The sequence below is a fragment of the Holdemania sp. 1001302B_160321_E10 genome (genome assembly GCF_015552275.1).
In the GTDB taxonomy this organism is placed as follows: domain Bacteria; phylum Bacillota_I; class Bacilli_A; order Erysipelotrichales; family Erysipelotrichaceae; genus Holdemania.
Map to the genome: position 1 here is coordinate 57672 of NZ_JADNEM010000006.1, position 57671 is coordinate 115342.

Here is a 57671-nt window from a genome sequence, read left to right on the forward strand (position 1 = left end):
CGTCATCGGCAGTTATTCGAAATTTTCGAATAACTGAATCCTCCTGTAACTCACTGTCCTCAAAGATTTTCTTAATATGATAATTTATAGTGTTAGTACCGACATCGTACAACGTAGCCATCATTTTCTGTGTCAGCCATATATTCTCATCCTCATAGCGCATCTCAATACTATCCTGCTGATCACCAACAGAGGCAACATAGGTTAAGTATTCTGCTGCACTGGAACGGATGGTTACTTCGTTTTTTTTCTTTTTCAAATAGGAGGACCTCCTTTAACGTCCCAAAATCATTATTCTGCCTGTGCATCAAAGGATTGTTTCACAATTTCCATGATTTGATCTAATTCATCCTGATGCTCCATAAACAATTCTACATCGCCATTTCCCCAACGCCCTAAACCGGTAATATCTTTGCAAATACCGTTAGGGTCATTAATCTCTGAAAACTTCATATTAATCGAGATACGCAATCTTTGTTTCTGAAAAACAATATCAACAAAATTAGTATCCAGTTTATAGGCAACATACAACTTTTTATATTCCTTCTTAACCGCAGGGGATAAGTTCATAATGCGCTTATCTAAAGACTCGAACAGTATTCTTGTAAAAGCATTCACATCATACGTTTCCAAGGAATACTTCTGCACTGTTTTTTCTTCTACTTGATATGGCGCAAGTTCTGCAGCTGTTAAAGTTGGATATGGCCAAATAGATTCTGCTTTCTTTGATAATTCGTTTGCTCTCTCTTGGATATGTTTTTCATTCCACTTATTTTGTAAAACCACATATTTATTAAGCCTAAGTGCACTTTCTTTGAATCCACCCGGCATATCCATCTTTTCCAAGAAAGGTCTGTCACTCATCTCAGAATTATATGCAGTCAAAGTAAGATTGCCAATTGTATGTAAATACTTTTTCTGAACCTCCTGCCACTCGGCACCAAGATCAGCTTGCCACTCTGAAGAAAGATTTTTGTTCTGCGGCATAATATGCTCAATGGTATAATTCTCTATTATAATTGGAGCTTTGTTTTCAAAGTTTTCCAAACGACTAAGAATATAATTTCTAGCACGCATATTATAAATATCACGGCTTTCAAATGCACCTTCAAACTTATCGTTATCCGGGAATTCTTTATATGTATCCTGCATCACGAAAAATGCCTTAACAGAATTCATATAATCATCTGGTCTAATATAATTTTTCAACGTTGCAAATGTTTTGTTCATTGAGTTGGTCGGAATCTCACAAATTGCACGTCTCAGAACATAGCTAATACAAAGCTTCAGAATTTCCTTTAGTTCATCTGATGTAATTAGTCCTTCTACGCAGTCATGATGAATTTTCAGCAAGAACGGGTAAGATACCTCCATTCTTAAATCGATAATGTCCTCATATAACTTCTTTAAATCCGTGTCAGTATTTCGCTTGAATACAATGTTTGTATAATATTTTGCATATTCAAGCAAATCTTGACATAATTCTCTGATAGTTCCAAATTCACAATTCAAATGATACAATTTAAATTCTTCATATACACGTCCTTGCTTTGGAATACGAGAAAGTTTCATAGTCAAGTAATGACGGAAGAAAGCATCCATTACCGTTCCTTGCGTTTCATAGATAAACAGCTGTTCCATCGGCCGCCAAAGATGTTCATATACATAAGTTTGTTCAGATGGCTCTAATCCCATCAAAACATAGTTACGAATCAAATCAGATTCAGAAAGTTCCTTACCAGTAGAATTCAAACTTTCAAAAATTGCCTGTGCATCGTCAACAGCACGATCTAATGTGATATTAACAATTTGTAATTTTCCAATTGACTCATATACCTCTGCAGGCTGAATTTCTTTATCAGCCAGCTTGCTAGCAAAAAAACTGTAATTTTCAATCAGTCTTGATCTAGTGCCTTCTGCAATTGGCTTTTCCTCAACAAGGCTTATAAGAATATCTCTATCTGTTTCAGTCAGCAGTAACTTATATCGTTCATCACCACTTTCATACTCGTTTTTTAGAAGCATATTATCTATACGACGAGCATTGATTGTTGTGTCATTCGGATTCTTTATTGCATAATCGCGCAAAGCCAGAAGAAGCAGTGTTAAGGTAGTCATTCGCTGTTGGCCGTCAATAATCATATATTTCTGAACACCTGTTGGCATTGCCTGTTCAGCAATATTAACAATAGAACCTACAAAATGGCCCACTTTACCTTTTCTCTGCATCTCTACAATATCGTTCCAAAGTCGTTTACACTGATCTATATCCCAGCTGTAGAATCTCTGATAAACCGGAATCAAGAATTGCTTATTTCCGTTCAATATCTCATAAATATTGCCTTTACGTGCATCCATATCGCACCTCCATTACTTCTTTTCTCCATAAGAAACCGTATCCTCTGCCACTTTGCTTAGTTCTATTTCAGATACATATTTATAGAGTTTTTCCTCTTTTCGTGGTTCCACATTATCCGTCCAAAGCTCACACTGACTAATTACTGTGCTTATTGCAAAATCATAGTCTTCCGGCGGATACTTATATTTCTTAAGGAGTCGCTTAACCATCTTACGCATCTGCGCTCTAGCAGTTTCTTTCTTCTGCCAATCGATAGTGCGATTCTTACGAAGCATTTCTGTAAGTTCTCTTGTCAAAGCAATCAATTCATCATTCTTATAAAAATCCTTGATATGCTCCGGTTTTGTAAGAGCATCATAAAACGCAAGTTCTTCTTGTGAAAGCCCCAGTTCCTGACCATTCTTATAGAGATTTGCAATCTCTTCTGCAGTTTTCAGAAGTTCTTTAATAACCTCTTCATTAGTGATTAGTCCATTATAATAAGAGTTCATCAGTTGTGCTATCTTCTCCGAGAATTTTTGTGACTGTACCACATTTGTTCTCTTGTAAAGAGCCACTTGCTCAGCCATAAGTTTTTTCAAAATCTCAACAGCTATATTTTTTTCCTTCATTCTAGAGATTTCGTCCAGGACTGCTGGATCAAACAGGCTGAATTTTTCACCGCTACTCTTGCTGCTGTCAAATAAGCTGATGACACCTTCGCTCTGTACTGCCGCTTTCAAAAGTTCATTGATTTGATCATTAATCTCAGTAAGTGACAAACTTTTTCCACCTGTTCCACCATACGTGATCTTAATAACAGTAGAACGCAAAGCCTCCATATAAGCCGCTTCATGGCGTTCCTGCTCTGTTGTCATACTGGAACAAAGCGAGTGTGATTGTTTCAAAAGCATGGCTTCCTTCAAAAACAAATCTTTTCTTTCTGGTACACTTGCATCGAGAATAAAGTTTACGCCACCCGTAATAAGCTTAGCCATTGTAAGTGGAGAGCCACCTATAAATCCGTTAAAATCAAAGCCATGCAATAAATCCTTGCAAACTTGTAGCTTTTCCTGAAACTTCGGATATGCCATCTTTGCAATGTTCATATCACCGTATTTAGATTGATCGCGTTTCGTATATTCCTTCATTGCAGCCTTTAAAGCTGATGCAATTCCAACATAGTCTACGATCAATCCGCCCTCTTTATCCTTGAATACACGGTTAACACGAGCAATAGCCTGCATCAAGTTATAACCATGCATCGGCTTATACACATACATAGTAGCCAAAGAAGGTACATCAAAACCGGTGAGCCACATATCAACTACAATAGCAATCTTCATCGGGTCATTGTTATCTTTAAACTTCCTTGCAAGCTCTTCTTTGTGCGATTTTGTTCCGATGATCTCTTTCCAATCTTCCGGATCGTTGTTGCCGCCAGTCATAACTACACCGACTTTATCCGTCCATTCAGGTCTAATTTTCAAGATTCGGCGATAGATTTTCATTGCAATCGGACGAGAATACGCCACAATCATGGCTTTACCCGTCAGAAGATTTGCTCTATATTTTTCGTAATGTTCAACAATATCATCACAAAGAGATTCTATTGTTGAATCAGCTCCCAGTACACTTTCCATCTGACCAAGCATTTTTTTACTCTTCTCGATTGTTTGTGCATCGGACTGCTGCTCTAAGACATCATAAGTAGAATCAATTAACGCCAATGTGTTCTCATCCAACTTCAAATGAACAACTCGGCTTTCATAATAAACCGGACGAGTAGCACCGTCTTCCACGGCCTGTGTCATATCATAGACATCAATATAATCACCAAAAACTTCACGAGTGTTTCTGTCTTTGGCTGAAATCGGTGTACCGGTAAATCCGATAAATGTAGCATTCGGCAATGCGTCATGGATAATACGAGCATTACCAATTACAGTATGCGCTTCCTTTTCACCTTTTTCATTCTCTGACATAACGATTTTTTCATCAAAACCATACTGCCCACGATGCGCTTCATCTGCCATAACAACAATGTTTCTGCGTTCTGACAAAGCTTTCTCTCCACGTTCAAACTTGAACATTGTTGTAAATATAATTCCATTTGCACTTCTGCCATCAAGAAGTGACTTCAAATGTTCCTTGCTCTCTGCCTGTACCGGTGTCTGACGCAAGAAATCTGCGCATTGTGAGAACTGTACATAAAGCTGATCATCCAGATCAATACGGTCTGTCATAACTACGATAGTTGGACTATCTAATGCATCTTGCAATAAATGTGCATAGAATACCATCGACAATGACTTACCAGAGCCCTGTGTATGCCAGAACACACCACCCTTACCATCGGTCTTCGTTGCCACCTTTGCTTTCTCTATCGCTTTGCGAACAGCAAAATACTGATGGTATCCGGCTAACACTTTGAAACGACTATTGCTAACGCCTGAGAAAAGAATAAAATTTTTCAAAATATCCAACAGACGTTCCTTTTGGAACATACCCTCATAGAAGGTTTCAAAGGAAGCATACGCAGTATCTTCGTAATTACCGTCTTTGGTTTTCCATTCCATAAAACGATCTAAGCCGGATGTGATAGTTCCGGCCTTATTTGTAGACAATTCGCTAATTACACAGATTGCATTGTAATAAAAGATAGATGGAATATCTTGCATGTAGTTGCGGATTTGATGGTAGGCATTCTCTGCACCACCTTCATCTTTAGCCGGACTCTTCAATTCCATCAAAACAAGGGGCAATCCATTAATAAATAGAATAATGTCCGGACGACGGTTATTTCCGTTTTCTAAAAACGTAAACTGATTTACCACATAGAAAGAGTTGTTCTTTACATTTGCATAATCAATCAAGCGTACAATAGATGATTGCTCCTCGCCCTTTACAAAGAACTTAACCGTGATACCATTTTGCAGATAATCCATGAAAATGATATTCTTCTGCAACAGACTTCCAGTATCAAAATTCTTCAATTTGGCTAGTGCCTCATCTATAGCTTCTACAGGCAGACCACGGTTGATACGCACCAAGCTATCTCTCAGAATAGAGTCCAGAAGCGGACTGGTATAATCTCTATCAAAATCCGGAGCGTAGAGGTGGTCATAGCCCATGTTTTCAAACAATTCAATGATTGCTTGTTCGTATGTATCTTCTGTAAATAAACTCGGCATATTCAACCTCCTGTAATTTTCGTTATGTTTCTATGGTAAACAAGAATTTAGCGGCTTAAAGGTCGATGTCGGAGACATCAAGCTCGCCGGACATTAGTTTTGGAAGTAGTGTATCTCTTAACGAAGCAAGTTTGACATTTTCGTTGTTATTTGCTTCCCATTTAGCCATCAATGAACCTGCAAATTCCTCGAATTTTGCAAGTGTATCTTCATCGGGAACTAATACAGCTACCTTTTTCATATCTCCCTGTGTGATAAGTGGTTGCGTTGAACCTCGATTCATTGATGCATAATCTATTCTGTGCAGAATTTGATTAGTAAATTCGTAATAAGGACTTGTTATTACAAGAGTATTATCAGAAGTCCAGCAAGGAGTGTTGAACCTTTGAATAACGCCGTGTGTTCCAACTCTTCCGGTAACAAGAATCTTATCTGTGTGGTTTGCTTCAGAAGTAAATCCCATAACGGATGCCGCACCGACAATAGAAATAGGAGTCTTTTCATTACAAGTGTCTGATTTTACAGGTGGACGTTTTCCGCTTGCAATATCTGCAATCGTTGAAAGTTCTTGATAGCTCCAATTTTCAGGACAAACGCCATTTGTGATTTCAAAATCTTCAAACCACGACTGATAAAGGACAGAAACTTGTTGCTCTAAATTCTTGTTTATCTTATCATTCACTTTTATTTTTTCATCTATATTCAACAGAAAACGAGCGATACGCTCTTGAGTTTCTTTTTCTTTTGGAAAAGAAATCACAATTTCTTCCTGCAATCTTTTTCGATTTATTTCAGTCTGACCGGTTGAGCCTTCCGCAAGCGTTTCAATTTTAGGTTGGAACGCTTTAACCGCATACCCATAATAAATAGAATCAATTTCCTCGGTTGGACGAAGAAGTATCATATGTCCATCTATTGTTGTTGGGGTTGGCACTTCATACAATTGAGCAACACGACCAGCAGTTCCAGTACCGGTAGAGTTAATCAGCACATCTCCTGGTTGAAGCATTTTATCAGCGGGCACTTTCTTTTTTGAACAGTCATGTAATCTTGATTCCTCATACTTGATTTCAAAATTTCGATTACATTTCTGATTTAACACACGAACTGTATTCTCATTTTCTCTTTCTACATATTTAGGTGGAATGCCTTTAGACATAAATGATGTGATTTCTCCCAAACATCTTTTTCTCCACTCTGTCATATTGTCACCTTCCTAACTAATATATTTCTTGTGAGCCAACTTAACATTGCTCTGCTTGACCATTGCATACTGCAAGGTTGTATCTATTCGTTTATGCCCTAAGAGCTGTTGTAACTGCTCTATAGGCATTCCCTTATCAATTGCCATCGTTGCAAGTGTCCTGCGGAACTTATGCGGATGGACTTTTTGTATATCTAACTGCTTACCCATTTCACGCAGACGAGATTCGATACCGCCAATTTTGATTCTCTCATGTGGAGAACGCAAAGTGACGAACAATGCCGGATTATCATCCGTTCTGCTATCAATATAGTTTTGCAAATGAATCTTTGTCCGGGCATCAAAGTAAACAATGCGTTCCTTATCGCCTTTACCGAAAACCACACATTCACGCTCGTTAAAATTGATGTCTGCTTTGTTCAGCAAAACCATTTCACCGATACGCATTCCAGTGGAAGCAAGCATATCAATCATCGCCAAATCTCGAAGTTCTGTGCAACTATCACGCATTTTTTCCAAATCTTCATCTGTATAGGTTTCCTTGATGTTAGTAGCCGTTTTCACCTTATGGATACGGCGAACAGGACTTTTCAGAATGTAATCTTCATCCTCCAACCAAGAGAAAAAACTGGATAAAATCCTGCGGATATTGTCAATCGTCACACGACTGGATTGATTTTTGCTTTGATAATCCGTCAAATAGGAACGCAAATCCTCTGTCTGAATGTGGCGGATGCCTTTGCTTATCGAAGCTACCATCGTCTCAATAGTTGTGCGATAATATTTCAGTGTTTTCTCTGAACAGCCTTCAATCCGCTTTGCCGAAACAAAAGCGTCTATCAGCTTTGGATTGTCGTCTGCATCCTTCTTTTCTGTCTGTGCTGTAATCTCACAGCCAAACAGTGTGTTTTCAAGCACCTTTTGCAACTGCTGCATTTGGGCATTGTCGAGGTGTGGTAGCATTTGCTGCATCACCTCTGAAATAATTTGTTGTTTCATAGGTCATTCTCCTTCAAATTTATTTTCCAGAGAACGACTCAACGGCAGTTCCGTTGGCTTTATCTCCCGCCGTTGGTGGGAGTTTTATTCTTAATAAAGGTCTATATCATCGTGATCTTCTCCATCATAATGATTATAATAATGAAATCCATCTTCAAGTGGTTTCCCACACCTACAGCAAACATCCCAATATCCCCATTCTTCAATTTCTGATGTAACAGACGATATGGATGAACATTTACAGTAGCCTACTTTTTCAATTGGCACACCTTTAAAATACATCATTTTGTCTTCCTCCCTATGTTAAACAAGAATTTAGAGCTGCAAGCAGCCGCTTTGTTTACAAATTTCTATGATCAGGCAGAAACAGAAATCGGCTTTACTGAAATAATTCAAATTCTCGGCGGTGGCACACCTAAAACCGGTGAAAGCTCGTATTGGAATGGCGATATACCGTTCTTTACTCCTAAAGATGTAGGCTCGCCTTACACTCTCACCACTGAAAAGACAATTACCGAGGAAGGTCTGGCTCATTGCAATAGCCGTCTCTATCCTATAAACACTGTTTTTGTTACAGCACGAGGTACAGTAGGTAAAGTCAGTTTGCCGGGTGTCCCTATGGCAATGAATCAGTCGTGTTATGCACTCGTCGACAAGGACACACCCCAGCTCCTTGTTTATTTCTACACTCTTAAAGCGGTTGATAGACTGAAACATAAAGCAAGCGGGGCTGTGTTCGATGCTATTACAACCAGAGATTTTGAGGCGGAGAATATCATGAAACTCTCTAACGATGACACAAAAGCCTTTCTGGATGTAGCTGAGCCGATTTATCAGGCTGTATTAAATAATTCCATCGAGAATTTGCGGCTTGCTGAACTGAGAGATTCCTTGCTACCGAAGCTGATGTCCGGCGAGATTGATGTCTCCAACATCCAGCTTTAAGCCGCTAAATTCTTGTTTATCTTATCATTGAGTGCAATTTTATCATCAAACGCCTTCAGGAATGAGCCGATTTTTTCTTGTTCAACTAATGGTGGAACATCAATTTCAAGATTCTTTACCACATCCGTCTGCACACGCTGTCGTCCAGATGAACCGACCATAGATTTTATTGCCGGTTCTCTTACTTCTGGGCTGCAAACGAGATAGTACAAATAGTCCTTATCAGCGATTCCTTCTTTTGCTCGGAATACGATATACTCCGTTGAGCCAAAGCCAACTTCTCCATCATTTAAGATTGAGACCTGAGCTGTTTTTCCGTTTTCTAAACACGGCGTAATTCGTGCCATAATTGTATCTCCATTACGGAACTTCGTACCACCAGAAAAACATTCTTCAACATAATATGGAATATCGCGATAAAATGGGCGGAGCACATCCATAGGGATTTTCTTAGCTATAGCACCTTTTTTTACTGTTTCTCTCGGATTGAAATCTGCAATATCAGAGAGCTTCTTTTTTGTCCATTCAGATTTCATACCCAATCGCCTCCAGTTTTTCATGAATTACAAATTCGTTTATTCTTTCTTGTCCTGTATTCATAAGCTAACTCTCACTTTCAGTTTCATCTTCATCCGTTCTATAAGCATCTTCAACCGAATAAGTAGCATCATCCAGCATCTTAACATCTATGCCTATGTTGATTGTGTCCTGTGTTTTTCCCCCATCCTTCAATTCGTATATAAACTGCAAAGCAGCTTCAATATAATATTCAATTCCATTCTCGTCCGAATTCAAAGATTCAATATTATCAATGCTAATCAAATGAGCTGTAGTTGAAGTAATCAAACGTCCTTTTTCAACAAGACCAAAGTCTCGCTCTATTATCTGCACAGAAAAATCTCCAGAATTTAACCAATCAACAATTTCCTTATTTTCATCATAATCTTCAATTGGTTGATACGAATATTTGTCAATTTCCTTTGCCCACGCTTCTAACTGTACCTTAACTTCATTTTCATTTTTGCATATGAACAGTGATGAATCTGATACATTTTCTGCAAACTCCTTTAGCAGAAATTCTCCAAAAGCATTATCTTTGGAATAGTATATGATTTTTGAGTTGCGGTGTTTTAATGCAAATTCCAAAACACTTTCCCATAGCAATGCATCCTTAAATCCTTTATCAGACTTTTTGTCTTTTCCCTCAAATGGAGGCAACTTACTAAATGCACGATTTACAATGCTTTCAAACCTATTATTAGAAGCAATTGGAATTTCTATAACGCTATTTGCTCTTCCTGAAATCTCCTTCTTATATTCCTCAATCTTAATTTTTATATATTCTGGATAATTTATTGTAGGATTCTCCTGTATAGAATACTCAGGAAACTGTTTCTTTGATATTGTACTTTTATATGTAACAAGCAATTCATCATGCTTTTCTATAATCTGCTTCTCCATTTCACTCCAGACAACTGATGGGATAGCTATGGTTACATATTCATATATATCAAGTTGCTCAATCATACCAACTACATGTTCAAATGTTGCATTGAAGCTAAAAGTTGTGAAATCTGCCCTCTTTTCATATGCTTGAAACAACGCATTCGTATCAAAAATCAAACAATACGTTATTTCACTGCTTGAGCTCATATCCGATCGCCCCCAGCTTCTTCCTGATTTTGTCCTCCAGTTCATGCGACTTTGCAAACATTTCCGCAAGTTCAGATGTTAACCGATCCATCTTTTCTTCAAAGGGCTCATCGTCATCTTCCTGCTCTTCAATACCCACATAGCGTCCAGGTGTAAGGATATAATCTTGTTTCTCAATTTCAGCTGTATCCGTAACAGCACAAAATCCCTTAATATTTTCAAGTGTTCCGTCAACAAAAGCTTCGTAGGTTTCTGAAATCTTATTGATGTCTTCATCCGTCAGCTCACGAAGCTTTCGGCTCACCATTGTTCCCATCTTTCGAGCATCAATAAATAAAGTCTTTCCCGGTTGTTTTTTCTGCTTATTGATAAACCAAAGTGAAACTGGAATCTGCGTTGTATAGAAAAGCTGAGTAGGCATTGCAACAATGCACTCAACTAAATCAGCATTGATAATATTCTTACGAATATCACCCTCTCCGCCTGATTGAGAAGAAAGGGAACCATTTGCTAATACCATACCAATACGACCTGCTGGTGCAAGATGAAAAATCATATGCTGAAGCCATGCAAAGTTAGCATTCCCTGCTGGTGGTGTTCCGTATTTCCATCGCTGATCTTCTTTTAGTTTATCCAATCCCCAATCGGAAAGGTTAAAAGGGGGATTAGCCATAATATAATCTGCTCTCAACGTTGGATGACGATCATCAAGGAATGTATCTGCCGCATAGGTTCCAAGATCAGGCTCAATTCCACGAATTGCAAGATTCATCTGCGCCATCTTCCATGTAGTAGGGTTTGAGTCCTGACCATAGATAGAAATATTGCTGATGTTACCGCTGTGATTCTCAACAAACTTCGCAGACTGAACAAACATACCTCCTGAGCCACAACAAGGGTCATATACTCGTCCTTTGAAAGGTTTCAAGACTTCCACCAAAGTACGTACTACACATGATGGTGTAAAGAATTCACCACCACGTTTTCCCTCTTGCTCAGCAAACATAGAAAGACAATATTCATAGGTACGGCCCAAGATATCTTTTTCACTGCCGTGTTCAATCATCTGGATGTTGGTGAACAGGTCCACAACATCACCAAGTCTACGCTTGTCCAGCTCCAGACGTGCAAAGTTCTTAGGCAAAATATCCTTCAAACGCTTATTTTCTTTTTCGATAGCACGCATGGCATCATCGATCACCGTTCCGATTTCCGGAGTATGTGCTTTTGCTGCAATCTCACTCCAACGTGCACCAGCTGGTACAAAGAAGATACCCTCAGAAGTATATTCGTCGATATCCTCCTCGAATCCATCGCCTTCTTCAACAAGTTCCTGATACTTATCATCAAATCTATCTGAGATATACTTCAAAAAAATCAATCCCAGAACAACGTTCTTATATTCTGATGCATCCATATTGCCACGAAGCACGCAGGCTGCATCCCATATTTGTTTTTCAAATCCAATATCGGCTGTATTTTTGTCTGCCATTTTATTCTTATCCTTCCTGTTTTGCAGTTTCATCATGTTTTATCGGAATTCGCTCCATAATATCCTGTATATCGCAATCAAGGGATTCACAAATCCTAAGCAGGACTTCTGTTGTCACATTTTCATTTCTACCAAGCTTTGCTATAGAAGTAGCACTTACTTCACTCATTTCCTGTAGCTCTCGCTTTTTCAACCCTCGATCTATTAACATCTTCCAGAGTGGATTATAACTAAACTGCGTTTTTAATACTTTTTTACTCTTGCTCTTATTCTCCTTACTCATTTTGGTTCTCCTTATTCCATGCCCAACCAAATAATTCATAACCTCCAGATTCAAGTTCAATCACCTTACATTTTTCAATTGTAGTTCTAATCTCCTCGGCATAAAATTCATAAGATCTAAAAGATACAAATGCCTGTTTTTTCTGTTCTTTTATGGAATCATAATACCTTATCAAAGCTGTAAGAGTTGGCTTTTCTATTGGATCCATCAAGTCTGCGTCATGTACAACAAATGGAATATTTGATACCGCCATATTAGCCAAATCAAATGTGATCAAGCCCCTTTGACCAGCACCACTTCCGTCATCCCCCTTTGTTTCGAATGTGTAAGAATTAATTTTTTCCAAATTGAGTCTTGGTGGAATTAAATTCTTATCTCTAACAATTTTCACAGTGATTTCCTTCATTTTGTCATTCACAATGTCCTGAATATCTGAAAGCTGACTAGCAATAATTCTGTCTCGTGTTTCCGCATATTCCTTTGCTGTTTTCTTCAACTGACCAAAAGTTGTGTAATTCTCGTTAGCGGCCTTAAGGTTATTTAATTCCGTTGTAATACGAGCATATTCTTTCAATACAGCTTGTGTAACGTTTGGAATATTTTTTATTTCTGCAATTTGCTCTTTTATCTTTTTAATCTCACTTCCAAGCATTACATAAGTTGTGGCAAGATCAGCTTCACTTTCCTTAAATTCCTCCTGAAGGACTTTTGATAGCCCCTGATGGAATTTATCAATTTCAGCAATCGATTTGAATTCCACTCCCGGAAAAAATCTTTCCAAATCAGAATATGATCTCTTAAAAGACTTTTTGCCTTCAGTCATTTCTTTTCTCAGGGAATTAAGCTGCATCTGCACCCTTGCTCTCTGCCTGCTATAACTAAGTAACAAACTATTCAACTCACTTAGTTGCTGAGCCTGCATACTTGTAAGATCAAGTAATCCCTTACTACTGTTTTCAGCTAATTCGTTTTCTTTGATCTGCAATTCAGCAACTCTTGCTTCATTAGCTTTATATTCTTTGTCGCTGCTAGCCATTCTGATATGCTCATACGATACAGATTTTCCAAATGCTTTCTTCTCGTCTTCCGCAACCTTTGCCTGATTAATCTGCTGTTTAACAATGGCATATCTATAAAACTGCTTTAAATATCTTTTTATTTCATCTTCAACTTTTCCATCTTTTGCTTCTTGCAAAGGTCTGGAAGCATCCATTGTATCTCGTCCAAACACACGAATATGTTTAGACATCAACCCTCTCCAGGATAAGCCTTCAAATTTTAAATCGTACATTTCACCAAGGAAAGCGGTATATTCTTCGATAGTCATCGATTTCTTATCTTCACAAGGTACATATTGTCTGTCGCATCGGATTACCTCATTGTATTTGACAGTATTACGCATAAAAGAATATTCAATACCATCAAATTCTAAAGTAAAGCAAATGTTATGTTCTTTCACATTCTCATGCACTGCCAAACACTTGTTTATATAGTCTTTTCCACCAAACACAAAATCAATAATCATAAGTAATGTAGATTTTCCAATTGAGTTGGATCTATCCTCATCACCTACAATAGCATTCAGTCCTTTATGAAATATTATAGGTGCACGTACCTCACCATCTTTTCCACCAGTTTTAAATTTATCGCAGTATATTTCAACCAACATAGTGAAGCACACCTCCTTCAAGCTCTATTTTATTTAAGGCATACAGGCAATCCAAAATCTCCAGAAATTCCTGTATTCCTGACATCTTTCCTCTTGTTTTCTTATACAATTCAGAAGGTGTCATATCCTTCTTCTCCAGATATTTTAATATCACCGGAAATAATGCAAGGCTACTTTCCTTATATGAAGTTACTTTACTTGGAAATTTCATTTTTGTAAAACACCTCACAGTTCTGAATAAAAAAGCACACTACAATCCTACAAGCCATTTTTCCTTTGGTATCTCCTGCAAATGCTTTGTTATGAATCCATTCCGTCAGATTATAGATAACATCTTCTTGGGAAAGACCGGCTTTTTCCAACTTTTGAGAACTTAATTTTACTTCCCCGGCAATATCATCAAAGACATCTGTCATTTCTGAAAAAATGGTTTCTATGTATCTATAGTATTGAAGCACATGATTTCGCACATCATTCATTAACAACGCATCGCTGATTTTTTGATCTATTCTCAGTGCAGCATATTCAAGCTGCGGAAGCACGTCAGAAGGATTTATTGAAATCAACCCCTCTATTGCTGCTCTTATTTCTGCTTCTAATTCGATTCTATTAATTGCATTAATAGCCTTGTACTGTTTACTGGTAACTTGCTTTATCTCATAGAGTTTCTTATATTCATCAACCATAGGACTCATAAGATAGTTTTCAGAGGCCTCTTTGCTTAATGCAATTAGATTTTCCGGTGCGTCTAAATTCTTAGGTCTTGGATATACAGCATTAAATGTTGCAGCAAGTTCTGATGGCAAATCATCAGGAAATATCTGAGTAATCTCGTATTTCTTCTTAGGAATACCTTTTACTTCTTCCACTAATTTTTCATGAGTAAGCGGGCATTCATAATTCACCTCTGCTAACAATGGTGCATCCTGGTATTCAACTGCATTGGCAATGATTTTATTATTCCGCTGAAGTACATACATAAATACAGAATACAAAAAATAAGCATCGTCTTCCGCATCATATAACCTCTGAAATTCATTTTTCTTGCGTTGTGCAATCTCAGCATCCTGAATGATAATATTCATCAATTTTTGAAGCACATCATCTTTTGTATAAGGGTTTATATCCGACATTACCTTTTGCCTAAAATATTTTTCGACTTTAACAGCAATATCGTTTCTTAACGCGGCTTGCTTTATGTCGTCTGGGACAGGATCCTTCCTGCTTACCAGGCGACTTATTTTTTTAGAATTCAAATCGGTAGTACATAGAGAGTCTTCTTGTATCGTCACCGACTCAAGCAAAAATCTACCTGCACTTTCCTGCTTGTCATGTTGTATAAACCCATCCTGCATGATTGGGATAAGTGAAGATAATGTCATTTCATTCATATGTCCAATTCCTCCCTTACATGCCCTCGGTAAAAACATGGCAAAACAGTGGCAAAACGATGGCAAATACTTTTGATTCCCTATTTTTTATAATTTAGGCATGACTTGAAGTTAAGTTTCGCGATACTTACATGGTCATATTCTATCACACTTTCAAACAAATTTCTATGCTTTTTAATGAACATTTACGCTATCGCATAGTTTTTTGCATGAATTCACACTCATAAGTTAGGCAGGTGATTTTAATGACAAAATCAGAAAAAAGAATGTGGCTCACCAACATTGAGAATGCCTCTGATGCTGTGGCAGCCGAGTATGGTTCTGAAGTAGTCCAATCTGTGTTCTAGCGTTATGACGCTCATGGAACACACAATTTAAACCCTTGCTACTACAGTGAAGTTTTCGCTGATTTGGATCTTATGGCAAACGACAATTAAAACAAATCGCCCTGAGCAAGGCGTAAAACTACTTTCTTAATCATCAACTCACCATTTTCGTGGCCACGTGGTGTGTTCGTAGTTGATGAACAAGAGAACATTATCAATAGAGTGCCAGCTTACGAACGGCTGGTCACCGGAAAGAAGCGGAGTTATCCGCATGAGGTGACCATCTTATGAAAACACTGGCAGCCATAACGGTTATCTTCGCTTCGCACATGAAGCCAACGGAGGTAAAAAGTTATGGCAAGCAAAGACAATCAGAGTAAACAGTACCGTATCTACATCAAAGAAGCCAAGAGCTGGGTGGATGTCAACAAAGAATTCTATACAGACTATTACCGTGACATCAACGCTTATCGCAAGCGCCAACAGGAACATGGACGCTGCGCCTGTCCTGCCAGCAAGCGTTACTTATGCGACATGGATTGTATGACCTGTCCTTACGCTAAGGCTGGTGATCAACTTTCCCTCGATAATACCGTCAATGATGGGGAGGGAAATGAGAGGAGCTGGCTTGAAGATATGCCGGATGATGCACCAGCTATCGCTGAAGTATTGGAGGATGCTGAACTGCTACGTACCCTCTACGCTAAGCTGAACGAGCTGGACCCGGAAGGACGTCTCATCTGTCAGCTTATTATGGAAGGAAAATCGGAACGTGACTGCGGCAAGGAAATGGGCCTCTCTCGTAATACATTCGTGTATCGCAGAGACAAGCTGTTCCAGAAGCTCCGCTCCGAGCTTAAGAACTACATCTAATATGAATGGTCGTCCTCTGATTTTTCAGGGGACGATTTTTCTTTTCAAAAACTCTTTTATATTTTTTCGGCCAAACGGCAATCTCACCTCCATTGAGTAGTGTAAGGCGAAACAAAGCGACCTACAGAAAGCGAGGTGAACATCGTGAAACAGACTTTTCACAACCGAAGCGGCACTGACGCAGAAGTGATTGCAACTCTCACTGCAATCAGTCAAGTATCCGCAAGAATGGCGAAGAATCTCAGAATCATCGCCGCACACAGACAATCCGAGGAAGGAGGAACAGTAAATGTCAAAAATGAGCGATATGGCTATGACCATCGAAGAGCTGAGAAATGCTGCCGCTGCTATTAACGATGCAGCAAACTGGCTCGCACAGCAGTTTTCATCTGACGATAAGCAGCAAAATGAAAATATTACTGCTAAACCAGAAAAGAAAACAAAACCTGCACTGACTCTTGAGGAGGTTCGAGCTGTTCTGGCTGATAAATCTCGTGCCGGACATACAGCTGAAATTCGAGAACTCCTTAAAAAGTATGGCGCAAGCAAGTTGTCACTTATAGACCCGAAACATTATGAAGCCCTGCTTAGGGAAGCGGAGGTGCTCTAATATGCCACCTAAAGGACATGCAATCCTCTCCGCATCCTCTTCTGACCGCTGGCTCCACTGCCCACCGTCAGCAAGACTCTGCGAAACCTATGAGGATAAAGGCAGCAACTATGCTGCAGAAGGCACCGATGCCCACTCCCTTTGTGAGTACAAGCTCCGCAAGGCTCTCGGCATGGAAGCTACAGACCCTACCGAGAATCTCGACTGGTACAACGCTGAGATGGAGGATTGTGCCACCGGCTATGCCAGCTTCATCATGGAGCTTTTGGAAGAGACCAAACAAACCTGCTCCGACCCTGTTGTTCTGATTGAACAGCGAGTGGACTTCTCTCGCTGGGTGGAACAAGGCTTCGGAACCTCGGATGCCATTCTCATCAGCGACGGTACCATGCACGTGATTGACTATAAACACGGTCTTGGAATTCTCGTATCCGCTGAGAACAATCCGCAGATGAAGTGCTACGCCCTTGGCGCACTGGAACTCTTCGATGACATCTACGACATCGATACGGTTAGCATGACCATCTACCAGCCTAGACGTCAGAATGTTTCCACTTACGAGGTCAGCAAGGATGACTTGTATCAGTGGGCCGATGAAGTTCTGAAGCCTACCGCAGACCTTGCCTTTGCCGGAGACGGAAACTTCCTGTGTGGTGAATGGTGCGGATTCTGTAAAGCAAAGCATGAATGCCGAGCTAGAGCTGAAGCCAATCTTCTACTCGCACAGCACGATTTCAAGCTGCCGTCACTGTTGGAGGATTCGGAAATTGAAGTCATCCTCTCCCGTATCGACGAGCTGGTCTCTTGGGCAGGTGACATCAAGGAGTATGCACTCCAACAGGCAATCAGCGGTAAAGAATGGACCGGCTGGAAACTGGTCGAGGGTCGCTCCAACCGCAGATACATCAGTGAAGACGCCGTGTCGAAAGCTGTCGAAGCTGCTGGTTTTGACCCTTACGAAAAGAAACTGCTTGGTATCACAGCCATGCAAAAGCTGCTCGGTAAGTCTCGCTTCGAAGAGCTCCTTGCAGCCTATATCGAAAAGCCACAAGGCAAACCTACTCTTGTGCCGGAGAGCGATAAGCGCCCGGCAATGAACACAGCAAAAAATGATTTTATGGAGGAATACGACAATGAGTAAAAATGTAAAAATGACAAATCCCATGAAGGTTATCACTGGTCCTAACACACGCTGGAGCTACGCCAACGTCTGGGAACCAAAATCCATCAACGGCGGCACTCCGAAGTACAGTGTCAGCCTGATTATCCCGAAGTCTGACACCAAGACTGTCGCTAAGATTGAAGCGGCTATCGAAGCAGCCTACCGTGAAGGCGAATCCAAGCTCAAGGGCAACGGCAAGTCCGTACCGGCGCTTTCCGTACTTAAGACTCCTCTTCGTGACGGAGACCTTGAGAGACCGGATGACCCTGCATACGCTGGCAGCTACTTTGTAAATGCCAACGCCACTTCTGCTCCGGGCATCGTGGATGCAGACCGCAATCCTACCCTTACTCGTTCTGAGGTTTACTCCGGAGTCTACGGTCGTGCCAGCATCAGCTTCTATGCTTTCAACAGCTCTGGTAATAAGGGCATCGCCTGCGGCCTTAACAATCTGCAGAAGATTCGTGATGGCGAGCCTCTTGGTGGTAAGGCATCTGCTGAATCCGACTTCGCAACTGATGACGATGATGATTTCCTTGATTAATGGAGGTGGCAAACTATGGAGACAATCATGATTAGTACGATTCTTGTAAACATCTGTATCGGCTGCTTCGCTTGTGTGGGACTTGCTACTGCGGTCTCTATCATTCAGAGCATCATCAATGACCACAAGCGTGAAAAGCGTGAACAGGAAAAGGACAAGCGTGACCTCGAATACCATGAGAAGCGCATGAAGGACTTTAAGTAATCTATCAATCCGATGGCGGTGACCCTCACTGCCGCCATCGATATTTTTCGACAAAAGGAGACAATCTATGAATGAATTTGTAGAAACATTGAATCTCTTTATTGGCAATGTCATCGCCTATACCTTTTTGGTAGCAGTATATGGCTTCATCATTTATAACGTAGGGAAAATCATTCTCTATCTTATCCGCTATGCGGTATGCCACATCCGCCGTGACATCAATAAATACAAATCCAATAAAGATAAACAGTAACACGGCAGGCGGCAGGGATTTCTCTGCTGCCTGTTTTGTAGAAAGGACAATCTCATGAAAACACTCAGTATTGATATTGAGACCTACAGCGATGAGCCTCTTCAGAAGACCGGTGTCTATCGTTATGTGGAGTCTCCCAATTTTGAAATCTTACTCTTTGCTTACAGTGTAGACAGCCAGCCCGTTCAGGTTATCGACCTCGCCTGTGGAGAACAGATTCCGAAAGAGGTCCTTCTTGCCTTGGAGGATGAAACTGTCATCAAGTGGGCCTTCAACGCCACTTTTGAACGTATCTGCCTCTCTCGCTTCTTAGATTATCCGACCGGAGAATATCTGGATCCGAAAAGCTGGCGTTGCTCCATGGTATGGGCCGCCACGATGGGACTTCCCTTATCCCTTGAAGGAGTCGGAGCGGTTCTTGGACTTGAAAAACAAAAGCTCTCAGAAGGAAAAGACCTCATCAAATACTTCTGCCAGCCTTGTGCTCCCACAAAAACAAATGGACAGCGTACAAGAAATCGTCCATTCCATGCTCTGGACAAATGGGCCATGTTCAAAAAATATAATATCCGTGATGTAGAGACCGAGATGGGAATCCAGCAGAGACTAGCAAAGTTTCCGGTGCCAGCTCAGGTTTGGGAGGAATACCACGTGGACCAAGAAATCAACGACCGTGGTGTACGTTTGGACATGGAGCTTGTTGCTGCTGCCATCGAAATGGATACTCGCTCCAGAACGGAGCTGACCAAAACCATGAAGGAAATCACAGAACTTGAGAATCCTAACTCCGTCCAGCAGATGAAGGCTTGGCTTTCTGACAATGGTTTGGAAACAGATACTCTTGGCAAAAAGGCTGTGGCGGAGCTCCTAAAGTCTGCTTCTCCAAAGCTCTCACAGGTCCTCACCTTAAGACAGCAGTTGGCCAAGTCCTCTGTCCGCAAATATCAGGCGATGGAAAAGACCGTTTGCGCAGATGGTCGTGCCCGTGGCATGTTCCAGTTTTATGGTGCCAATCGAACCGGTAGATTCTCAGGTCGTAATATCCAGCTGCAGAACCTACCGCAAAACCATCTACAGGACCTTTCGGAAGCACGCTCTCTAGTACGCTCCGGTAACTTTGAAGCTGTGGAGCTTCTCTACGAAGATGTGCCGGATACACTTTCCCAGATTATCCGTACTACTTTCATTCCCAGAGAAGGAACGCAGTTTCTGGTGGCTGACTTTTCTGCTATCGAAGCCCGTGTCATCGCATGGTTTGCCGGTGAAAAATGGCGTCAAGATGTCTTTGCCAAAGGCGGAGATATCTACTGCGCCTCTGCCAGCCAGATGTTCAAGGTCCCTGTTGAGAAGCACGGCATCAATGGCCACCTGAGGCAAAAAGGCAAAATAGCTGAACTTGCTCTCGGCTACGGAGGCTCGGTCGGTGCCTTAAAAGCTATGGGGGCATTGGATATGGGGCTCACTGAAGAGGAGCTTCCTCCGCTGGTCGATGCATGGAGGCAGTCCAACCCGAACATCGTCAAATTCTGGTGGGATGTGGACCGTGCTGTCATGGAGGCCGTAAAGTTCAAGCACACCACATCCAACTATGGTCTGACCTTCTCCTGCAGGAGTGGCATGCTCTTTATTACTCTCCCATCGGGAAGAAAGCTGGCGTATGTGAAACCGAAGATTGGAATGAATAAGTTCGGTGGTCAGTGCATCACCTATGAAGGTGTCGGCGGCACTAAGAAATGGGAGCGTCTCGATTCCTATGGCCCGAAATTTGTCGAGAACATCGTGCAGGCAACGGCCCGTGATATTCTCTGCTATGCCATGCAGACACTCCGCTGCTGCTCCATTGTCATGCACATTCACGATGAAGTGGTCATTGAAGCGGACCCTCGCATGTCCTTAGATGCAGTCTGTGAACAAATGGGGCGTACTCCTCCTTGGGCCAAGGGACTACTTTTAAGAGCTGATGGCTATGCGACACCTTTTTATAAAAAAGATTAGATTTTTTCGGCCAAACGGCAAACTCATCTCCATTTAGTAGTGGAGATAGAAAATTTCATTTCTGTTTTTCGTCAAAATGGGACGTTCATCTCCAGTGGATATTAGAGATGGACGTCCTTTTTATGTCCATCCGGAAAGGAGGAACCTGACGTGTCAATCAGCAAATACAACAGCGAAGGCTATCCTGACCCTACTGCTTACGGCGCTCTTTCTTCTATCGAAAGTGAGACCCATGCACTGCGTGCTTTCAGACCAATCGTATATATCTGCTCTCCCTTTGCCGGAGACATCGAAAAGAACGTAGCTGCCGCCAGAGCCTACAGCCGCTTTGCAGTGGAACAAGGATATATCCCCATCGCACCACACCTGCTGTTTCCACAGTTTTTGAATGATAGCGACCAGAAGGAACGTGAACTCGGTCTTTTCTTCGGAAATGCCATCATGAGCAAGTGTTCTGAGGTCTGGGTCTTTGGAAGTCATATCTCTTCCGGCATGGAAGCAGAAATCAAACGAGCCAAGTGGTAGAATTACCGCCTGCGCTATTTCACTGAGAATCTTGAGGAGGTTTAACACATGTACGAAGTAAAAGAAAATTCAAGAATATTAAAAGACGGAACCGAAATCACGACCTATAGCAGAGATGTCGTCAGCTGCAACATTTTAGAGGCCGAAGCAGGAACCACCGGCTATCGTGGTGGTGATACCGGTCATGGTGGCCGCACTTATTTCCGTATTCAGGATGCAGCCTGCACGGACATGGAAATTCATAGCTATACCACTCGCTACGGCAGTAACGGTTTTGAAGTCTGCCTCGGTGGTGACTGCGAGCTGGAGACCATGATTCGAGCTTTAAAATTTATCACCAAGGTTCTGGAAGAGGAATCCAAGGAGGTGTATGACTAATGTTCACCATTTATTCTGCGGACGTTACCGGCAATCCCGGTAACTGCTCCTATCCGCATAAGCATGTCATTTTAGATGAGGACAGTCTGAAAGCTACCATCTGCCATGACTATGTCTGCGCCGAATATAAAAACAGCTACCGCAATGGCGATAACTTTATCGGCAGCGACTGCCTTCCTGTGGATTGCGATAACGACCACTCTGAGAATCCGGATGACTGGGTAACTCCCGACGATATCATGCAGGCCTTTCCGGGTGTCAGCTTTGCTATCCACTATAGTCGCTATAACAACCGTGAGAAAAACGGAAAGGCTGCAAGACCGAAGTTTCATGTCCTGTTTCCAATCGAATATGTATCGGATGCCTCTCTTTACAGCGATATGAAAAAGCTGGTCAATTCCATCTTCCCGTATTTCGATACACAGGCACTGGATGCCGCGCGTTTCTTCTTTGGAACGACTACAGCAGATGTCGCTCTCTATCCGGGCCGCATGAATCTGACTGAGTTCTTGGATGAGGACCTGTTCGATGAAGATTTACCGGACGGTCAATACGATGGCGCTTCTATTCCCGAAGGAAGCCGCAATGCCACATTGTCCCGTTTTGCCGGTCGTGTCATCAAGAAATACGGAGACAGCGACAAGGCATATCAGGCATTCATTGAAGAATCCGCTAAATGCGTACCTCCGCTGGAGGCATCCGAGCTTGCCACCATCTGGCACAGTGCCCAGCGCTTTTATGCAAGACTCTCCCAGCAGGATGGCTACATTGCACCGGAAGTATATAACGACCCTTCCTGTTACAAACCCGGAGACTTCTCCGATGTTGGACAGGCTGAGGTGTTAGCAAAATACTTCTCTGGCGAGCTCCGCTACTCTCCGGCCACCCACTTTATCCGATACTCCGACCATTACTGGCAGGAATCCGAACCGGGTGCGCAGGCAGTGGCTCACGAACTTACCAGAAGACAGTTAAAAGAAGCTGGTAACGATATGCTCGAAGCACTCGATAAGCTTAAAAACTCCGGCGCACAGTCTCTGCTTGATTCCATGACAAAGAACAAGGCAGAGCAGCTGATGAACGAACAGCAACTGGAAGCCTATCAGGAATTTCTGGCTGCAAAGGCATATCAGCAGTTTGCTGTAAAGCGCAGGGACTCCAAGAACATTACTTCTACTCTTAAGGAGTCTCGTCCAATGCTGAAAATCTCGACTCGTGACCTTGATGCCGACTGCTTCGCCATGTGTACGCCAGAAGCAACCTATGACCTGCGTAAAGGAATGGCCTGTGCCAGAGAACACCTGCCGGAGGATTTCATTACCAAAATCACATCTGTGTCTCCGAATTACAAGGGACAGCAGATTTGGTTGGACTGCCTTGACCTCATCTTTCAGGGCAATCAGGAACTCATCGATTACGTTCAGATGATTTGTGGTCTGGCCGCCATCGGCAAGGTCTATGTGGAGGCACTTATCATCGCCTACGGTGATGGCCGCAACGGTAAGTCTACCTTCTGGAATGCCATCTCCCGCGTGCTGGGCCTTTACTCCGGGAACATTTCTGCGGATACCCTGACCGTAGGTTGTCGCAGAAACATCAAACCGGAAATGGCGGAGGTCAAAGGTAAGAGACTTCTCATTGCTGCCGAGATGCAGGAAGGTGCTCGTCTGAACGATTCCACCGTCAAGCAGCTCTGCTCCACCGATGATGTCTTTGCAGAAAAGAAATACAAGGACCCGTTCTCCTTCAAGCCCTGCCACACGCTGGTGCTTTACACCAACCATCTGCCTCGTGTCTCTGCATCCGATGATGGTATCTGGAGACGACTCATCGTCATCCCGTTCAATGCCAAGATTACCGGCAGCAGTGATATCAAGAATTATAGCGAGTACCTTTACGACAACGCTGGCGGTAGCATTTTGGTGTGGGTCATCGAAGGTGCCAAGAAGGTCATCGAGTCTGATTACCAGGTTCCCGTGCCGGATTGCGTGCAGAATGCCATAGATGAATACCGCAGCCAGAACGACTGGTTCGGTCACTTCCTTGCAGACAAATGTGAGGTCGACCCGTCCTATAAAGAAAGCTCCTCTTCTCTTTATCAGGCCTACCGCAACTATTCTCTGGACTGCAACGAGTATGTGCGCAGTACGGCTGACTTCTACTTTGCTCTGGAGAAGACCAGCTTTGAGCGAATCACCGTGAGCAGAAAGCGTTACTTTAAGGGTCTGCGTTTACGTGAGGACACTGGTGCAGACGAGGATTTTATGAATTAAGGCCACTAATGACAAGGTGTATCAATGTGTTATATAAAACTTTTCTTAGGCCTATAAAAATATCAATAAGAAAAAGTATGGAAAATACCATTGATACACCTTGCACCTCTTTAAATTAACGGCCTGATGGAGGACAAGTATGTTAGAAAAAACGATAGAAAAGAAACTAGCAACCGCTGTAAAAAAGGCTGGTGGTATCGCACCGAAGTTCGTGGCTCCTTCTTTCGCAGGGATGCCCGACCGCCTTATCTTATTACCTGATGGGAAGTTTGCCTTTGCAGAATTAAAGGCGCCGGGAGAATCCCCACGTCCATTGCAAAAAGCACGTCACAGGCTCCTTCGCTCTCTGGGCTTTCAGGTGTATGTGATTGACAGCATCGAGCAGATTGGAGGGATGATTGATGAACTTCGCACCTCATGATTATCAGGCCTACGCCATCGATTATATTGAGACACATCCTGTGGCAGCAGTCCTGCTCGATATGGGTCTTGGGAAAACAGTCATCTCCCTGACTGCCATCGCAGACCTGCTGTTCGACAGCTTTGAGGCCCATCGCATTCTGGTAGTCGCCCCACTTCGAGTAGCCAGAGATACATGGCCTGCAGAAATCAGAAAATGGCAGCATCTGAAGCATTTGACCTTCGCTGTCTGCGTGGGAACGCCAAAAGAGCGAAGATCAGCTTTGATGGCAGGTGCAGACATCACCATCATCAACAGAGAAAACCTGCAGTGGCTCATTGAGTCCAGCGGCTTTCCTTTTGACTACGATATGGTAATCATCGACGAACTCTCTTCCTTCAAGAATCACAATTCCAAGAGGTTCAAGTCCCTGCTGAAGGTGAGGCCAAGCGTCAAGCGCATCATCGGCCTGACCGGAACACCATCTTCCAACGGCCTGATGGATTTATGGGCCGAGTTCCGACTGCTGGATTTAGGAAAACGCCTCGGACGCTTCATTACCGAGTACCGAAACAACTACTTTGTGCCGGACAAGAGGAATGGTCAGATTATCTATTCCTATAAGCCGCAGCCCTATGCCGAGGAACGCATCTATAACCAAATTTCCGATATCACCATTTCCATGAAATCAACGGACCACCTGAACATGCCAGAGCTCATCTCCTCCGAATACGAGGTCCATTTATCCGACGATGAAGTGACCCGATATGAGGAATTAAAACAGGAGTTGGTGTTGGAGCTCCCGGAAGGAGAAATCACGGCTGCCAATGCGGCTTCTCTTACCGGAAAGTTATCCCAACTTGCCAATGGTGCCATTTATGATGATGACGGTAATATCATCGAGTTCCATGATCGGAAGCTGGATGCCTTAGAGGATCTTATCGAAGCCGCCAATGGCAAACCGCTTCTGGTGGCCTACTGGTTCAAGCATGACCTGCAGCGAATCAAGAAGCGCTTTAATGTCCGTGAGATAAAATCCAGTAAAGACATCACTGACTGGAATGCCGGAAAGATACCGGTCGCAGTCATCCACCCGGCCTCTGCCGGTCATGGACTGAATCTTCAGGTTGGTGGATCAACACTTATCTGGTTTGGGCTGACATGGTCACTGGAATTATATCAGCAGACCAACGCCCGTCTCTGGAGACAGGGCCAGACCTCCGGAACCGTGGTGATAGAACACATCATCACAAAAGGAACCGTCGATGAGCGCATCTTAAAGGCGCTGTCCTTGAAGGAGGTTACACAAAACGCATTAATTGATGCGGTAAAAGCAAATCTACGACAATCTACGACAACATAGGTCAATCCGAGGGAATTTCATTATTCGGAGGTACCAATCAATGACTGCAAAAGAATACTTATCTCAAGCACGCTACTTGGATAATAGAATCAAAAGCAAACTGTTACAGATAGATTCCTTAAATGAATTAGCTACCCGTTGCACACCGTCCTACTCCGATATGCCAAAGAGCCCTAACCGTGAAGGTTCTCGAATGGAATCCGCCATTCTTGACATCATCGAGCTGGAGGATGAAATCAGCAAAGACGTCGTGGAGCTGGTGGCGTTAAAGAAGGAAATCGTAGAGGTTATCAAACAGGTCGGCAATACCGAATACCAGACCCTATTGGAGGAACGCTACCTCTGCTTTATTACATGGGAGCAGATTGCTGTTGATATGGGATATGAGCTTCGTTACATTCACAAACTTCATGGAAAGGCACTGGAAGAAGTAAAAGTTCCGGCTTCCTATGGAGATGGACATGAAATGACATAGAAAGACACTAAGCTCTTCTGATATTATTATACTAGCGAAAGTGAGAATCGCAGAAAGCCTTGTGGGACGAGTCCTGCAGGGCTTTTCTTATACCAAAACGGAAGGAGGAATACGATGCCAAGAAAACCAAAACGTCCCTGCTCCTATCCCAGTTGCCCTAATCTGACAGACGGACGCTTCTGTCAGGAGCATGAAAAGAAGGAAGCCAAACGCTACGAGAAGTACGACCGAGACCCGAATGTCAAGCGTCGCTACGGACGTGCATGGAAACGCATCCGTGACAGCTATGCCGCTGCTCATCCGCTTTGTGAAGAGTGCCTTGCGAAGGGTGTTTATACACCAACCGAGGAGATTCATCACATGCTTCCACTATCTCAAGGCGGAACCCATGACCGTGAGAACCTGAAAGCCTTGTGCAAGGCCTGCCATGCACGCATTCATGCAGAACGCGGTGACCGCTGGCACAACACATAAAGCGGATGCATTTTCTTTGTGCATCAGCCCCCCAGGGGCGGTCTGAATCTCTACGGCGCAGCTGCCGGGGAACGGGCGGGGGGTCTCACGCACAAAAACGCGTTTTCAAACGGGGTAATAGGCCCCGGACAAGGAGGTGAATCATTTTGGCTAAGGACGGAACCAACCGTGGCGGCGCTCGTATCGGTGCCGGAGCCAAGAAAAAGCCCTTAGCTGACAAAATCACTGAGGGTAATCCGGGCAAGCGAAAGCTGACTGTCATCGAGTTTGAAGATCAAGCTGCAGATTTGGAAGGTCAGCAGATGCCCAAGCCATCCAAGCTCTTATCCGCTACACAGAAAGGCGGTAAACCACTGGTGGCTGAAGAAGTATATAAGGCAACCTGGGAATGGCTGGCAGAGCGCAGGTGTGCGTCGCTTATTTCGCCCCAGCTTCTGGAACGCTATGCCATGAGTGTTGCCAGATGGATTCAGTGTGAGGAAGCAATCACAGACTACGGTTTCCTCGCCAAGCACCCTACAACGGGAAATGCCATGCAATCTCCCTACGTAGCCATGAGCCAGAATTTTATGAGCCAGACAAATCGGCTTTGGATGGAAATCTATCAAATCGTAAAAGAAAATTGCGCGACGGAGTACAAGGGCGAAACGCCTATGGATGATGCGATGGAACGCCTGCTCCGTGCAAGGAAAGGAAACTGATATGGACTATCGTGAATTTATGAATCTGCTGAAAAGCTATCGAAAGCATCTGAGCTTTCAGCAGTTCAGCACACTTCGTGGTCAAGCTAAGGCCGGTAATATTGATGCCGCCTACAAGGGCCTACAGAAATTACTCAGGAGGAATGCACCATGCTAATTGAAAAGAAAAATGTCGCTGAACTACTTCCTGCTGATTACAATCCCCGTAAGGATTTAAAGCCCGGCGATCCTGAATATGAAAAGCTGAAACGCTCGATCGAACAATTCGGATATGTGGAGCCTGTCATCTGGAATGCCACTACTGGTCGCGTGGTTGGCGGGCATCAGCGCTTAAAGGTTCTCCATGACATGGGCATGACGGAAGTTGACTGCATCGTTATTGAACTTGATGAGGAACACGAAAAGGCACTGAATGTTGCACTCAACAAAATCAGTGGTGAATGGGATAACGACAAATTAGCCCTGTTAATCGCAGACCTGCAAGGCGCTGACTTCGATGTCTCTCTCACTGGTTTTGAGCCTGCCGAGCTGGACGACCTTTTTAAAGAGGATGTGAAGGATGGCATCAAGGAAGATGATTTTGATGTCAATGCCGAGCTTGACAAGCCTACCATGACGAAGGCCGGTGACCTCTGGTGCCTTGGTCCGCACAGACTTCTCTGTGGCGACAGCACAAAGGCTGAAAGCTATGAGCTTTTGATGGCTGGCAAGAAGGCAAACCTGGTGGTCACGGATCCGCCTTACAATGTGAACTATGAAGGCTCCGCTGGTAAGATTCAGAATGACAACATGGATAATGACTCCTTCTATCAGTTCTTGCTGGATGCCTTCACCAATATGGAAGTAGTCATGGCCGATGACGCATCCATCTATGTGTTCCATGCAGATACAGAAGGCCTGAATTTTAGAAAAGCATTCTCTGATGCAGGCTTCTATCTTTCCGGCTGTTGTATCTGGAAGAAGCCCTCCCTGGTGCTGGGCCGTTCACCATATCAATGGCAGCATGAGCCTTGCCTCTTTGGCTGGAAGAAAAATGGCAAGCATCAATGGTACTCCGGCCGCAAGGAAACCACGATCTGGGAATTTGAAAAGCCTAAGAAAAATGCAGATCATCCGACTATGAAGCCGGTGGCATTGATTGCCTACCCGATCATGAATTCAAGTCTTACAAACTGCATCGTGCTTGATCCCTTCGGAGGCTCCGGCAGTACGCTGATTGCCTGCGAACAGACCGGTCGCATCTGCCACACAGTTGAATTAGACGAGAAATACGCGGACGTCATCGTGAAGCGCTACATCGAACAGGTAGGCACTTCCGATGGCGTTTCTGTTATCCGTGATGGTCTGACTTACCAATACGATGAAGTCGCTATCTCCGAAGAATCCATGCAGGCATAATACACACGATTTGCTGCAATTTTCCGGCGGATCTTTGGTACATATATTTGCTCTGAATCGCTTGATAATATGTGCCTTCAGAGTGATATATGTACTACCAAAACAAAGGAGGATTCCACTATGGAGATCAGATTTAACGTAACAGGAACCGCCAGAAAAGAGCTGGTAGGGATTATTTCACAGGTAACCGGATGCAAGCCATTTTATAAGGGAATGCCAAGCACCGCCTACGAGGTTGCAGACATTACCATCAGCAAGGATGGCACCGTAAGCTACGACGGGCGAACAGAGGAAAGCACCATCAAGGCAATCCTTGAACAGACTGCCGCTACAGGTTTTGCCGCAGAGTTAGATGAGGCACCGGCCGCTGAAACACCAGAAGCACCCGTCACTGCAGAAGCAGACATTTCGGCGGCTGCAAAGGACACCGGCCTGGTGATTTCATTTCCTGCTGACAAGGTCAACCTGGAAAATCTGCAAAAGCTTCTGGAGAGCAAATCAGACCTCATCAAGAAGGCCCTGGAGGTTGAAGCCTTCCCGATTGAGGAGCACGACGATCAGATCAGCTTTCCTTGGTGGCCTAGCATGCCAGACTTCGATGCCATCACTGCCTACACTACATTCCTTTCTGCCCTTTGCAGGATGAGTAAGGAACAGAAGCGTATCACTGCAAAGGCAAAGCCGATAGATAACGAAAAATACGCCTTCCGATGCTTTCTTCTTCGCCTCGGCTTCATCGGAGACGAATACAAGCAAAGCCGCAGGATCCTCTGCAGATACCTTTGCGGCAACAGCTCCTACGCAGGAGGTGAAGGCCATGTTATTCGCTAACAGAGCGCAGGTTGAGCACCTGCGCCTCCGCTATCCCATCGGAACCAGAGTGGAGCTTGTAGAGATGGACGATGCTCAGGCACCGCCCATCGGTACCCCGGGAACGGTAACCGGTGTGGATGATACCGGTAGCCTCCTGATAGACTGGGATAATGGCTCTAGCCTCAATGTAATCTACGGTGTGGATCGTGTGAAGAAGCTGTAATATACACAGTTTTCTCCTTCATATAGCAGCCGATCTTTGGTACATATATCGACCTTAATTCGCTTGCTATTATGTGCTTTCAGAGTGATATATGTACTACCAAAAGAAAACAAGGAGGCACACACCATGATGAACATTTTTGAAGAAGCTTACAGAGGAATCCAGGAAGCAAAAAAGGCTTACGCCGCAGCAACTAACACGGCTGAGCAGGATGCAGCAAGAGCCATTTACAAGCAGGCAACCGCAAAGCTCGATGGCTTAAGTAACACAGAGCAGCGCATCTGGAGCGCTTATGAAACCGCCAAGGACTGCGGCAACGAATACATCGACCTGAACGACACCATCCGCGATGACGCAGTCGAAGGCCTGGTAGCCTGCATGAAGGAATACGGCATTGAAGCCTTCACCTTCTCTTCCACCTGGAGCAGCGCAGTTGAAACCGCATGGCTTTTCCAGAAAGCCGGATGCACCTTGGCTGGCCTGATTGAGATCAACAGCCAACATAAAACCTTCATGAGCGATGAGTATGAAAGGGCACACGGATACCTTTTCAAGCTGAACTAAGGAGGGCAAAACCATGTGGGCAGAAGGAAGCATCAAGATTGAAAACAGCATTTTCCATTATTGGGTAAAGCATTATGAAGAGCCGAGCGAGGACTACGGCATTGACGGCGGTAAGATTTCAAAGCTCATGCTGAAGAGAAACGGTGAGATCGCCTACAACTACGACAGAGGCCTGGACATCGAGCCGGTCGATGAAGAAACCGAAATGGCATTAGCCATTCTGATGAAGGAATACAATTAGTAAAATTCCCGAAGGACCACCCGCAAGGGTGTGTTCCTCGTTATACGATAGTTATTGATAATGGTCGTGCCCATACGGTAACGACTTATTTTTATGCCCGGAGGTGAAGCATGTGCGTAAATTAAAGAAATACAAACCGACCAAATTCAAAGCAAAGGATTCTCATTATGATGTGGATGCTGCGGATTATGCGGTGAGCTTCATCGAATGCCTTTGCCACACCAAGGGCACCTGGGCCGGTAAGCCCTTCGAGCTGATTGACTGGCAGGAACAGATCATCCGGGATCTCTTCGGTACACTGAAACCAAATGGATACCGTCAGTTCAATACCGCCTATGTGGAAATTCCTAAAAAAATGGGAAAATCTGAACTTGCAGCTGCCGTGGCCCTGCTTCTTACCTGCGGTGATGGTGAGGAGCGCGCTGAGGTTTACGGCTGTGCCGCTGACCGTCAGCAGGCAACCATTGTTTTTGATGTTGCCGCAGATATGGTACGTATGTGTCCGGCGCTCAACAAGCGTGTGAAGATTCTTGCTTCTCAGAAGCGTATCATCTACACACCAACCAACAGCTTCTATCAGGTACTATCTGCAGAAGCCTACTCCAAGCACGGCTTTAACATCCACGGTGTTGTCTTTGATGAGCTCCACACTCAGCCCAACCGAAAGCTCTTTGATGTTATGACCAAAGGCTCCGGGGATGCCAGAATGCAGCCACTGTATTTTCTCATCACCACTGCTGGAACAGACACCAACAGCATCTGCTATGAAACCCATCAGAAAGCCAAGGACATCTTGGAAGGCAGAAAGATTGATCCTACCTTCTATCCTGTGATTTATGGTGCGGACGAATCTGATGATTGGACGGATCCGAAGGTCTGGAAGAAAGCAAATCCCTCTCTTGGCATTACAGTCGGCATTGATAAGGTGAAGGCTGCCTGTGAGTCAGCCAAGCAAAACCCTGGCGAGGAGAACTCCTTCCGGCAGCTTCGGTTAAATCAATGGGTAAAGCAGGCGGTCCGCTGGATGCCGATGGAGAAATGGGATGCCTGCTCCTTTGCAGTCAATCCGGATGAGCTAGAAGGACGTGTCTGCTATGGCGGGCTGGACCTTTCTTCCACTACGGATATCACAGCCTTTGTGCTGGTATTTCCGCCCCAAGATGAGGATGACAAATATGCCATTCTCCCATACTTCTGGGTACCAGAGGATACGCTGAAGCTGCGAGTTCGTCGTGATCACGTGCCATACGATGTCTGGGAAAGACAGGGCTTCCTGCAAACTACCGAAGGCAATGTCGTTCACTATGGTTATATAGAAAAATTCATCGAGCGTCTTGGTGAGCGTTTTAATATCAGAGAAATCGCATTTGACCGCTGGGGTGCTGTACAGATGGTACAGAACCTTGAGAACATGGGATTCACTGTCGTTCCATTCGGTCAGGGTTTCAAAGATATGTCGCCACCTACCAAAGAACTGATGAAACTAACACTTGAAGAAAAACTGGCCCACGGTGGTCATCCGGTGCTTCGCTGGATGATGGATAACATCTACATCCGTACAGACCCCGCCGGAAATATTAAGGCCGACAAAGAAAAATCTACAGAAAAGATTGATGGTGCGATTGCCACCATCATGGGACTAGACCGCGCGATTCGCTGCGGCAATGACACCGCTGCTTCTGTCTACGATGACAGAGGAATCTTATTCATATAAAAATGGAGCTCTTGTTTTTACACAAAAAGCTCCATTACTGTTTATTTATTTGAATTTATGATTCCTTCGATATCTCGACCACCGTAGAATATTCGTGCTACTGTAACTGTCCTTTTCTCGTCATCAACCAGATAATACACAATAAAGTTGTCTACCGGAAGCTGATGCATTTTCATCGAATGCCAAGGCTCCCAGTCAACTAACGCATAGCGAGCTGGCATGAAATCCAATGAACGAACCTCTTTTCGGATACGGCTCAGCTGAGCAGAAGCAGTCTCCGGAACAAGGAGTTCATTCGCAATGTACGAATAGATTTCACGTAAGTCATCAAGTGCATCTACAGAATAGCCGACTTTATAGCTATCTGTCATATGCCAAACTCCTTTGCAAGTGCCGCATCGACTTCATCCGCAGAATATACCTTTCTTGCTTTGATGGAATCAACACCCTTCTGGAGTTCTGCATCAAGCTGTTCTCTGGTCATTGCACCAACAGCTAATGGCTTAGAAGAAGGAAGTTTCAGTTCAAACGGCATACCCTTCTTCAGCACAATTTGACTATAAAGCATCTGAATTGCACTGGATGGAGAAATGCCAAGCTGAGAAAGAATACTCTCAGCATTATCCTTGAGATTGGTATCTATTCTTGCATAAACAGCGGATGTATTTGCCATAGTATCGCCTCCTTTTTCTTTATTATATTCGCTTTTGCTTGCGATTGCAAGCATTTGCATAGATTATTTTATGACGAAACTTTGAATTTTATACGCCCTTTGCGGCAGAAAGGAATATTTATGGGATTTTTATCAGGACTGTTTCACTCAAGAGACAAGCCCACCAACAGCACCAATGGCAGTGCCTATCGCTTTTTCTTTGGTGGCACCACCTCCGGCAAGGCCGTCAACGAACGATCTGCCATGCAGATGACTGCTGTGTATGCCTGCGTAAGAATTCTATCGGAATCCATCGCATGCTTACCGGTACATCTTTATCAATATAAGGAATCCGGCAGCAAGGAAAAAGCCCTCTCTCATCCACTGTATAAACTCCTGCATGATGAGCCCAATCCAGAAATGACTTCCTTTGTCTTTCGAGAAACGCTGATGACACACCTGCTACTGTATGGCAATGCCTATGCGCAGATTATTCGCAACGGTAAAGGTCAGGTCATCGGGCTCTATCCGCTGATGCCTAACCGCATGACCGTGGATCGTGATGAGCACGGACACCTCTACTATCAATATCAGATGCAGGAGTCGGATGCCCAAACCATGAAAGCTGGAACTGTGACGCTCAGGCCATCCGATGTACTTCATGTGCCTGGCCTCGGCTTTGATGGACTGGTTGGTTACTCGCCGATTGCCATGGCTAAGAATGCCATTGGCCTTTCCATCGCTACAGAGGAATACGGCGCTAAGTTTTTCGCAAATGGAGCCACTCCCGGAGGTCTGCTGGAATTTCCCGGCACCGTCAAGAATCCAGATGCCATCCGCGAAAGCTGGAACAAGGGCTTCTCCGGCAGCAATTCTCATAAGATTGCAATTTTAGAGGAAGGCATGCACTACACGCCAATCTCTATCAGTCCGAATGAAGCGCAGTTTCTTGAAACACGTAAATTTCAAATTGATGAAATCGCTCGAATTTTCAGAGTTCCTCCTCATATGGTAGGAGACCTGGAGAAGTCGAGCTTTTCTAATATTGAGCAGCAATCGCTGGAATATGTGAAGTACACCCTGGAGCCCTGGATTGTTCGATGGGAACAGGCGCTAAACCGTGCCCTTCTATCCGATTCCGAGAAGGCTGCTTATTTTGTCAAGTTCAATGTAGATGGCCTGCTTCGCGGCGATTATCAAAGTCGCATGAATGGCTACGCTACAGCTCGTCAAAATGGCTGGATGTCTGCAAATGATATCCGTGAGCTTGAAAACCTGGACCGCATCCCAGCGGAGCTTGGTGGTGACTTATATCTCATCAACAGCAACATGACCAAGCTCGAAGATGCAGGAATATTTGCAGCCTCTTCTGCTGCTGGAAAGGAGAACGATTCCAATGAAGAAATTCTGGAACTGGAAAAATCAGACACAGACGAATCAGGAGACGCAGAAAACAGTGACAACAAGAACACTGTTCCTGAACGGAACCATCGCCGAGGAAAGCTGGTTTGATGACGATATCACACCGGCCCTTTTTAAGGAGGAGCTCTTAAGTGGCTCTGGCAATATTACTGTCTGGATCAATTCACCAGGTGGTGACTGTGTTGCAGCTGCCCAGATCTACAACATGCTGATGGATTATAAAGGCAACGTTACCGTCAAGATTGATGGCATTGCCGCCTCTGCTGCATCGGTCATTGCGATGGCCGGTACCAAGGTAATGGTGTCTCCTGTATCCATGCTGATGATCCATAATCCGGCCACGATGGCCTTCGGTGATTCAGCCGAGATGCAAAAGGCCATCGCCATGCTGGCGGAAGTCAAGGAATCCATCATCAATGCCTATGAGATTAAGACCGGTCTGAGTCGAGCAAAGATTTCTCATCTGATGGATGCCGAAACCTGGATGAATGCCAATATGGCCATTGAGCTTGGCTTTGCAGATGAAGTTATGAAGCGCGATACACAGGATGAAGCTGTTTTTCTTCCTGCCGCCTCTGCTTCCTTCTCTCGCGCAGCTGTCACCAATTCACTCATCGAGAAGCTGGCAACCAAATGTCATATCCCGGCTAAGCCTGCTGAACCTACTATTTCGGAGCGCTCTGTAGACAGTCTTATGGAGCGCCTAAATCTTATCAAACAACACATTTAATGGAGGTAATACTACTATGACGATTAATGAACTTCGCGAAAAGCGTAACAACGCATGGAATGCTGCTAAGGCATTTCTGGATTCTCATCGTACCGAGAAGGGTACCCTCACTGCCGAGGACGATGCAACCTATACCAGGATGGAACAGGATATCGCAGACCTTGGCAAGGAAATCGCTCGTCTGGAGCGCCAGGAGGCACTGGATGCCGAGCTTTCCAAGCCGGTAAATACTCCACTTACTTCTAAGCCTTCCATTGTGACTCAGCCGGATATGAAAACAGGCCGCGCATCTGATGCCTATAAGGCCGGAATGCTCACTGCCCTTCGTTCTAACTTCAAGCAGATCTCGAACGTACTGCAGGAAGGTGTGGACGCAGATGGTGGTTATCTGGTACCGGATGAGTACGACCATCGCCTGGTGGATGTCCTTACTGAGGAGAACATCATGCGTAAGCTTGGTCACAAGATTACTACATCCGGTGAGCACAAGATCAACATTGCAGCAACAAAGCCTACTGCCGCTTGGCTCGAGGAGGGTGGCGTACTCAGCTTCGGTGAGGCAACCTTCGACCAGATTTTGCTTGATGCCCACAAGCTTCATGTTGCCATCAAGGTAACCGAGGAGCTTCTTTACGACAATGCCTTTAACCTGGAAAGCTACATCATTGACATGTTCGGTAAGGCTCTTGCTAATGCTGAGGAGGATGCCTTCCTGAATGGTTCCGGTGTTGGTCAGCCTCTGGGACTTTTTGCTGCAACCGGTGGTGGAACGACAGCTATCTCCACGGCTTCTCTTACCGCCGATGATGTGATTAAGCTTGTGTATGCACTGAAGCGTCCTTACCGTAAGAACGCAAAGTTTATCATGAACGATCAGACCATCGCTTCTATCCGCCAGCGCAAGGACAACAATGGTGCCTATATGTGGCAGCCTTCTCTTGTGGCTGGGGAGCCAGATAAGCTCCTGGGCTATGATGTCTACACTTCTCCGTTCTGCCCTGCTGGTAAGATTGCCTTCGGTGATTACAGCTACTACAACATCGGAGATCGTGGTACTCGTTCCTTCAAGCAGCTCACAGAGCTCTTTGCTGGAAATGGCATGATCGGCTATGTGGCCAAGGAACGTGTAGATGGTAAGCTCATTCTTCCGGAGGCAGTACAGATTCTTACCATCACCGGTAGTGCAAAAGCTGCCAAGGCCTAAGGTAGTCTGAATGAAAGGTGGCGTCATTTGTGATGAATGGCGCTACCCTTACCATATCCTAAAGAATGGAGGCGATGAGAAATGCTCATTACACTGGAAGAAATGAAGAACTATCTGAGAGTGGATTTTGATGATGACGATGCTCTCATCGAAACTCTAATCACTGCTGCAACAAGGATCTGCATGGATATCCTTCGCACAAAGAATCTTAACGAGCTTTCTGCTTGTGAAAATGCCAAGGCTGCCATTTTTTATACTGCTGCATACCTGTACGAGCACCGAGAGGAGGCAGATCATCACGCACTGACGCTTACACTGCGCTCTCTGCTATTCGGTGCCAGAAAGGAGGTCTTCTGATGAACATTGAACTTCTAAATGTCCGCATCTTCATTACCATGAATGAAGTAACTGTGGATGACATCGGAAACCATAAAGCAAGCTGGGTACCCTACTACAGCTGCTATGCAACGGTAAGTGCTGAAGCAGGCAAGGAAAATACGGATGCCGGAATGATTGTAGACAATACGAAGGCCGATTTTACTATCCGGTGGTGCAAGAAGGCTGCCGCCTTAGATTCCACGCATTATCGTGTGGAGTTTAACGATACGCTTTATGACATCACAGCCATCGACCACATGAGCTACAAAAAAAATGCATCAAACTCTCCTGTCAGAAAGTGAGGCGCTAACGATGGCAACCGATCGGGTAAGCATTGGCCAGATGGCGGATGCGATTATGGAGGGGCTTGAGGAATATGCCAGCCTTGCAACGGATGACCTAAAAGCATCGGTCCGCAAGGCTGGTAAAACCGTCAAGGATGAGATTGCTGCAACTGCTCCCAAGGACACCGGGAAATACGCAAAGAGCTGGGCTGTGAAAACGCAAAAGGAAACCTCCAATTCTCTGGAGCTTGTGGTGCATTCTAAAAACCGCTATCAACTGGCCCACCTTCTGGAATTTGGTCATGCGAAGCGAGGTGGTGGCCGTGTCGCCGCGAGGCCTCATATCGCACCAGCGGAAGAAAAGGCGATTGATACACTGGAGCGTGAAATTGAAAAGGCCCTGAAAGGATAACACATGGAGAAGTTAATCGAAATCATGAATAAAATAGGACTTCCCTTTGCCTATGACCACTTTGTAGAGGGAGAAAGCCCGGATCCGCCGTTTATTTGTTATCTTACGCCAAACAGTGATAACTTCGCGGCAGATGGACAGGTCTACTATAGGATCAACGAAATTCACATCGAACTGTATACCGACTGTAAGGACTTGTCGGCAGAACAGCGTATAGAAGCCGTGCTCGATCAGCATGGCATTTTTTATGAAAAATCCGAGACTTGGATCGAATCGGAGAAGCTTTACGAAGTCCTGTATTCATTTGAAATGGAGGTAAATTAACGATGGCTGAAAAAGCAAATAAGGTGAAATTCAACCTGAAGAATACGCACTATGCGCTCCTTACCATTGGTGAGGATGGCACACCCACCTTCGGAACCCCGCTCCCGATGCCAGGCTCCGTATCGATCTCACTGGATGCAAATGGTGAGCCGGAGAACTTTTACGCGGATGGTGGTGTGTATTACGTGATCAATAATAACTGTGGCTATGACGGAGATCTGGAGCTTGCATTGATTCCGGAATCCTTCCGCACGGACGTACTGAAGGAAACATTGGATTCCAAGGGAGTGTTGATTGAAAACTCCGAGGTGGAGCTTGCAGCATTTGCGCTCCTGTTCGAGTTTGATGGCGACCAGAAGCACATCCGTCATGTTTTGTATAACTGCTCCGCTTCCCGTCCCGGCATCGAAGGAAAGACGAATGAGGATTCCAAGGAAGTACAGACGGAGAAGCTGTCCCTGAAGGCGGTGCCGCTTGCTAATGGTATGGTGAAAGCAAAGACCGGAAATACCACGGATGCTGCCACCTATGCTGATTGGTACAAGGCAGTCTATGTGCCTGCGGCAGAGGGCGATGCGGCAACGCAATCTGCATCGAAGCCTGCGAAGGCAGTAAAGGAGTGATTGGATTATGAGTATGATTCAGAAGATTGAGATTGACGGAAAGCAGGTACCCTTCAAGGCATCTGCCGCCATTCCGCGTATTTATCGCATCAAGTTCCACCGAGATATCTACAAGGATCTCGATGCGCTGGGAAAGGCTGTCGGAAACGGGGATGAGGGTTCTTCCCATCTCGATATGTTCTCCCTTGAGATGTTTGAAAACATCGCCTACATCATGGCAAAGCATGCAGATCCCACCATCCAGGACAGCCCGGAGGAATGGCTGGATGAGTTCAGCACCTTCTCCATCTACCAGGTGCTTCCAAAGATTATCGAGCTGTGGGGCCTGAATGTCCAGACGGATGTGGAGTCTAAAAAAAACTTCACGCAACTGACCGCCCGATGACCACACCATTGTTTCTGCTTCGCTGCGTACAACTCGGCATCTCCATCCGGGATCTTGACTTACTCACAATCGGGATGGTGAACGACATGTACGCAGAAAGCAGCAATGATGATTACAAAGGCTATTCGCAGATCGCTACGCAGAAGGATTTCGATGCATTTTAGCAGAATTTATGCATCTTATATAATGACAATGTGTTGACGCTAGACGCATATTTGAGTATACTATACTTGAATGGAGGTGTTCTGTATGGCAACAACTAATTTAAATATTCGTACAGACAAGGCAATCAAGGACCAGGCGGAGGAAATCTTCAATGAGCTTGGTCTGAATATGACAACTGCTGTGAATATGTTCCTGAGAACCGCTATCCGTAAGCATGGTATTCCTTTTGAATTAAAACTGGAAGTACCAAATGATACTACAGCCGCTGCCATTGAGGAAGGCAGAAAAATGATGAAGGATCCTTCTGCTCCGCGTTATTCCAGTATGGATGCGCTTAAGGCAGCTCTCGACGTATGAAATACGACATTCAGTTTACCAATCAGTTTAAAAAGGATTTGAAGCTTGCCAAAAAGTAAAATAAAAATCTTGATAAGCTGTTTGAGGTAATCGATATTCTGGCGAATGGCGGTACGCTGGATGCAAAATACAGGGATCATGATCTTACAGGCAACTATAAGGGCACGCGTGAGTGTCACATTGAACCAGACTGGTTACTCATTTATGAGATTCAGAACAACGTTTTAGTACTCATGCTTTACAGGCTTGGTACGCACTCAGAACTATTCAAAAAATAGATTTAAAAAACAGAATAGCAATTCAGAAAGCATCTATCAGAAATGGTAGGTGCTTTTCTTATGCCCAAATTCAGGAAAGGAGGAGCCTATGGCGGGAAGTAGAATCAAGGGTATTACGGTCGAGATCGGTGGCGATACCACCAAACTACAGACAGCCCTAAAGGGTGTCAATTCAGAAATCAAGAATACGCAGAGTCAGCTAAAGGATGTTGAGAAGCTACTGAAACTGGATCCCGGCAATACTGAGCTGCTTGCCCAGAAGCAGAAGCTCCTCTCCAGTGCCGTCAGTGAAACAAAGGAAAAGCTCGCAACATTGAAAATCGCTGCAGAGCAGGCAAATCAGGCGCTTGCGAATGGTGACATTTCCAAAGAACAGTACGATGCTCTTCAGAGGGAGATCATCGAAACGGAAGAAGATCTCAAAAAGCTGGAGACACAGGCAAATCAGTCTGCCACTGCTGTGCAGAAGATTGCTACTGCTGGTGAAAGCCTGAAGTCTGCAGGCGATAAGGTTTCCTCCGCCGGTGAAAAGCTCCTTCCTGCCTCTGCTGCAGTTACAGCTCTTGGCGTTGCTGCTGTAAAAACAGCCTCTGATTTCGATTCTTCTATGAGCCAGGTAGCCGCTGTGTCCGGTGCAACCGGAGAGGACTTCGATAAGCTCCGCGCAAAGGCTCGTGAGATGGGTGCGAAAACCAAGTTCTCAGCATCCGAAGCTGCGGATGCCATGAACTATATGGCCATGGCCGGATGGAAAACCTCCGACATGCTGGATGGTATCGAAGGCATCATGAACCTTGCTGCGGCATCTGGTGAGGACCTTGCCACCACATCAGATATCGTAACAGATGCACTGACTGCATTTGGACTCACCGCCAAGGACTCCGGGCATTTCGCTGACATCCTTGCAGCGGTAAGCTCCAATGCCAATACGAACGTCAGCATGATGGGTGAAACCTTCAAGTACTGTGCTCCAATTGCGGGTGCGCTTGGATTTTCTGCAGAGGATACCGCAGAGGCCATCGGCCTTATGGCGAATGCTGGTATCAAATCTTCACAGGCCGGTACCTCTCTTCGTACCATCATGAACAACCTTACTGGCGAGGTGAAGCTCTCCGGCAAGTCCATCGGGGATGTGACGATTGCAACCACCAATGCCGATGGATCAATGCGAAGTCTCACGGCAATCCTTGCAGACTGCCGGTCCGCCTTCGGGCAGCTTTCCGATTCTGAGAAAGCATCGAATGCAGAGGCACTCGTCGGTAAAAATGCCATGTCCGGCTTCCTTGCTCTTATGAACTCCGCACCTGGAGATATTTCAAAGCTCGAAGGCGCAATCAAGAACTGTGATGGCACATCTGAGAAGATGGCAGAAACCATGCAGGACAACTTAAGTGGTCAGCTTACGATTCTGAAATCTCAACTTCAGGAGCTCGCCATTTCCTTTGCAGATCTCATGATGCCTGCGATCCGCTCTCTAGTATCGGCTCTGCAGGGCTTGGTGGACTTTCTCAATAAACTGCCAGAGCCAGTAAAGCAGATCATCCTCGTGGTGGCACTTCTCGTGGCTGCTCTTGGGCCGGTCCTTATCTTTGTTGGAAAGATCATGAGTGCAATCGGCTCTATCATGACGATGGCACCGAAGATTGCAGGTGCCGTGAATACGGTCACGGGAGCCATCAAGGGCATCGGTGCAGCGACCTCCGGAATCAGTGCCCTGCTGAAGGTGTTCTCCGGCATTGGCCTTGTAATCGGTGGTGCTATCACCGCTGTAAAAAACTTCATTGATATGTTCCAGAACGGATTCTCCGTAGTAAAGGATATCCTGATGGGCGTTGGCATCGCCCTTGCTGCGGTTGGAGCGGTCATTCTTGGTGCTCCGGCACTGGTCGCAGGTGTGGTGGCTGCGATTGTCTTTGCAGTGGCAAACCTTGTCATTGTGATCAAAGAGCACTGGACAGAAATCGGAACCTTCCTCTCTAGCCTGTGGGAGAACATCAAAACACTTGCAGGGACAGCATGGCAGGCAATCTCCGATACGATTGGAAGCATCGTCTCTGGCATTGCAACGTTTCTTTCCGGTATCTGGACGAGCATTGCTACAACTGCTTCTTCCATCTGGACTGCAATCAGCACGACCGTCGGTGGCATTGTGCAGGGTATCGTCGATACAATCACGAATATCTGGAACGGATTTGTGTCGGTTTTCGGCCCGCTGCTCGAAGCCTTCCGGTATCTGTTTGAAACCATCTTTCAGGCTATTCAAATCTTGATCGGCATGGCGATGGATGCAATCAGCACAAAAATTCAGGAGATCTGGAATGCCATCGTTGCCTTCCTGACGCCGCTTCTCACTGCATTGCAGAGCTTTTTCCAGACAATCTGGACGGCCATTCAGACTGTGGTAACTACGGTGTTGACCACGATTCAGTCCATCTTTACGACGGTCTGGAATGCTATCAAATCGGTTGTAACGTCCGTGCTGAATGACATCAAGGGTGTTGTGACGAGTATATGGAACAGCATCAGCGGCTATATCTCTGGTGTGATGAATACCATTAAAAACACAGTTTCTTCCATCTGGAATAGCGTGAAGTCGGCTGTCGGCAGTATCATTGGTCAGATTTATAACGTGATCCATTCTGGCTTCGAGCGAGCAGTCGGCTATGTAAAGGGGCTTGCTTCTCAGGCATTCAGCTGGGGACGCGACCTTATCATGGGTATCGTGAATGGTATCAAGTCGGCTGTTGGTGCAGTTGCCGATGCGGTAAATGGTGTGGCAAACAAGATTCGTTCAGTCCTACACTTCTCGGTTCCGGATGAGGGACCGTTGACCGACTACGAGAGCTGGATGCCGGACTTTATGCAGGGCCTTGCCAAAGGCATCGAACAGAGCAAAGGTCTGGTAGCCAAGGCAATGGATGGTGTTGCGGCTGATATGGTCATCAACCCTCAGATCGGCAGAATGGAAACAGCAACCGCTACAATGTCCGCAGGTACGGCAGACACGCTCTCCGGCATTACGGCGGCAATTCGTGAGGGCCTCGCTGGTGTAACTGGTCAGACCGGAGACATCGTAATTCCAGTTTATCTTGGCGGCACGATGCTGGATGAGGTCATTATCAATGCCCAGCAGAGGGCAAATCTTAGAAGCGGAGGTCGGTAACGATGGCGTTTATGCAATATTTGACTTTCAACGGCACTGACCTTCCTCTGCCGGATTCCTACGATATCGACCTTTCCGATGTTGAAGCGGATTCCAGCGGAGAAACAGAAGCCGGAACTACCCAGAGGGATGTCGTAAGGACGGGTGTCGTGAAGATATCCGTCTCTTTCTCTGTATCTCCGAAATGGCTGAAGCAGCTGACAGCATATTCCAAGCTGCCGAAGATAACAGTCCTCTATTTTGACACAGAGAATTTATCCCAAAAAGAAACAGAAATGTATATCAGTGGATTTAAGGCAAAGCTTGAAAAGGATACATCCTACAAAGGACTCTGGACGGTTTCTTTTACGCTGAAAGAATTTTGATGGGAGGTGAACCATGTATCCGGTATCTGATGCCTTTTTACAGGCAATTGAAAGCAATTCGAGAAAATATCACTGGTCGGGTACGATTACCACGGTAAATGGTGTCAGCTACCCATTTGAAAATAAGGACATCGTCAAAGGTTCCGGGTACATTACCCGCCAGTGCTGCAGTTCCACAGAAATTGAACTGGGTACGGTCTATGCTGCTGAGATGGGTATCAGCCTTTTCTCTGACATCGACCGCTACACTCTGGACGATGCAGAGGTCAGGCTATATTTTCATTTGACCCTTGCTGACGGCACCGAGGAGACCATTCCAATGGGTGTCTTTGAAGTATCCGAAGCAAACCGCCATATTAAAACACTGGAACTGAAAGCCTATGACTATATGCTCCGCTTTAACAAAAACCTCCAGCTCAATGCAACAAGTGGTATGGCATACAATTTTCTGCTTGCAGCGTGTACGGCCTGCAAGGTGGAAATGGCACAGACCAAAGCAGAGATTGAAGCTCTGCCAAATGCCAAGGAAACACTCGGTATCTATGCAGAAAATGATATGGAGACCTGGCGTGACCTTCTTTTCTATGTAGCGCAGGTACTGGGATGTGTCTGCCTGATCAATCGCGAAGGAAAACTACAGCTTACGCCGTGGTCAAATACTGCCGTGGTCACCATACCGCAAAGGGAACGATTCACCAGTTCATATTCGGATTTTGTGACACGCTACACGGCCATCTCATCCACAAATCAGTTGAAGGAAATATCCGAATATTATGCACTTGACCCGGATGATGCACTGACTATGAATCTGGGCGTCAATCCGTTGCTGCAGTTTGGTTTGGTGGCAACCCGTGAGCGTATTCTCATGAATATCCTCTACGCATTATCAAAAGTTGAATATGTACCTTTTGACAGCAGCACCATCGGAAATCCTGCTCTTGACCCTATGGATGTTGTGCAGTTCACAGGCGGTCATGCAGATGCAGATAAAGTGTCCTGCATTACCAGTATTACCTACAATATCAACGGCAAGCACAGTCTGAAATGCGTAGGAAAGAATCCGAAGTTGTCCACTGCCAAGAGTAAAAATGATAAGAACATCTCAGGGCTTCTGAACCAGGTGGAAAACAATAAAACGGTGGTATACAGTTTTATGAATGTATCGCCATTTACCATCGGCAATTCCGCTACGGAAGTGCTGTCCATTACTTTTACAGCAAAAGAAAGCACATCGGCAATGTTCCTCGGAGAATTTTTACTGGATGTGACAGCTGATGAAGTAGAAAGAACTATCGAAGGCACGGCCACCTATGAGGAAGATACAGTGACGGAAGGTGGCACTGAAACAAATACAACTGTTAAAAAGCCGCTGTCCTTTGTATTTACGGACAAAGGGCACCCCATTCTGACCGTTACCTACAAAGTCAATGGAGAGACGGTAGCAACATTTATTCCGACACAGACCTATCTTCACGGAAAGCAGATACTGACTCTTTTTTATCCGATGTCCGCCATTATTGAAAACAGCGAGAATACCTTTGATGTGTATCTTTCGATGGAAGGCGGCACCGTCAATATCGGTGAAGCACAAATCCGTGCAACCATCAGTGGTCAGGGTCTTGTGGCAGGTATTGGTGACTGGGATGGCCGCATTGCGATTACGGAAGATATCAACCGTGTTGCGATTTCTCAGGAAGGTTTTGTTTATGACGGATTCAGTGACAGTGTGGCTATTACCTATCCAGGTCACAGCCGCCACGGTCTTACACAGGCAGTACCTCGTATTTCCATAACAGAGATTACCTTTGGATATGACCTGTTAAACGAGCGTATTACAGCAACTGAGGTGATTAAAACCTTTACGATGGATGCTGCACATCCGCCGCATTATGATGTTGTGGTGGTTGGTATTAATGAAAACAACGCATTCACTCTGATTAGTGATTATGCAGTGGTATCAGCAGAAGAAGAAATCAACAGTGGAAAATTGCAGCATTTGACGGTGGATACTACACCATTTGAACGAGTAGAGAATATGGAGGTGGAACTTTGTTAGTAGATGAAAACAAATATATCTGGCAGAAATGGCAGCAACCGATTTTTGAAAGCAATACCACATGGGGCGAAGTCTCTGCCACCTCCTCCAATGAATCCAAAGAGGTCAAGCATCCACCGTTCTATGCGTTGGACGGCAGTGTGGATACCCATTGGGAGGGCGAGGATTATGTTACCAACGCTCAGTATATGTGGGTATTTGAAAAGCCGCTTAGAATCTATCGGATAGAACTGGTCAACAAACCATCCTCCGGTTCTAACGTCACGAAAAATGTGGAGGTCTATACCGATGAGGAAATGACTAAACTTCTCCTATCCGGGGAGTTCCCGGAAACTTCAAAAAACATATGTATTCTGGAGCCTGAACTGCCGATTGCCTGCGACCGTATCGTGTTAAACCTTACTGCAGGTGCGAAGAGCCAATATGTAGGTCTAACGGAAATTCGCATCATTGCTGAGATTGGCACTTTGAAAGCTGTGCTTGAGCCATATCTGAATACAACGGATGGAATGGATTATATTTCAAACGGATACAACGATGATGGCACCTACAGTACAACGGGACTGGAAGGCTTTATGTTTAATGGCATTGCAGCAAGTACCATCTATATTTCCAGTAACCATTGGTTTGGGTTCGGTACGAACAGTGAACAGCTAAAAGTCTGCCGAAGGGACGGTTGCTCCACGGCAATATTTAGGCAGCTGATTGAATGCGACAGCGGTCTGCAAATTCTCAAAATCCGATTTGAAGGCTATACCGTTTACAACAACCGTGTAGAGAGCAACCGCTTGATTTTTGAACTCTTCCTAATCTCAAACAACGATATGTTCCTCAATGTGATTCAGACACCTACCAGTGGAAACAATGGAGAAAGCAGTCTGGTCTGCAACGGTGATACCACAAGCCTGAACCTCAATGTTGGCTCTCCGGACGGTGCAATGGTCAGTTTTTATCATTTAGACGATAGCGGATATCAGTGGGATATCCGCTATGAAATGTACAGCCAGGCAGGCGGTGGAACTCAGCTGTATCTTCTTCGTCTGGAGGATACTTTCTATTCCGTATCTGAAGGAGTGCTTGTGCCGTTGGAGGTAACGGTGCTGAATGCTCTTGCCTTTATGATGTATGGATTTGAAGAAAAACCAACAGTGGAACTTCTGACACCCCTTGCCAATCCGCAGGTTTACTTCTGGCAGTCAGGAACAGAGACCACACCAATAAAGGCCGTCCTCAAGGCATATCCGTACCCACAGATACTGGATACGGTTGCGGATATGAGCCACATTACCATTCTTGGCATCAAGCTGCTTACAGCAGAATATTCCGGGGATGTCGGAGTCAGTTATTCCTTTGATGACGGGCAGAGTTACTGTGAGGAAATGCCGCTGCTCGATTTTTTGAACACGGATAGAGTCGTTCTGTGGGAAAGTCTGCCGGAAAGCAAACGTCTGTATCTGCACTTTATTCTGCATGACAATGCCACCTTGTCACGCTTCAAAATAACCTACGAAAACTAAGGAGGGACAGAATATGCTGAAAGGCACAATGACAATTGAAATGACCGATGTGAATACAGGCAAAATCGAAAAGGTTCTGGAGCATAATATGGTCACCAATGCACTGACAGAAATCTTCAAACCGCTCGGTCTTGCAAAAGACCCAAGTTTGATGCTGAGAGAATTTGCTCCGTATTATCAGAAACTGCTGGGTGGGATTTTACTTTTTGACCGTGAAATTGAGGAAAACCCAAACAATCTCTTTCCTCCAGCAGAAGCAAATCTAATCGGCTGTGCAGTATACGGAAATCAAAACAATACCAAAGGTACCAAGCGTGGTGGCTATAACCAGACGGAAAGCGAACTGAATCTTACCGACCGCTATATGAAATTTGTATATGATTTCACCACTTCCCAGGCTAATGGTACGATTGCAAGCGTCTGTCTTACCCATGCAAACGGTGGATACACCTCTTACGGTGGTGCAGATGCAGTGATAGCATCATCCTATCCGCTTGGCATTCGTTTTGACGATGGTTCTTTGCAGTATGTGTATACAGACTACACCGGAGCAATAACGGGCGATAAGTACAGTGGTTTTACCGTAGGAAAAACGGAACTTTTATTTCTTATTGACCGTGCAACGGATATGGCGTACTACTTCCGTATCGAGAGTGCTACCGCAATTACCATTATGAAACGAAGAGCCTATCTAAAGAGCGTATCGGTGCTGACCAGTCCGTACAATAAAAAGGAATATGTAGATGCAATTCAGATTGATGAAGTGAATTTGAATACTTCCAATCTTACCTATAACTTCGACCATGCTGATAATTGCTTATACATCTGCTCCTCTGCCAGCAGTTATCGTGATGCTGGAACAACCTTCAATGTTACGAAGATTGCCTTCAGCAATTGGGCGGTGACGGAATATACCATTACAAATACTACCAATGTGCGTATTGGTACAAGTGGTATGTATTTTGCCCATTGTCATAACGGATTTATCTATTTGAAGTCCTATAACAGTCCGTATGAGATATTCAAAATCGAAATTAGCAATCCTGCCAATATTGTGAAGATGAAGCAAAACAGCAATGTTCCTGTAAACGGCTATCCTCGTTTTGCAATGAATGGACGAGTTTACTATGAAAATTACAACAGTAATTATCAGTTGCACATTGCAAACGAAGCCACCAATGAATTGCTCAATCCTGAAAACGGATACATTTACAACAGCAGCCGAAATTACACTTATACACCGCTGCTGAATGAGCCGATGATGTATTATCTCAGCTGCGGTAATTACACAACAGCCGGATTTATGATGCTGACAAACTACCTGGCAACCATCAACAATCTGAGTGAGCCGGTAACCAAGACCGTGGATAAAACCATGAAGGTTACTTACATCATTCAGGAACAGTAAAATCAGAAATCAGCGATTACTCCACTTAAGGGGTAGTCGCTTTTTTTATACACATTTTTAAAGAAAGTGAGGAACTCATTATGAAAGAATTCTGGAACACGATTCAATTTGTATTTGCGGGCATCGGCGGATGGCTGGGCTACTTCTTAGGCGGCTGTGACGGTCTGCTCTATGCACTGCTTGCCTTTGTGGTGGTGGACTATATCACGGGAGTGATGTGTGCCATCTCTGACCATACGCTCTCCAGCGAGGTGGGCTTCAAGGGCATCGGCCGCAAGGTGCTGATTTTCCTGCTTGTGGGCATTGCCAATGTGCTGGATGTGCAGGTGATCGGAACAGGCAGTGTGCTAAGAACCGCAGTGATTTTCTTCTACATATCCAATGAGGGTGTGAGCCTTCTGGAGAACGCAGCTCATCTTGGACTGCCTGTGCCGGAGAAAATCAAAATCGTATTAGAACAGCTCCATGACAGAGCAGAAAGTGAGGAAAAATAAATTGGCTTATACAAACAGCTCCCTGGTATCCTATACCAAGCTCAGTCCGAATCATTCTGGACAGAGAACCCATTCCATCGACCGCATCACACCTCACTGCGTAGTAGGTCAGCTTTCTTGCGAGAGCATCTGTGGATGCTTTACCAGTCCTTCTTGTCAGGCCTCCTGTAACTATGGCATCGGCAAAGACGGTCGCATTTCTCTCTGCGTGGAAGAGAAGAACCGCAGCTGGTGTTCTTCGTCCGATGCCAACGACCAGCGTGCCGTCACCATCGAGTGTGCCAGTGATATGTCAGAGCCGTACGCGATGAACAGTGCCGTCTACGATTCTCTTGTCAAGCTCTGCACCGACATCTGCAAGAGAAACGGTAAGAAAAAGCTCCTGTGGCTTGGGGACAAGACCAAGACACTGAATTACGCGCCAAAGTCTGATGAAATGGTGCTGACGGTGCATCGGTGGTTTGCAAATAAAAGCTGCCCAGGCAACTGGCTCTATGCAAGGCTTGGTGATTTGGCGGCGAAGGTTACCGCAGAGCTTTCTGGAACTACTTCTGGTAGCGGCAGCACTGCTCCTACCACTCAGATGTACCGTGTACGCAAGTCTTGGTCTGATGCCAAGAGTCAGATTGGCGCTTATAAGGTACTGGACAATGCCAAGAAAAAGGTAGACGAGAATTCTGGCTACAAGGTTTTTGATGCCTCTGGAAATGTTGTCTACCCGGCAGCATCCACACCGGCACCCACTCCTTCCAAGGATACTTCCTATAAGGTTCAGGTCAGCATCGCCAATCTGAATATCCGTAAGGGTCCGGGTACCAACTACGACAGAACCGGTCAGTTCACTGGCAAGGGCATCTTTACCATTGTTCAGGAGTCCAGGGGAGCAGGCGCTACTCTTTGGGGCAAGCTCAAATCCGGAGCTGGATGGATTTCTCTGGACTTTGCAAAGAAGTTATAAGACACACCTTTTCACAGGGCCTGTGGGAATTATCTCCTACAGGCCCTCTTTTTTTATATTTTTTTCGTCAAAACAGACCTCTCTTCTCCAGTGGATAGTGGAGGCAGATATTTTTATCTTTTTTCGGCCAAACCGCTATCTCGCCTCCATTTAGTAGTGAGGAACTTCCTCAGATTGGAGGCAATTATGCAAGAGAATATCACAACATCAATTCCGGTTTCTGCTGCTCCTAAGCCCATCCAGCAGGCCGATATTGAGCAGGATTATAACTTCTTTCAGGCGCAGAAAGTGGCTGAAAACATGTTGGAGCTTGGACTTATTTCCTTGTCAGAGTTCAACAAATTATCGCTGAAAAATCGTGAGACATTCTCTCCATTTTGGGTGGAGATTATGCCCGAAATCCGTTGATATATAAGGCTTTCAGAGCTAATATGTGACACTAACGAAGGGAGGTGAACTACCGTGAAGAAGGTAACAAAAATCGAAGGTGCACAGAATAACATCACCATAAAAAAGAAACTCAGAGTTGCTGCCTACTGCCGTGTTTCGACAGGCAGTGATGCCCAGCTGGAAAGTCTGGAAGCACAGAAAACCCATTATGAGCGATACATCAATTCCCGTGAGGATTGGCAGTTCGCCGGTCTCTACTTCGATGAAGGTATCACAGGAACCAAGGCTGAAAAACGTCCGGAGTTACTTCGCTTGATATCAGATTGTGGAGCAAAGAAAATCGACTTTGTTATTACAAAATCTATCAGCCGCTTTTCTCGAAACACGACTGACTGCTTGGCACTCGTAAGAAAACTGCAGAGCTTGGATATTCCGCTTTTCTTTGAGAAGGAAAATATAAACACCGGCTCAATGGAAAGTGAGCTCTTCCTTGCCATTCTCAGTAGCATGGCTGAAGGCGAATCCACTTCCATTTCAGAAAACGCCAAGTGGTCCATTAAACGCCGCTTCCAGAACGGAACCTTCAAGCTCAGCTATACACCTTACGGCTACGATTGGAATGGCGAGAACATAGTCGTCAATCCAGAGCAGGCTAAAATTGTAAAAAGGATATTCGCGGATGTCCTTTCCGGCAAAGGAACTCAGGCTATTGCTGATGAATTGAATGCAGATGGTATTGCGTCCAAGAAAAACAGCAAATGGACCGCTACTACCATTCGAGCTATCCTTGCCAATGAGAAATATACCGGTGATGTTATTTTTCAGAAAACCTATACGGATGAAAACTTCAACCGCCATATCAATTATGGTGAGGTTGACCAGTACATGGCTCCAGACCACCATGAGGCGATTATCAGCCATGAAGATTTTGACGCTGCCAATGCACTGGTCGCACAAAGAGCTTCTGAGAAAGGTATCGAAAAAGGCAATGGTAAATATCAGCAGCGCTACGCATTCTCAGGAAAAATCATCTGCGGAGAATGTGGAGACACCTTTAAGCGCAGGATTCATCCTTGCACTACCTATAAATATGTAGCTTGGACCTGCAATACACATTTGAAGAACACAAGCGCCTGTAGCATGAAGTACATCCGAGATGATGAGATAAAGGCCGCTTTCGTAACGATGCTGAACAAGCTAGTCTACGGACATCGCCTGATACTTGCTCCTTATCTGAAAGCCCTTGAAAATTCCTCTGGCGACGAAGCTATCCAACGCATTCAACACTTGGAGCTTCTTCTGGCCCAGAATAGCGAGCAGCGAGAAACCCTGACAAAGCTGATGGCACAAGGCTATATTGACCAGATTTTATACAATCGAGAAACAAATGCCCTCCTCCTGCAGGCAGAGACTTACCGCTCTGATATTGAAGCTATCACCATCTGCATGACCGGTGACTCGGCAAAGGTTACGGAAACAAACCTATTGCTCCACTTTTTGTCTCATACCGATATGCTTACGGCCTACAATGAGGAGTTTTTTGAAAGCTACGCAGACCACATCGAAGTAGCAAGCCGACATGAAATTCGATTTGTTATGAAATGTGGACTGACATTCACAGAAAGGATTGGTGATTAAATGGGGCACACACCCTTTGGCTATCGGATTGAAAACGGCACTGCCGTCATTGATAAACCTGCTGCCACTAAGCTCCGACAGCTCTATAAGAATTATTTGAGTGGTATGTCCTTATCGAAGGCAGCTGCAGAAGCCGGAATTCCAACCTATCATGGAACCGCTAAGCGATTGATGGAAACAGCCCATTATCTTGGTGATGACTTCTACCCAGCTATCATTGATAAGGATACTTACCAGAAAGCGCAAGAAGAGCGTATACGCCGGGCCACTAAGCTCGGACGGAATAATAAGAAAACACAAATGAGGGAAATACAGATACCTACCCACTTTTATATGAAAGACGTTGTTGCCTTACATGATAACCCCGTCAGACAAGCGGAATACCTGTACAGCCTCATAGAAAGTGAGAGTCAATAATGGGAAATGTAATGCTAATTCCTGCGAGACGCCAAGTTGGAAGTAACGCTCGCAAGAAGGAAGAAGAAAAACCGAAGCTCCGAGTCGCAGCGTACTGCCGTGTCAGTACAGACAGCGATGAGCAGGCTACCAGCTATGAAGCTCAGGTAGAACACTATACAGAATATATTCAGAAGAACCCGGATTGGGAATTCACCGGAATCTATGCCGATGACGGCATCTCCGGCACCAACACCAAAAAGCGTGAAGAATTCAACCGCATGATTGATGACTGCAAGGTCGGTAAAATTGATATGATTATTACCAAATCCATCAGCCGATTTGCCCGAAACACTCTGGACTGTCTGAAATATATCAGAGAACTCAAGGACATGAATATTCCGGTCATATTCGAAAAGGAGTCCATAAACACGATGGATGCCAAAGGAGAAATCCTAATCACCATCATGGCATCGCTGGCCCAGCAGGAATCGCAATCCTTGAGCCAGAATGTAAAGATGGGCATCCAGTTCCGCTATCAGCAAGGAAAAGTTCAAATCAATCATAACCGCTTCCTCGGTTACACAAAGGATGCGGACGGCAACCTTGTCATCGACCCGGAACAAGCGGAAATTGTAAAGCGCATTTATCGAGAATACTTGGAAGGTCTCAGCATGGATAAGATTGCAGCCGGTCTGGAGCGTGACGGCATTCTCACCGGAGCAGGCAAAGCTAAGTGGCATACCAGCACCATCAACAAGATTCTCCGAAATGAGAAATACATCGGTGATGCTCTTCTCCAGAAGACTTACACCACCGACTTCTTGAATAAAACCAGAGTTAAGAACAACGGCCTCATGCCTCAGTACTATGTGGAAGGTAACCACGAAGCCATTATTCCGAAGGAAATCTACCTGCAGGTTCAGGAAGAACTGGTCCGCAGGCGAGTAGTCAAGACCAGCGCCAACGGCAAGAAACGTAGCTACAGCTGCAACCACTGCTTCTCCCAAATTGTCATCTGCGGCGAATGTGGTGAAATGTTCCGCAGGCTCCACTGGAATAACCGAGGTGTCAAGTCCATCGTCTGGCGCTGCATCAGCAGACTGGAATCAACCGGACTGGAATGCCACGCTAGAACCATCAATGAGCTGGTCCTTCAGGATGCCGTCGTCAAAGCAATCAACCAGATGCTTGGAGACAAAAGTAGCTATCAGGCACAGCTGCAGCTTAATATAGCCTCGGTTATCCGAGCTTCACAGGCCACTTCCGTTGAAAACATCGATGAGAAGCTGATGGCCTTGCAGCAAGAGCTCATCCAGAAAGCCCAGAGCAAAGAAGCCTACGACGAGATTGCTGATGAGATTTTCAGACTCCGAGAGCTCCGCCAGCAGACAACAGTCGATACTGCTGCAAGGGATGAGCAAATAAAACGAATCAACGACCTGCAGGATTACATCTCCCAGCAGACCGCCCACCTCACCGAGTTCGACGAGTTACTGGTGCGACGCTGGGTCAAGCAGATAACCATCTGGGATGACCGCATCACAGTCGAACTAAAATCCGGCGTTAGCATCGATGTTGATGCATAACTCCATAGACGCACGAAACCCTCTCGACCATGCACTGGTCGGGAGGGTATTTTTTAGTTATTCAGCTGGACAACAAAATTCGCTGCATTTTTTTCAATTTCAATATTATATCTTTTTACTGCTTCATCCGTGATATGAGTAACATAAAAATTTTCATCATGTTCTGAATTTCTACCTTGCGCCATTAAAATTCTAGGCGACAAAGGTAGCACTCCTTGCAGCTTTCCATCCAGCCTTCTAAATACAAAAACAGGATTGTCACTGGTATTAAATGTCTCAGGTCCATCTGCAACAAGAAAATGAAAGGATGTATTGGATAAATTTGCCATAGCATGTGTATATATCACTCCAGAATCATTTAAATATTGACGATAAAATTTCAATAACAAATTATGTTTCATTTCTTCTGCAGCATTATCAAGCATAGGAAGTTCTCGTTCTTCTTCAGGAATGTCTATTTCATCTAAGCGAAGAACTTCCTTGCAAAGCCACTCCCATGCATCGTTAAACTGTATGTTAGATTTAATACTTCTCCAATCTAACGCCGTATAAAATTTCATTAAATACTCTTTATTAGCATTGGAGATAATTCCGTCCGCCGAATTAAATATTGAATTTTCAAGTTCTGAACGAACTGTACCCCACGCATCTTCATATTTTAAAGACCATAATTCTTCTATATCTCGTATTTTTACTTTCTCTATTTCCGCTTTCAGTTTTTTCTTACTTACAACAGATCCGTCCTTTCTCTGGATCGTCCAATTATCAAAGTCGTAATAAATTTTATTCAATTCAAGATTATCAGAAACAACTACCTCTCCATAATGAACTTCTAAATCTTCGAGGCACGCAAAAATTTTATCTGCATCTTCTTTGGTTACGATGGGCATCCCAGCTACAATCGAATGATAGTTTGTTATTCCCGCTATTTTATCTTTATTTCGCTCAACTACACTTTCCTTGTTCTCAAGAAAACGTATATATAAAGTACCATTCCCGTGTTCCCATGCAGATAGGTATGTTCTTGGAATCAAATGATGATACTTTGCTTTTGTCTCACCCATTTAATCTCCTCTATTTTAAGTGTTTATCGAATAATTCTAATTTCTCAATCAATTCCATATCGGCTGGCAACCAGTCAACGCTGTATAATTCATCTTTACTAAGCCAGCGCGCGTCCTCTGCTTCTTTGAGTTTTATTTCACCCTCGGTAACATTACACCAGAAGCAATCCATACTTAAATGAAATGATGAGTAATCATATTCAATAGTGTCTATCAAATCGCCAACTTCGATTTTTACATCAAGCTCCTCTTGAATTTCCCTTACTAAGGCTTCTTGTGGTGTTTCCCCAGGTTCGATCTTTCCTCCAGGAAACTCCCATTGGCCCTTAAATTCACCGTATCCTCTCGCTGTGGCAAAAATCTTATCTTTGCTGCGAATCACTGCAGCGACAACTCTAATCGTCTTCATATCTTCCTTATATAAACTCCAGCAACTTCTTTTCCGTGCAGAATTCATACCCCATCTTTTTTAATCCAACCTTATCAAACTGAACGACTATCGTTGTTCCTTCAATCGCTGTAATCTTGCCAAAGCCAAATGCTTTATGTTTCACCTGTCTTCCGACAATATCGATTGGTATTTCCATCTGCGGTTTTGGCTCTGGTTTCGGAACAATAGGTGCAACAAATACAGGCTTCTTTGTTCCTTTTTTCTTGGCAGCAGCCATCATTTTTGTATACGCAGCATCAACATTCTTACCACGATTTTCGTAGTCATCCATATCCTTAAACACGAACATTTGCGGCTTCTTTACAGCATTATCTGGTACAGGCCTTATCGGGAACATCCATACTTTTCGATCATTACCATCTTCACCGGGCTGCACATCTGTGTATGGCTTGCTCACAAGTTCTATTCTTCCGCAGTAAATATATTCTCCAGCATCTATAACTTCAAACAGATGAACATCAACTCCATTATAATCAGACTCAGCCAATGTGGCATTCTGCGCCCAATGAATGTCTTGGTCGCCTGATTTGCCCATGCCCGTATAATGTAAAACCCCGCCAATCCACTTATCATGATAAAGACCTTTTGTATAATCCGATACAATAACAAGTGTATTTGTTGTTCTTGACCGGCGCATACCTCCCATATTTCCACATTTGAATATTCCAACAATATCTGCGTTCTTAATAATTTGTCCTATTTTTAGTCCAGGATTAAACATAGATACGCCTCCAATTCTTAATATCTATTCCACTGCCTGCTACCCCTTCGAGTATCGAGTGGCTTAAACTGCGGTCAGCCTTGTTATCCATATCACTGCCACAACCTCTTACATCTAATCCACAGCCTAAACCCTACCACTCATTTTCCGCTGTTCGGCAAATTCGTTTAGTGGATATGTTTCCATATAAGAAAACCGAGCTTTTTCAGAGGTTAGGCTTTACATCCCAACTTCCGAAAAAGCCCAGAAATACGCCACTTTCTGGCATTTATTTATCTTTTCTTGACAGCAAACATACCGTCTCCACGTGCGTCGTCTGCGGGAACATATCCACCGGCTGCACAACCTCCACGCCATATCCCCGCTCATTCAACGCCGCACAATCCCGTGCCAAGGTCGCCGGATCGCACGAAACATACACAATCCGCTTTGGGTTCATCTTAACCAACGAATCAATCGTCGTCCCGTCCAGTCCCTTGCGCGGCGGATCCACGATCGCCACATCCGGCTGAATCCCCCGCTCCAACAACTGCGCCGTGCACACTCCCGCGTCGCCGCAGATAAACTCCGCGTTGGCGATCCCGTTGCGGACCGCGTTCTTCTTCGCATCCTCTACCGCCGAAGGAACAATCTCGATGCCGATCACCCGCTTCGCCTTCCGGGCCGCGCTCAATCCAATCGTGCCTGTGCCGCAATACACGTCGATCACCGTTTCTTCCCCGGTTAAACCAGCCAGCTCAATCGCCTTCGTATACAACACTTCCGTCTGAACTGGATTAATCTGATAAAACGACTTCGCCGAAATCTGGAACCGCAGCCCCAACAATTCTTCCTCAATCGAAGCCGATCCCCACAACACGATTTCTCGATTCCCCAGAATCACATTATCCTCACGCTCGTTCACATTTAAGATGATGCTGCGAATCTGCGGATACGCCGGAGTCAAACGCTCTATCAGTTCGTCTTTCCCTTTCAGGTTCTCCGATTTCGCGATTAACACAACCATGACCTGCCCCGTCTTAAACGCATGTTTGATCAACAAATGCCGCAACTGCGCCGGATCGCCCGCTTCCTCAATCCAGGACCGCAGCGATCTCAAAATCTGATTCTCCAGTTCGCTGTGCAGGCAGCATTCGTCAAAATCCACAATATCATGCGAATGACTCCGGTAATAGCCGCAGATCACTTTTCCATCCCGATTGACCCCCACCGGCACCTGCACCTTATTCCGATAGTTCCAGGGAAATTCCATCGACAACACCGGCTGAACCTCCACGTCCAGATGTCCGATCCGCTGGAAACAATCCGCAACCCGATGGCGCTTAAACTCCGCCTGCAGCTCAGCCCCCATTATCTGCAGCTGACAGCCTCCGCACTGACGCGCAACGGGGCAGCGCGGCTCGACACGCTGCGGACTCTCTGATAAACGCCGGATCACCCGGCCATAACCCACGTTCTTCTTCATGGCCGTCACACCGATCTCCGCACTTTCCCCCTTCAATAAATCCTTCACGAAGAAACACAATCCTTCATGACGAACTACCCCCAGTCCATCAAACGTATAGTCGAC

General features: G+C 44.9%; 64 protein-coding genes and 1 pseudogene (2 of these 65 cut by a window edge). 46 read left to right on the forward strand and 19 right to left on the reverse strand.

Annotated elements, in window-relative coordinates:
• From I2D94_RS05075 to I2D94_RS05105, 6 genes are all read right to left on the reverse strand, one after another.
• On the reverse strand, window positions 1-259 hold the beginning of the coding sequence (locus I2D94_RS05075; protein WP_195395836.1) for a virulence RhuM family protein. 779 nt of this gene lie to the left of the window's left edge; only the first 259 of its 1038 coding nucleotides appear in the window; it begins with the start codon at window positions 257-259; the stop codon falls past the left edge of the window.
• 32 nt (window positions 260-291) lie between these two features.
• Window positions 292-2358, reverse strand: a complete 2067-nt coding sequence (locus I2D94_RS05080) for a DUF262 and DUF1524 domain-containing protein (RefSeq protein WP_195395837.1) — start codon at window positions 2356-2358, stop codon at window positions 292-294.
• Between the two features lie 12 nt (window positions 2359-2370).
• The gene (locus tag I2D94_RS05085) at window positions 2371-5532 is read right to left on the reverse strand and encodes a type I restriction endonuclease subunit R (protein ID WP_195395838.1); all 3162 of its coding nucleotides are present in this window, start codon (window positions 5530-5532) and stop codon (window positions 2371-2373) included.
• A gap of 55 nt (window positions 5533-5587) precedes the next feature.
• Entirely contained in the window at window positions 5588-6736 is a 1149-nt protein-coding gene (locus I2D94_RS18210; protein ID WP_229056765.1) for a restriction endonuclease subunit S, read from the reverse strand.
• Between the two features lie 12 nt (window positions 6737-6748).
• A complete protein-coding gene (gene xerA / locus I2D94_RS05100; RefSeq protein ID WP_195395839.1) occupies window positions 6749-7735 on the reverse strand; it encodes a site-specific tyrosine recombinase/integron integrase in 987 nt (328 codons plus the stop codon).
• A 90-nt stretch (window positions 7736-7825) separates the two neighbouring features.
• On the reverse strand, window positions 7826-8020 hold the full coding sequence (locus I2D94_RS05105; protein ID WP_229056766.1) for a hypothetical protein: 195 nt from the start codon (window positions 8018-8020) through the stop codon (window positions 7826-7828).
• A 15-nt stretch (window positions 8021-8035) separates the two neighbouring features.
• Here I2D94_RS05105 and I2D94_RS05110 point away from each other — a divergent pair, with 15 nt between their 5' ends.
• Window positions 8036-8680: a restriction endonuclease subunit S gene (locus I2D94_RS05110; RefSeq protein ID WP_195395840.1), complete on the forward strand. Its 645-nt coding sequence runs from the start codon at window positions 8036-8038 to the stop codon at window positions 8678-8680.
• Here the strand turns inward: I2D94_RS05110 and I2D94_RS05115 are convergent.
• From I2D94_RS05115 to I2D94_RS05145, 7 genes are all read right to left on the reverse strand, one after another.
• Entirely contained in the window at window positions 8677-9216 is a 540-nt protein-coding gene (locus tag I2D94_RS05115; RefSeq protein WP_195395841.1) for a restriction endonuclease subunit S, read from the reverse strand. The genes I2D94_RS05110 and I2D94_RS05115 overlap by 4 nt on opposite strands.
• Before the next feature lie 67 nt (window positions 9217-9283).
• Entirely contained in the window at window positions 9284-10333 is a 1050-nt protein-coding gene (locus tag I2D94_RS05120; RefSeq protein WP_195395842.1) for a PIN domain-containing protein, read from the reverse strand.
• Window positions 10317-11825, reverse strand: a complete 1509-nt coding sequence (locus I2D94_RS05125) for a class I SAM-dependent DNA methyltransferase (protein WP_195395843.1) — start codon at window positions 11823-11825, stop codon at window positions 10317-10319. The genes I2D94_RS05120 and I2D94_RS05125 overlap by 17 nt, the downstream gene beginning before the upstream one ends.
• A gap of 7 nt (window positions 11826-11832) precedes the next feature.
• The gene (locus I2D94_RS05130) at window positions 11833-12108 is read right to left on the reverse strand and encodes a helix-turn-helix transcriptional regulator (protein WP_195395844.1); all 276 of its coding nucleotides are present in this window, start codon (window positions 12106-12108) and stop codon (window positions 11833-11835) included.
• Complete coding sequence (locus I2D94_RS05135; protein WP_195395845.1) at window positions 12101-13777, reverse strand: DUF2326 domain-containing protein; 1677 nt, start codon at window positions 13775-13777, stop codon at window positions 12101-12103. Before I2D94_RS05135 ends, I2D94_RS05130 begins: the two co-directional genes overlap by 8 nt.
• Window positions 13767-13988: an ABC-three component system middle component 7 gene (locus I2D94_RS05140; protein WP_172016528.1), complete on the reverse strand. Its 222-nt coding sequence runs from the start codon at window positions 13986-13988 to the stop codon at window positions 13767-13769. The genes I2D94_RS05135 and I2D94_RS05140 overlap by 11 nt, the downstream gene beginning before the upstream one ends.
• The gene (locus I2D94_RS05145; protein ID WP_195395846.1) at window positions 13972-15168 is read right to left on the reverse strand and encodes an ABC-three component system protein; all 1197 of its coding nucleotides are present in this window, start codon (window positions 15166-15168) and stop codon (window positions 13972-13974) included. The genes I2D94_RS05140 and I2D94_RS05145 overlap by 17 nt, the downstream gene beginning before the upstream one ends.
• 680 nt (window positions 15169-15848) lie before the next feature.
• On the opposite strand from I2D94_RS05145, the gene I2D94_RS05150 reads away from it, so the two are divergent.
• The 22 genes from I2D94_RS05150 (at window position 15849) to I2D94_RS05255 (ending at window position 32677) form a co-directional block, all read left to right on the forward strand.
• Window positions 15849-16367 (forward strand): hypothetical protein, encoded by a 519-nt coding sequence (locus tag I2D94_RS05150; RefSeq protein ID WP_195395847.1) that lies wholly within the window; start codon window positions 15849-15851, stop codon window positions 16365-16367.
• A gap of 289 nt (window positions 16368-16656) precedes the next feature.
• A complete protein-coding gene (locus I2D94_RS05155) occupies window positions 16657-16977 on the forward strand; it encodes a DNA ligase (protein ID WP_195395848.1) in 321 nt (106 codons plus the stop codon).
• 1 nt (window position 16978) lies between these two features.
• Window positions 16979-18118 carry a DUF2800 domain-containing protein gene (locus tag I2D94_RS05160; RefSeq protein WP_195395849.1) on the forward strand — a complete coding sequence of 380 codons (1140 nt, stop codon included), beginning with the start codon at window positions 16979-16981 and terminating at the stop codon, window positions 18116-18118.
• On the forward strand, window positions 18111-18683 hold the full coding sequence (locus tag I2D94_RS05165) for a DUF2815 family protein (RefSeq protein WP_195395850.1): 573 nt from the start codon (window positions 18111-18113) through the stop codon (window positions 18681-18683). Before I2D94_RS05160 ends, I2D94_RS05165 begins: the two co-directional genes overlap by 8 nt.
• 15 nt (window positions 18684-18698) lie before the next feature.
• Complete coding sequence (locus I2D94_RS05170; protein ID WP_118703561.1) at window positions 18699-18887, forward strand: hypothetical protein; 189 nt, start codon at window positions 18699-18701, stop codon at window positions 18885-18887.
• 67 nt (window positions 18888-18954) lie between these two features.
• A complete protein-coding gene (locus I2D94_RS05175; protein WP_195395851.1) occupies window positions 18955-19140 on the forward strand; it encodes a hypothetical protein in 186 nt (61 codons plus the stop codon).
• 54 nt (window positions 19141-19194) lie between these two features.
• The gene (locus I2D94_RS05180) at window positions 19195-21135 is read left to right on the forward strand and encodes a DNA polymerase (protein ID WP_195395852.1); all 1941 of its coding nucleotides are present in this window, start codon (window positions 19195-19197) and stop codon (window positions 21133-21135) included.
• A gap of 150 nt (window positions 21136-21285) precedes the next feature.
• Window positions 21286-21660 carry a DUF4406 domain-containing protein gene (locus I2D94_RS05185; RefSeq protein ID WP_195395853.1) on the forward strand — a complete coding sequence of 125 codons (375 nt, stop codon included), beginning with the start codon at window positions 21286-21288 and terminating at the stop codon, window positions 21658-21660.
• Window positions 21661-21708: 48 nt separating this feature from the next.
• A complete protein-coding gene (locus I2D94_RS05190) occupies window positions 21709-22038 on the forward strand; it encodes a hypothetical protein (RefSeq protein ID WP_195395854.1) in 330 nt (109 codons plus the stop codon).
• Window positions 22038-24311, forward strand: a complete 2274-nt coding sequence (locus I2D94_RS05195; protein WP_195395855.1) for a phage/plasmid primase, P4 family — start codon at window positions 22038-22040, stop codon at window positions 24309-24311. Before I2D94_RS05190 ends, I2D94_RS05195 begins: the two co-directional genes overlap by 1 nt.
• A 139-nt stretch (window positions 24312-24450) precedes the next feature.
• Window positions 24451-24732, forward strand: a complete 282-nt coding sequence (locus tag I2D94_RS05200) for a VRR-NUC domain-containing protein (protein ID WP_195395856.1) — start codon at window positions 24451-24453, stop codon at window positions 24730-24732.
• On the forward strand, window positions 24713-26074 hold the full coding sequence (locus I2D94_RS05205) for a DEAD/DEAH box helicase (RefSeq protein WP_195395857.1): 1362 nt from the start codon (window positions 24713-24715) through the stop codon (window positions 26072-26074). The genes I2D94_RS05200 and I2D94_RS05205 overlap by 20 nt, the downstream gene beginning before the upstream one ends.
• A gap of 40 nt (window positions 26075-26114) precedes the next feature.
• Window positions 26115-26549: a hypothetical protein gene (locus tag I2D94_RS05210; RefSeq protein WP_195395858.1), complete on the forward strand. Its 435-nt coding sequence runs from the start codon at window positions 26115-26117 to the stop codon at window positions 26547-26549.
• A 114-nt stretch (window positions 26550-26663) separates the two neighbouring features.
• The gene (locus tag I2D94_RS05215; RefSeq protein ID WP_195395859.1) at window positions 26664-27023 is read left to right on the forward strand and encodes an HNH endonuclease; all 360 of its coding nucleotides are present in this window, start codon (window positions 26664-26666) and stop codon (window positions 27021-27023) included.
• Window positions 27024-27169: 146 nt separating this feature from the next.
• Window positions 27170-27724: a P27 family phage terminase small subunit gene (locus I2D94_RS05220; RefSeq protein WP_195395860.1), complete on the forward strand. Its 555-nt coding sequence runs from the start codon at window positions 27170-27172 to the stop codon at window positions 27722-27724.
• A gap of 1 nt (window position 27725) precedes the next feature.
• Complete coding sequence (locus tag I2D94_RS05225; protein ID WP_195395861.1) at window positions 27726-27881, forward strand: hypothetical protein; 156 nt, start codon at window positions 27726-27728, stop codon at window positions 27879-27881.
• Complete coding sequence (locus I2D94_RS05230; protein ID WP_195395862.1) at window positions 27875-29122, forward strand: site-specific DNA-methyltransferase; 1248 nt, start codon at window positions 27875-27877, stop codon at window positions 29120-29122. The genes I2D94_RS05225 and I2D94_RS05230 overlap by 7 nt, the downstream gene beginning before the upstream one ends.
• A 120-nt stretch (window positions 29123-29242) precedes the next feature.
• Window positions 29243-29953, forward strand: a complete 711-nt coding sequence (locus tag I2D94_RS05235; protein ID WP_195395863.1) for a virulence protein — start codon at window positions 29243-29245, stop codon at window positions 29951-29953.
• Window positions 29940-30158, forward strand: coding sequence for a DUF4314 domain-containing protein (locus tag I2D94_RS05240; RefSeq protein WP_195395864.1), 219 nt, complete (start codon window positions 29940-29942; stop codon window positions 30156-30158). Before I2D94_RS05235 ends, I2D94_RS05240 begins: the two co-directional genes overlap by 14 nt.
• A 126-nt stretch (window positions 30159-30284) precedes the next feature.
• Window positions 30285-30722, forward strand: coding sequence for a hypothetical protein (locus tag I2D94_RS05245; RefSeq protein ID WP_195395865.1), 438 nt, complete (start codon window positions 30285-30287; stop codon window positions 30720-30722).
• A 13-nt stretch (window positions 30723-30735) separates the two neighbouring features.
• Window positions 30736-30963: a hypothetical protein gene (locus I2D94_RS05250; RefSeq protein ID WP_195395866.1), complete on the forward strand. Its 228-nt coding sequence runs from the start codon at window positions 30736-30738 to the stop codon at window positions 30961-30963.
• A 112-nt stretch (window positions 30964-31075) separates the two neighbouring features.
• Window positions 31076-32677 carry a terminase TerL endonuclease subunit gene (locus I2D94_RS05255; RefSeq protein WP_195395867.1) on the forward strand — a complete coding sequence of 534 codons (1602 nt, stop codon included), beginning with the start codon at window positions 31076-31078 and terminating at the stop codon, window positions 32675-32677.
• 41 nt (window positions 32678-32718) lie between these two features.
• Here the strand turns inward: I2D94_RS05255 and I2D94_RS05260 are convergent, their stop codons facing one another.
• Window positions 32719-33048 (reverse strand): type II toxin-antitoxin system RelE/ParE family toxin, encoded by a 330-nt coding sequence (locus I2D94_RS05260; RefSeq protein ID WP_195395868.1) that lies wholly within the window; start codon window positions 33046-33048, stop codon window positions 32719-32721.
• Window positions 33045-33350 carry a type II toxin-antitoxin system RelB/DinJ family antitoxin gene (locus tag I2D94_RS05265; RefSeq protein WP_195395869.1) on the reverse strand — a complete coding sequence of 102 codons (306 nt, stop codon included), beginning with the start codon at window positions 33348-33350 and terminating at the stop codon, window positions 33045-33047. The genes I2D94_RS05260 and I2D94_RS05265 overlap by 4 nt, the downstream gene beginning before the upstream one ends.
• Window positions 33351-33470: 120 nt before the next feature.
• On the opposite strand from I2D94_RS05265, the gene I2D94_RS05270 reads away from it, so the two are divergent.
• From I2D94_RS05270 to I2D94_RS05380, 23 genes and pseudogenes are all read left to right on the forward strand, one after another.
• A complete protein-coding gene (locus I2D94_RS05270) occupies window positions 33471-34841 on the forward strand; it encodes a phage portal protein (RefSeq protein ID WP_195395870.1) in 1371 nt (456 codons plus the stop codon).
• Complete coding sequence (locus tag I2D94_RS05275; RefSeq protein ID WP_195395871.1) at window positions 34726-35481, forward strand: head maturation protease, ClpP-related; 756 nt, start codon at window positions 34726-34728, stop codon at window positions 35479-35481. The genes I2D94_RS05270 and I2D94_RS05275 overlap by 116 nt, the downstream gene beginning before the upstream one ends.
• Window positions 35482-35497: 16 nt before the next feature.
• Complete coding sequence (locus I2D94_RS05280; protein WP_195395872.1) at window positions 35498-36685, forward strand: phage major capsid protein; 1188 nt, start codon at window positions 35498-35500, stop codon at window positions 36683-36685.
• An 81-nt stretch (window positions 36686-36766) separates the two neighbouring features.
• Complete coding sequence (locus tag I2D94_RS05285) at window positions 36767-37042, forward strand: head-tail connector protein (protein WP_195395873.1); 276 nt, start codon at window positions 36767-36769, stop codon at window positions 37040-37042.
• Window positions 37042-37365: a phage head closure protein gene (locus I2D94_RS05290; RefSeq protein WP_229056767.1), complete on the forward strand. Its 324-nt coding sequence runs from the start codon at window positions 37042-37044 to the stop codon at window positions 37363-37365. Before I2D94_RS05285 ends, I2D94_RS05290 begins: the two co-directional genes overlap by 1 nt.
• A 10-nt stretch (window positions 37366-37375) precedes the next feature.
• Window positions 37376-37759 carry an HK97 gp10 family phage protein gene (locus I2D94_RS05295; RefSeq protein ID WP_003508817.1) on the forward strand — a complete coding sequence of 128 codons (384 nt, stop codon included), beginning with the start codon at window positions 37376-37378 and terminating at the stop codon, window positions 37757-37759.
• 3 nt (window positions 37760-37762) lie between these two features.
• The gene (locus tag I2D94_RS05300; protein ID WP_195395874.1) at window positions 37763-38083 is read left to right on the forward strand and encodes a hypothetical protein; all 321 of its coding nucleotides are present in this window, start codon (window positions 37763-37765) and stop codon (window positions 38081-38083) included.
• 2 nt (window positions 38084-38085) lie between these two features.
• Window positions 38086-38706, forward strand: coding sequence for a major tail protein (locus I2D94_RS05305; RefSeq protein ID WP_195395875.1), 621 nt, complete (start codon window positions 38086-38088; stop codon window positions 38704-38706).
• Window positions 38707-38713: 7 nt separating this feature from the next.
• Entirely contained in the window at window positions 38714-39091 is a 378-nt protein-coding gene (locus I2D94_RS05310) for a hypothetical protein (RefSeq protein WP_195395876.1), read from the forward strand.
• The gene (locus I2D94_RS05315; RefSeq protein ID WP_195395877.1) at window positions 39088-39255 is read left to right on the forward strand and encodes a hypothetical protein; all 168 of its coding nucleotides are present in this window, start codon (window positions 39088-39090) and stop codon (window positions 39253-39255) included. The genes I2D94_RS05310 and I2D94_RS05315 overlap by 4 nt, the downstream gene beginning before the upstream one ends.
• A gap of 85 nt (window positions 39256-39340) precedes the next feature.
• Complete coding sequence (locus I2D94_RS05320; RefSeq protein ID WP_195395878.1) at window positions 39341-39613, forward strand: type II toxin-antitoxin system RelB/DinJ family antitoxin; 273 nt, start codon at window positions 39341-39343, stop codon at window positions 39611-39613.
• Window positions 39610-39891, forward strand: a pseudogene (locus tag I2D94_RS18215) (type II toxin-antitoxin system YafQ family toxin). The gene I2D94_RS05320 and the pseudogene I2D94_RS18215 overlap by 4 nt, the downstream one beginning before the upstream one ends.
• A gap of 88 nt (window positions 39892-39979) precedes the next feature.
• Window positions 39980-43054 (forward strand): phage tail tape measure protein, encoded by a 3075-nt coding sequence (locus I2D94_RS05330; protein ID WP_195395879.1) that lies wholly within the window; start codon window positions 39980-39982, stop codon window positions 43052-43054.
• Window positions 43055-43056: 2 nt separating this feature from the next.
• Window positions 43057-43419: a hypothetical protein gene (locus tag I2D94_RS05335; protein WP_195395880.1), complete on the forward strand. Its 363-nt coding sequence runs from the start codon at window positions 43057-43059 to the stop codon at window positions 43417-43419.
• A 13-nt stretch (window positions 43420-43432) separates the two neighbouring features.
• Window positions 43433-45475 (forward strand): hypothetical protein, encoded by a 2043-nt coding sequence (locus tag I2D94_RS05340; RefSeq protein ID WP_195395881.1) that lies wholly within the window; start codon window positions 43433-43435, stop codon window positions 45473-45475.
• Window positions 45469-46992 (forward strand): discoidin domain-containing protein, encoded by a 1524-nt coding sequence (locus tag I2D94_RS05345; RefSeq protein WP_195395882.1) that lies wholly within the window; start codon window positions 45469-45471, stop codon window positions 46990-46992. The genes I2D94_RS05340 and I2D94_RS05345 overlap by 7 nt, the downstream gene beginning before the upstream one ends.
• A 13-nt stretch (window positions 46993-47005) precedes the next feature.
• Window positions 47006-48400 (forward strand): hypothetical protein, encoded by a 1395-nt coding sequence (locus I2D94_RS05350; protein WP_195395883.1) that lies wholly within the window; start codon window positions 47006-47008, stop codon window positions 48398-48400.
• Between the two features lie 80 nt (window positions 48401-48480).
• Entirely contained in the window at window positions 48481-48894 is a 414-nt protein-coding gene (locus I2D94_RS05355; RefSeq protein ID WP_195395884.1) for a holin family protein, read from the forward strand.
• Window position 48895: 1 nt separating this feature from the next.
• On the forward strand, window positions 48896-49852 hold the full coding sequence (locus I2D94_RS05360; RefSeq protein WP_195395885.1) for an N-acetylmuramoyl-L-alanine amidase: 957 nt from the start codon (window positions 48896-48898) through the stop codon (window positions 49850-49852).
• Window positions 49853-50038: 186 nt separating this feature from the next.
• Window positions 50039-50260, forward strand: a complete 222-nt coding sequence (locus I2D94_RS05365) for an SHOCT domain-containing protein (RefSeq protein ID WP_195395886.1) — start codon at window positions 50039-50041, stop codon at window positions 50258-50260.
• Between the two features lie 54 nt (window positions 50261-50314).
• On the forward strand, window positions 50315-51880 hold the full coding sequence (locus I2D94_RS18655; RefSeq protein WP_195395887.1) for a recombinase family protein: 1566 nt from the start codon (window positions 50315-50317) through the stop codon (window positions 51878-51880).
• A complete protein-coding gene (locus tag I2D94_RS05375; RefSeq protein ID WP_195395888.1) occupies window positions 51881-52297 on the forward strand; it encodes an integrase in 417 nt (138 codons plus the stop codon).
• Window positions 52297-53865 carry a recombinase family protein gene (locus I2D94_RS05380; protein WP_195395889.1) on the forward strand — a complete coding sequence of 523 codons (1569 nt, stop codon included), beginning with the start codon at window positions 52297-52299 and terminating at the stop codon, window positions 53863-53865. The genes I2D94_RS05375 and I2D94_RS05380 overlap by 1 nt, the downstream gene beginning before the upstream one ends.
• Before the next feature lie 53 nt (window positions 53866-53918).
• Here I2D94_RS05380 and I2D94_RS05385 read toward each other — a convergent pair whose 3' ends face one another.
• From I2D94_RS05385 to rlmD, 4 genes are all read right to left on the reverse strand, one after another.
• The gene (locus I2D94_RS05385) at window positions 53919-54929 is read right to left on the reverse strand and encodes a DUF4238 domain-containing protein (RefSeq protein WP_195395890.1); all 1011 of its coding nucleotides are present in this window, start codon (window positions 54927-54929) and stop codon (window positions 53919-53921) included.
• A gap of 10 nt (window positions 54930-54939) precedes the next feature.
• Window positions 54940-55338, reverse strand: a complete 399-nt coding sequence (gene mutT / locus I2D94_RS05390) for an 8-oxo-dGTP diphosphatase MutT (protein WP_195395891.1) — start codon at window positions 55336-55338, stop codon at window positions 54940-54942.
• Window positions 55339-55345: 7 nt separating this feature from the next.
• Window positions 55346-56101, reverse strand: a complete 756-nt coding sequence (locus I2D94_RS05395; protein WP_195395892.1) for an HNH endonuclease — start codon at window positions 56099-56101, stop codon at window positions 55346-55348.
• Between the two features lie 268 nt (window positions 56102-56369).
• Window positions 56370-57671, reverse strand: partial view of a 23S rRNA (uracil(1939)-C(5))-methyltransferase RlmD gene (gene rlmD, locus I2D94_RS05400; protein ID WP_195395893.1) — the 3' portion only. Its footprint extends 63 nt past the window's final position; 1302 of the gene's 1365 nt are visible here — the last part of the coding sequence; its start codon lies off the right edge, out of view; it ends in the stop codon at window positions 56370-56372.

Bases quoted from the DNA above. Each gene is read 5' to 3' on its own strand.
- I2D94_RS05380 (WP_195395889.1), top strand. From the start codon at position 52,297: ATGGGAAATGTAATGCTAATTCCTGCGAGACGCCAAGTTGGAAGTAAC.
- I2D94_RS05145 (WP_195395846.1), bottom strand. From the start codon at position 15,168: ATGAATGAAATGACATTATCTTCACTTATCCCAATCATGCAGGATGGG.
- I2D94_RS05290 (WP_229056767.1), top strand. From the start codon at position 37,042: ATGAACATTGAACTTCTAAATGTCCGCATCTTCATTACCATGAATGAA.
- I2D94_RS05130 (WP_195395844.1), bottom strand. From the start codon at position 12,108: ATGAGTAAGGAGAATAAGAGCAAGAGTAAAAAAGTATTAAAAACGCAG.
- I2D94_RS05105 (WP_229056766.1), bottom strand. From the start codon at position 8,020: ATGATGTATTTTAAAGGTGTGCCAATTGAAAAAGTAGGCTACTGTAAA.
- I2D94_RS05120 (WP_195395842.1), bottom strand. From the start codon at position 10,333: ATGAGCTCAAGCAGTGAAATAACGTATTGTTTGATTTTTGATACGAAT.
- I2D94_RS05135 (WP_195395845.1), bottom strand. From the start codon at position 13,777: ATGTTGGTTGAAATATACTGCGATAAATTTAAAACTGGTGGAAAAGAT.
- I2D94_RS05335 (WP_195395880.1), top strand. From the start codon at position 43,057: ATGGCGTTTATGCAATATTTGACTTTCAACGGCACTGACCTTCCTCTG.
- I2D94_RS05175 (WP_195395851.1), top strand. From the start codon at position 18,955: ATGAATGAATTTGTAGAAACATTGAATCTCTTTATTGGCAATGTCATC.
- I2D94_RS05150 (WP_195395847.1), top strand. From the start codon at position 15,849: ATGGCAAGCAAAGACAATCAGAGTAAACAGTACCGTATCTACATCAAA.
- I2D94_RS05355 (WP_195395884.1), top strand. From the start codon at position 48,481: ATGAAAGAATTCTGGAACACGATTCAATTTGTATTTGCGGGCATCGGC.
- I2D94_RS05230 (WP_195395862.1), top strand. From the start codon at position 27,875: ATGCTAATTGAAAAGAAAAATGTCGCTGAACTACTTCCTGCTGATTAC.
- I2D94_RS05265 (WP_195395869.1), bottom strand. From the start codon at position 33,350: ATGGCAAATACATCCGCTGTTTATGCAAGAATAGATACCAATCTCAAG.
- I2D94_RS05235 (WP_195395863.1), top strand. From the start codon at position 29,243: ATGGAGATCAGATTTAACGTAACAGGAACCGCCAGAAAAGAGCTGGTA.
- I2D94_RS05375 (WP_195395888.1), top strand. From the start codon at position 51,881: ATGGGGCACACACCCTTTGGCTATCGGATTGAAAACGGCACTGCCGTC.
- I2D94_RS05270 (WP_195395870.1), top strand. From the start codon at position 33,471: ATGGGATTTTTATCAGGACTGTTTCACTCAAGAGACAAGCCCACCAAC.
- I2D94_RS05245 (WP_195395865.1), top strand. From the start codon at position 30,285: ATGATGAACATTTTTGAAGAAGCTTACAGAGGAATCCAGGAAGCAAAA.
- I2D94_RS05225 (WP_195395861.1), top strand. From the start codon at position 27,726: ATGGACTATCGTGAATTTATGAATCTGCTGAAAAGCTATCGAAAGCAT.
- xerA (WP_195395839.1), bottom strand. From the start codon at position 7,735: ATGAAACAACAAATTATTTCAGAGGTGATGCAGCAAATGCTACCACAC.
- I2D94_RS05280 (WP_195395872.1), top strand. From the start codon at position 35,498: ATGACGATTAATGAACTTCGCGAAAAGCGTAACAACGCATGGAATGCT.
- I2D94_RS05260 (WP_195395868.1), bottom strand. From the start codon at position 33,048: ATGACAGATAGCTATAAAGTCGGCTATTCTGTAGATGCACTTGATGAC.
- I2D94_RS05395 (WP_195395892.1), bottom strand. From the start codon at position 56,101: ATGTTTAATCCTGGACTAAAAATAGGACAAATTATTAAGAACGCAGAT.
- I2D94_RS05195 (WP_195395855.1), top strand. From the start codon at position 22,038: ATGTTCACCATTTATTCTGCGGACGTTACCGGCAATCCCGGTAACTGC.
- I2D94_RS05125 (WP_195395843.1), bottom strand. From the start codon at position 11,825: ATGGCAGACAAAAATACAGCCGATATTGGATTTGAAAAACAAATATGG.
- I2D94_RS05305 (WP_195395875.1), top strand. From the start codon at position 38,086: ATGGCTGAAAAAGCAAATAAGGTGAAATTCAACCTGAAGAATACGCAC.
- I2D94_RS05340 (WP_195395881.1), top strand. From the start codon at position 43,433: ATGTATCCGGTATCTGATGCCTTTTTACAGGCAATTGAAAGCAATTCG.
- I2D94_RS05250 (WP_195395866.1), top strand. From the start codon at position 30,736: ATGTGGGCAGAAGGAAGCATCAAGATTGAAAACAGCATTTTCCATTAT.
- I2D94_RS05085 (WP_195395838.1), bottom strand. From the start codon at position 5,532: ATGCCGAGTTTATTTACAGAAGATACATACGAACAAGCAATCATTGAA.
- I2D94_RS05275 (WP_195395871.1), top strand. From the start codon at position 34,726: ATGAAGAAATTCTGGAACTGGAAAAATCAGACACAGACGAATCAGGAG.
- I2D94_RS05190 (WP_195395854.1), top strand. From the start codon at position 21,709: ATGTACGAAGTAAAAGAAAATTCAAGAATATTAAAAGACGGAACCGAA.
- I2D94_RS05365 (WP_195395886.1), top strand. From the start codon at position 50,039: ATGCAAGAGAATATCACAACATCAATTCCGGTTTCTGCTGCTCCTAAG.
- I2D94_RS05300 (WP_195395874.1), top strand. From the start codon at position 37,763: ATGGAGAAGTTAATCGAAATCATGAATAAAATAGGACTTCCCTTTGCC.
- I2D94_RS05315 (WP_195395877.1), top strand. From the start codon at position 39,088: ATGACCACACCATTGTTTCTGCTTCGCTGCGTACAACTCGGCATCTCC.
- I2D94_RS05295 (WP_003508817.1), top strand. From the start codon at position 37,376: ATGGCAACCGATCGGGTAAGCATTGGCCAGATGGCGGATGCGATTATG.
- I2D94_RS05155 (WP_195395848.1), top strand. From the start codon at position 16,657: ATGTCAAAAATGAGCGATATGGCTATGACCATCGAAGAGCTGAGAAAT.
- I2D94_RS05110 (WP_195395840.1), top strand. From the start codon at position 8,036: ATGTTAAACAAGAATTTAGAGCTGCAAGCAGCCGCTTTGTTTACAAAT.
- I2D94_RS05170 (WP_118703561.1), top strand. From the start codon at position 18,699: ATGGAGACAATCATGATTAGTACGATTCTTGTAAACATCTGTATCGGC.
- I2D94_RS05385 (WP_195395890.1), bottom strand. From the start codon at position 54,929: ATGGGTGAGACAAAAGCAAAGTATCATCATTTGATTCCAAGAACATAC.
- I2D94_RS05160 (WP_195395849.1), top strand. From the start codon at position 16,979: ATGCCACCTAAAGGACATGCAATCCTCTCCGCATCCTCTTCTGACCGC.
- I2D94_RS05115 (WP_195395841.1), bottom strand. From the start codon at position 9,216: ATGAAATCTGAATGGACAAAAAAGAAGCTCTCTGATATTGCAGATTTC.
- I2D94_RS05165 (WP_195395850.1), top strand. From the start codon at position 18,111: ATGAGTAAAAATGTAAAAATGACAAATCCCATGAAGGTTATCACTGGT.
- I2D94_RS05320 (WP_195395878.1), top strand. From the start codon at position 39,341: ATGGCAACAACTAATTTAAATATTCGTACAGACAAGGCAATCAAGGAC.
- I2D94_RS05180 (WP_195395852.1), top strand. From the start codon at position 19,195: ATGAAAACACTCAGTATTGATATTGAGACCTACAGCGATGAGCCTCTT.
- I2D94_RS05285 (WP_195395873.1), top strand. From the start codon at position 36,767: ATGCTCATTACACTGGAAGAAATGAAGAACTATCTGAGAGTGGATTTT.
- I2D94_RS05350 (WP_195395883.1), top strand. From the start codon at position 47,006: ATGCTGAAAGGCACAATGACAATTGAAATGACCGATGTGAATACAGGC.
- mutT (WP_195395891.1), bottom strand. From the start codon at position 55,338: ATGAAGACGATTAGAGTTGTCGCTGCAGTGATTCGCAGCAAAGATAAG.
- I2D94_RS05205 (WP_195395857.1), top strand. From the start codon at position 24,713: ATGAACTTCGCACCTCATGATTATCAGGCCTACGCCATCGATTATATT.
- I2D94_RS05215 (WP_195395859.1), top strand. From the start codon at position 26,664: ATGCCAAGAAAACCAAAACGTCCCTGCTCCTATCCCAGTTGCCCTAAT.
- I2D94_RS05330 (WP_195395879.1), top strand. From the start codon at position 39,980: ATGGCGGGAAGTAGAATCAAGGGTATTACGGTCGAGATCGGTGGCGAT.
- I2D94_RS05080 (WP_195395837.1), bottom strand. From the start codon at position 2,358: ATGGATGCACGTAAAGGCAATATTTATGAGATATTGAACGGAAATAAG.
- I2D94_RS18210 (WP_229056765.1), bottom strand. From the start codon at position 6,736: ATGACAGAGTGGAGAAAAAGATGTTTGGGAGAAATCACATCATTTATG.
- I2D94_RS05140 (WP_172016528.1), bottom strand. From the start codon at position 13,988: ATGAAATTTCCAAGTAAAGTAACTTCATATAAGGAAAGTAGCCTTGCA.
- I2D94_RS05240 (WP_195395864.1), top strand. From the start codon at position 29,940: ATGTTATTCGCTAACAGAGCGCAGGTTGAGCACCTGCGCCTCCGCTAT.
- I2D94_RS05310 (WP_195395876.1), top strand. From the start codon at position 38,714: ATGAGTATGATTCAGAAGATTGAGATTGACGGAAAGCAGGTACCCTTC.
- I2D94_RS05210 (WP_195395858.1), top strand. From the start codon at position 26,115: ATGACTGCAAAAGAATACTTATCTCAAGCACGCTACTTGGATAATAGA.
- I2D94_RS05200 (WP_195395856.1), top strand. From the start codon at position 24,451: ATGTTAGAAAAAACGATAGAAAAGAAACTAGCAACCGCTGTAAAAAAG.